We start from the raw sequence: 57,671 nt of genomic DNA, 5'->3' as shown, positions 1-57,671 counted from the left end.
AACAAATGTTCATTATCGGGTAAAGGAAGAGAGGCGCGAAGGCGTCTGGAGGAACATCAGGAGGAAAAGATGGCGACGAATGTGGCGTTGACGGGCTTGGCACGTGATATGCAAGCGCGTGCGGACAGCGGACGGCCGATCCGTATCGGGCTGATCGGCTCCGGCGAAATGGGCACCGACATCGTGACCCGCGTGGCGCATATGCCCGGCATCGAAATCGGCGCCATTTCCGAACTGCGTGTTCCGAACGCTTTGAAAGCGGTTGATATCGCCTATCAGGAAGAAGGCCACGGCAGGCAAGTATCAAACGCTTCCGACCTGACCTCGGCCATGGAAGGCGGCAAGGTCGCCGTTACGGACAATGCCAGTCTGATCCTCGAAAATGATTTGATCGATGTGGTCATCGACGCCACCGGCGTTCCTGCTGTCGGCGCGGAAATCGGCCTGCGCGCCATGGAACATGGCAAGCATCTCGTCATGATGAATGTCGAAGCCGATGTCACCATCGGCGCTTACCTCAAGGCAGAAGCCGACCGTCTGGGCGTCACCTATTCGCTGGGTGCGGGCGACGAACCATCGTCCTGCATGGAGTTGATCGAGTTCGTTTCAGCCATGGGGCATCCCATCGTTGCCGCTGGCAAGGGCAAGAACAACCCGCTCAATATCGACGCCATTCCCGACGATTATCTGGAAGAAGCCAAACGCCGCAACATGAATGTGCGTATGCTGGTGGAGTTCGTCGATGGCTCCAAGACCATGGTGGAAATGGCAGCCATCGCCAATGCCACGGGTCTGGTGCCGGACAAGCCGGGCATGCACGGCCCTGCCGCAACGCTCGACCAGCTCAACAAGACGCTGATTCCTAAAAAGGATGGCGGTGTGCTTTCGAAGGTCGGGGTCGTGGATTACTCCATCGGCAAGGGCGTGGCTCCGGGTGTCTTCGTCGTCGCCGACATGTCGCATCCGCGTGTTTCGGAACGCATGGAAGATTTGAAAATGGGCAAAGGCCCTTACTTCACCTTCCACCGCCCTTATCACCTGACCTCGCTCGAAGTTCCCCTCACCTGCGCCCGTGTCGTGCTTTACGGCAAGCCGGACATGGTGCCCCTGGCAAAGCCGGTGGCCGAAGTCTGCGCTGTGGCCAAGAAGGATATGCAGCCGGGCGAAAAGCTCGATGCCATTGGCGAATATTGCTACCGCGCCTGGATCATGACGTCTGGCGAAGCGCGTACCGCGCGCGCCATTCCCTGCGGTCTTCTTCAGGGTGGCAGTGTGACAAAGCCGATCAGGAAGGGCGAACTCATCACCTATGACAATGCTGCCGTCGCGCCGGGATCGAAGATCGCCGAACTGCGCGCTCGCCAGGACAAGCTCGTTTACGGAGCATAAGGAGCCGCACCATGGTTCAGGCCAGAAAGATTGATGCGCAGGTCGCAGATCGCCACAACCTGCCCTTCGCTTTCCGCACCTATTCTCCCGAACAGCTGAAGGAAGCGCTGCACAAGATGTATCTCATCCGCCGCTTCGAAGAAGGCGCGGAAGAAAGTTACACGCGGGGTTTTATTCACGGCACGATGCACCTGTCCATCGGACAGGAAGCAAGCGCCATGGGTTCATGCCTGCCTTTGACCGAAGATGACATGATCACCTCGACCCATCGCGGCCACGGTCATTGCATCGCCAAGGGCGCGGATGTGAAACGCATGTTCGCGGAATTTTTCGGCAAGGAAACCGGCTATTGCAAGGGCCGCGGCGGCTCCATGCACATTGCTGATGTATCCAAAGGCAATCTCGGCGCAAATGGCATTGTCGGTGGCGGTATTCCGATTGCTGTCGGCGCTGCCCTTTCCGCAAAAAAGCAGAAGAACAACAAGGTGGTCGTGTCGTTCTTCGGCGATGGCGCCAACAATGAAGGCGCTTTCCATGAAGCGCTCAACATGGCTTCCGTCTGGAAGTTGCCGGTCGTTTTCGTTTGCGAAAACAATGGCTATGGCATGTCTACTTCAACCAAGCGTTCAACGGCGGTGGTGAATGTCGCGGACCGCGCATCGGCCTATGCCATGCCGGGCAAGGTCGTGGACGGCAACAACCTTTCCGACGTTGCCGAAGCCATCAACGAGGCCGTGGAGCGTGCGCGGCGCGGGGAAGGCCCGTCGCTGATCGAGAACAAGACGTACCGTCTGCGTGGTCATTCGAAGAGCGACCGCAACCGCTATCGCACCAAGGAAGAGATCGAGGATTGGGCCAATAATCGCGATCCAATCGCGCATTTCGAAGCCGATCTGAAGGCTTATGGCGTGATCGACGACAAGGAGATCGAAGCCATTCGGGCCAATGTCGAGAAGGAAATCGCTGACGCGATTGAATATGCCCGCAACAGCCCTTCTCCCGACCTCACCAACCTGACCCGCGACGTATATACGGACGAAATCTGATCATGGACACCACCATCCGCGAGTTGAGCTATTCGCAAGCCATTCAGGAAGCCATGGCGATTGCCATGGAGCGCGACGACCGTGTTTTCCTGATGGGCGAGGACATCGGCGTCTATGGCGGCGCGTTTCAGGTAACCGGCGATCTCGTGCATCGCTTCGGCGAAGACCGCGTCATGGACACGCCGATTTCTGAACTGGGCGGTGCGGGCGTCGCCGTAGGTGCAGCGCTGACCGGCATGCGCCCGATTTTCGAATTCCAGTTTTCCGATTTTGCTGCGCTCGCCATGGAGCAGATCGTCAATCAGGCCGCAAAAATCCGCTATATGCTGGGTGGCGCGGTTTCGGTGCCGCTGGTCATGCGTTTTCCCGCCGGTTCAGGCACGGGCGCCGCCGCACAGCACAGCCAGAGCCTCGAAGCCTGGCTCGGCCACGTGCCCGGCCTGAAGGTTCTGCAGCCTTCCACCCCGCATGACGCCAAGGGCATGTTGCTTGCAGCTGTCGAAGACCCCGACCCGGTGATGATTTTTGAGCACAAGCTGCTCTACAAGATGAAGGGGCCGGTGCCGGAAGGCTATTATACCGTTCCCATCGGCAAGGCCGATGTGGTGCGCGAAGGCCGTGATCTCACCATCGTCGCGACCGCAATCATGGTGCACAAGGCGCTGGATGCGGCGGTAGAACTGGCCAAGGAAGGCATCGACGTCGAAGTCATCGATCTGCGCACCGTGCGCCCAATTGATCGCGACACGATCATCAGAAGCGTCAAGAAAACTTCGAAGCTGCTTTGCGTCTATGAAGCTGTGAAAACACTCGGCATCGGCGCGGAAATCTCTGCAATCGTCGCCGAAAGCGATGCTTTCGATTATCTCGACGCCCCGATTGTCCGCCTTGGCGGCGCCGAGACGCCGATCCCTTACAATCCCGATCTTGAACGCGCGACCGTGCCGCAGGTGCCGGACATTCTCAAAAGCGCCCGCGATCTTGCCAGGGGAGTGCGCTGACCATGGCAGTGGAAGTCATCCTGCCGAAAGTCGACATGGATATGGAGACCGGCCAGATTTCGCGCTGGTATGCCAAGGATGGCGATACCGTCACGAAGGGTCAGCTCCTGTTCGAAATCGAAACTGACAAGGCGGCCATGGAAGTGGACGCACCGGCCAGCGGCATTCTTGCAGATGTGAGTGTTGCCGAAGGCACTGTTGTGCCGGTCGGACAGGCTGTCGCGTGGATTTACGAAGAAGGCGAAGAGCGCAAAGCACCACCATCCGTTGAGCGCCCCGCCGATGCGCAGCCTGCTCCCTCGCAGAGCGCGCCAGTACCGGTTCGGGAGGATGGCCCCCCACCTGTCGAACCGGTCGTTTCTACCTCCCAAGCTGCTACCGCTCAGGACACAGCCGTGCGTGCAACGCCGCTTGCACGCCGGCTGGCCCGGGAGGCTGGCATCGATCTTGAGGCGATTGCAGGTTCCGGCCCCAAGGGACGCGTCCAGAAAAAGGATGTCGAGGCGAAGATTGGCTCTGCCCAAGCTGCGGTTGCGGCTGGCGCTGTAAGCCAACCGGTTGCACCCCCCGCACGAAGACCTACCGCCGGTTCCGCTGCACCGCTCAATGCAGTCTGGCTGCGTGAGGGTGAAGCCGGAAAACTGCCTGTTGTCCTAATCCACGGTTTCGCCGCCGACCTCAATTCATGGCGCGGCCTGTTCGCAGGGGCAACACTCGGCCATCCGGTTCTGGCGCTTGACCTTCCCGGACACGGTGCTTCCACGCGCACAGTGCCGGACAGCATCGATGCGATCGCGGAGGCCGTTGAAGCCACACTTGCCGCCTTTGGCGTGAACGCCTGCCTGCTTGGCGGTCATTCCCTTGGTGGTGGCGTTGCGGCGACCGTTGCCGCACGCGGCATCGTGGATGTGCGCTCGCTGGTGCTGATTTCGTCCGCCGGTCTCGGCCCTGAAATCAACGGCGCCTTCACCAAGGGCCTGATCGCCGCCAAAAGCGAAGCGAGCATCATCCCTTGGCTGAAACTGTTGGTCAGCGACGAAAGCCTGCTCACGCGGCCTTTCATCAATGCCACAGTCGCTCAGGCCGCTGATACCGAATTGCGCGCCGCGCAAAGCGCGATTGCGGAACGGTTCTTCACCGATGGCACGCAGACCTTCGATCTGCGGTCAACCATAGCCGGATTGCCGATCCCTGTGCGGCTGATCTTCGGTGCGGAAGATCGGGTCATTCCCGTCAGCCACGCCCATGGGCTGCCCGGAAAAGTCGGCGTGCATATCTTCCAGCGTTGCGGACATATGCCGCAAATCGAGGAACGCGCCGAAGTACTGCGTATTCTTGGCGAATGCGCCCGCGCCGTTGCCTGAAACAACAAAGCCCCGGTTGAACCGGGGCTTTTCTCATATATCAGGCAGTTAACGCCGCTAACGTCCGCTCAACCAGCCGCGTCATGGAGCGTGTCGAGCCAAAAGGCCAAATATCGCCGCCGAGATGATAAATATGACCGGCGCTGACCGCAGGCAGGACCGGCCAGATCGCGCTTTCCGTCAGTTCCTTCGGCGTCGCGTCATCCAACAGGCAAAGCCGTGTCTCCGGCGCTAGCGTGGCAAGCTCTTCCAACCCGAATGTCGTAAAACCAAAGGGCTGCACGCCGCGGTCGACTGCTTCCGAGAAGCCAGCTTGCACCATCGTTTTCATCACGGCAGAATTGGTCGTGAATATTCTCAATCGCGCCACACCGGGCAAAGGCTGCGCAATCACGACAGGCAATGGGCCGGATAGTTTCGCCCGCGCTGCCGACAGGCCATCTTCGAAAGATTGCCACGCGGCCCTGCGTTCCGCCTCGCGTTGCAGCGCACTTGCGGCAACGGCGAGATTTGATTTCATATCCTGAAAGAGATCGGCGCTATCGGATGCGCCGTCGAGCAGCACCGTCGGTGCAATCGCCTTGAGGCGCTCGGCAATCGCCTTATGGCGCAACGCCGATGTAAGGATCAGGTCCGGTTTCAGCCGTGTCAGCGCTTCAAGGCTCGGCTGCTGCCGTCCGCCCACATCGGCCGCATCGGTGAGCCCGTCATTCTCGATATTGACCCACTGGCGATAGCCCGCCAGATCGGCAACGCCCAGAGGGCGAATGCCGAGCGACAAAGCAATTTCCGTTTCCGCCCATTCGAGCGTGACAACCTTACGCGGCGTCTCGGCCCGAACAGAAGACGTAAGGGCGGCCAAAGCCGCCCCCACAAAAAATTCACGTCGTGAGAAACTCACTACCATTTCACACTCGTTGTCGCCACGATGGAGCGGCCCTGACCGTAATAGCACTGGCTGGTCGAATTGCAGCCCGCCACATATTTCTTGTCGCCGAGATTATAGGCATTCACCTGAAGGCGATAGTTGCCAAGATCATAGCGCAGGAAAGCATCCACCAGCGTATAGGATGGCACGAAGAAGGTGTTCAGCGTATCGCCAGCGGTCTTGCCGATGCGTCGTACACCGCCGCCAAGAACGAGATCGCCCTTGAGGTTATCCGGCAGCGGCACATTATAGCTGACGAACAACGACTGCTGATCCTTCGGCACGGTATAAGGCAGCTTGCCAATCTGGGCAGGCGTCTGGCTTTCGCTGACTTCCGGGTCCTGGAAGCTCATGGCAGCCGTCAGGTTCAGGCGATCCCACAATTGGGCCGTGCCTTCCAACTCGACGCCGCGTACGCGCACTTCGTCCGTCTGATAGTAGACGCCGGAAATACGATTGACGACATTCTGCTGTTCAGCTTCGAAGGCCGAAAGCGTAACGCTGTAATTCGCGCCTTCCGGGGCGTATTTAATGCCCACTTCCTTCAACGTGCCCGTGGTCGGCTTGAGCGGCGTATCCGCCAGCGTCAGCGTCGGCAGGAAGGACGTCGAATAGAGCGCATAAGGCACAAAGCCACTGTCGAAGACATAGGCTACGCCCGCACGGCCCGTGAACTTTTCAGGGTCCTGCTCATAGTCGACGCTACGGCCTGTTGAGAGCGTCGTCTGTTCGGAATCAACCCGGACGAAGTCCTTGCGACCGCCGAGCGTCACGCGCAGATTGCCTGCTTCGATCTGATCCTGCACATAAATGCCGGTCTGATACTGGTTTTGCAGAAGACGCGTCGTCGCCTTCACCGGCGTCAGCGGCTGATTGAAGGTCGGGTTGAACAGGTCCTGCGACGGACCAGCCGCCGAGCCAGTATAATTGTCGAGGCGCTGCCATTGCTGATCAACGCCGACCAGCAAAGTGTGCTCCAGAGAGCCGGTATCGAAGCGCGATTCAAGCTGCGTGTCGAAGGCAATTGAATCGAGTTCGGGCTGTGCCAGATAATTGGTGCGCGGCAGCGTTCTGCCATTCCAGCCACTGGTCGGCAGCACGCCCGCAAACAGGTTGCGATAATCGGTCTTCAGATGCGAATAGCGAAAGTTCTGGCGCAGCGTGAACGTGTCGTTGAAGCGATGCTCGAACTGATAGCCAACGTAACTGATTTCCTTCTTATAAGTCGCGATGCGCGGATCGCCATCGGTGAAATCACGCGGAATACTCTGGCCGGTCGGGTTCGGCAGCACGCTGCCATAGGCCGGAACGATCACGCCCGCCTGTCCCAGATCATCCTTGAGATAACCGCCCGAAACAATCAGGCTGGTATCCGCATCCGGACGCCAGGCGAAGCTCGGATTGATGGCAATACGGTTGTTCTTGCCCAGATCGTAGGACGTGTCGGCATCGCGGATCATGCCGTTCAGGCGATAGGTGAAACGAGGGTCGTTGTTGATCGGCCCCGTCAGATCGAAGCCGAATTCCTTGCGCTGGAAACTGCCGCCACGCAGATAGACCTCATTGGATGCCTCGGCCTGCGGCTGCTTGCTGACCATGTTGACGATACCGCCGACATTGCTCTGGCCAAACAGCGCGGAACTTGGACCGCGCAGAACTTCCACGCTTTCGAGCGAATAGGGTTCGACCACGAAGCCCGAATAACCGCCGGTCTGGTTGGCTATCTGCGGAATACGGATGCCATCAAGATAGAGATCAGCCGGGAAACCACGAATGGTGTAATAATCCGAGCGCACATCCGCGCCATAACGCTGACCGTTCACATTGGCGCTGTAAAGCAGTGCTTCACTAACCGACGAGACGGCGCGATCATTCATATTGTCGCGCGTGACAACGGAAATCGACTGCGGCGTTTCGCGGATCGGCGTGTCGCTCTTGGTGGCGGCGCGGCTATATTCAGCAATATAGCCCTCGACGGGAACGCGTGGCCCTTTGTCACCGGAGGTCTGCACCTCGATGGTGTTGAGCTGAATGACGCCCGTGTCCTGGGCCAATGCCGGAACGGCCACAGCGCCAAGCGCCACGCTAGCGAGAAGCACGGTTTTGAGTAGCGATCCGGCGCGTCTGCTGTTGTGAATGCGATCTGTATTGCGCACGGTGTCCCTGCTGGTCTTCAACTCTGTTCTCCTGCCGTTCCTGCAAAACGGCTACTGTCCGCAGCCCATCAAAGCAGCGGCTATAGCGATTATTTTTTATTGTTGCGCAAGTTCAGAATTCAGAATAATTCTAATTTACTCACACATATCAATGCGTTGCGCGAGCGAATATATTCGGGACAGTTTGGTGAGTCAGGCCAATCTTGGTTGCATTCGGGTCAAAATTTTGCAATTCCATTTAAATATGACAATTTCAGTCAAATTGGGCCAAAATGGAAATTCGCACGCGACCGAAACACGCCATCGACTATCAGGACATCGCACGCCCTCTGGCGGTGATGCGGCGCGACTATGAGAAAAGTGCCTCGTCCGGCTGGCATAGTCACCGGCGCGGCGAGCTTCTCTATAGCAATAGTGGCTATATGACGGCGCAAACCGAAGATGGCGCTTTCATGCTGCCGAGCGGTTATGCCGTGCTTCTCCCGCCCGATGTGCCGCACAGCGTCGATATTTATGGCTCGGTCGAAATGCATGCGGTCTTTATTGAAGAATCGGTCCTGCGCGATCATTGGGAGCCGACGCGCGTTTTGAAAGTTTCCCCCCTGTTGGACGCCAGCGTGCAGGCTCTGGCCGAAGAACCGGTGCTCTATGATGAGCGCGGGCGCGGCCAGCATCTGACAGCGCTTATTCTGGACGAAGTTCGCTCGGCGAAAGAACAGCCCTATGTCGTTTCGCTGCCGACCGATAAACCGTTGCGCAAGCTTTGTCGCAGCCTTCTGGATAATCCCGGTCTCGATCTCACGATTGACGACTGGGCGGATGAAGTCGGCATGAGCCGCCGCACCATGACGCGCAAGTTCCGTCTCCAGACCGGCATGAGTTTTGTCGAATGGCGGCAGCGCCTGCGGGTATCGCATGTCATGCGTAAACGTGCGGAGGGCATACCGCTTGCCATTGCCAGTGTCGAAGCGGGATATCAAAGCATTTCGACCTTGAAGAAAACGATGAAACGGTTGGGCGGGCAATAATGGCGTGCCTCACTGGTAGCGTGATTATATCCGCCGTACAGGCAAATTGATTTCAGCTGCCGCGAATAGTCCCAATTGGGAGACCAGACTGGTGCCGTTAAACGAGATGGAGAAACGACATGAGAGTGTCGGTACTTTCTTTAGCTGCGGCACTGGCGGTGTTCGCCTTTAATGCCGAAGCCAACCCGGTCGGCAATCTGCAAGCGCCCGCGCAATCGGGACTGGTGCAGAAAGCGGATTACTGGTGCGGCCCCGGCTGGCGCATGTCACGTCGCGGCGTATGTGTTCCCCGATATCGCCGTCCGCCACCCCCGCCTCCCGGTTGGGGATGGGGCCCGCCGCCACCACGCTGGGGCTGGGGTCCGCCGCCAAGAGACTGGCGCCGTCATCATTGGCGCGACGAATATCGCGACGGGCCACCACGCCACAGACCACGCCCCTATTGGGATTGATTCCAAGAAACAGGATCGGGCGGCTGAAGCCGCCCTTTCCTTTGGCATCTGCGTCATCACGTTACGTCATATCTGCTTCGCCCAACGCGAATTTACCGCCAGACCCTGTTGATATCTCAACAAAAATCGAAATTAAAATTTTTTGATTTACGTACCTCATTTTTGCTCCTATGGTTTGTGCGGAGGAGCAGGAATGAAACCTACCGTTCATGATATAGCGCGCACTGCAGGCGTCAGCCTTGCCACGGTTGATCGCGTTTTGAACGACCGTCCCGGCGTCCGGTCCAAAACCCGTGAACGGGTGACGGAGGCGATGAATACGCTTGGCTATGTCCGCGATGTGGGGGCCGCCAATCTGGCCCGCAGCCGGCTCTATCATTTCGATTTCATTGTGCCCGACAATGACAACACCTTCATGCTCAGCCTTCGCGAAGAGATCGCTGTTGCGAGCGAACACGCGCTGACCGAGCGTGTCTCGATCAATCTCGTTCTGGTTCCGGCGTTTGACGAGCTTGCGCTGGTCGCAGCACTTGACGCCAGCGCCCTTGGCAAGCCGGATGGGGTGGCTTTTGTCGCGCTCGATACCGATCCGGTTCGCGCGGCCTGTGACCGGCTGCGCGCAAGCGGCGTGCATGCCGTGACGCTGGTTTCTGACCTCGGCCATTCCGCCCGTGAACATTATGTCGGCGTGGACAATGTTGCAGCGGGACGCACGGCAGCCCGTCTTCTCGGCCTGTTCGCGAATGGGACAGACGGTGTCATCGCCATTCTCACCGGCTCGTTGAAAGTGCGCGATCATCGCGAACGTTTCGACGGCTTCACCTCCGCCATGCGAAGCGATTTTCCGGAACGCTCCATCCTCCCCGCCCTTGAAGGCCTCGACGAAGATGTGCGCGTGGAAAATCTGGTGCGCACCCTCCTTCGCGAGCGCAGCGATATTGCAGGCATCTACAGCCTCGGCGCTGGCAATGGCGGCCTGCTTCGCGCGCTCGCCACCCATGAGGGAAAACGCCCTCTGGTGATTGCCCATGAACGCGACGAAGCCACCTCGCAGGCGCTGGAACAGGGGCTGGTGCATGGCGTTCTGTCACAGGATGCCGGGCATGAAATCCGCAGCGCCATTCGCATCCTGAAAGCGTCCGCAGATCGTCTGCCGATCATTGCGGGGCAGGAACATATCCGCATCGAAATCTTTCTCAAAGATAACTTGCCGCAGTTCTGCTGAACCATCGGCCATCGTGAAATTCCGACAGGAGCCACCATGTATCTCGGCCTCGATCTTGGAACATCCGGCGTCAAAGCGCTTCTGATCGACGACAATCAGCGACTTGTTGGTTCCGCCCATGGCGAGTTGGACGTTTCGCGCCCGCATGCAGGCTGGAGCGAGCAGAACCCCGCCCAATGGATCAGCGCGACTGAAACTGCCATCGACGCCCTGCGGCAAGCTCATCCGAAAGAATTCGCAGCCATCAAGGGCATCGGCCTTTCTGGCCAGATGCATGGTGCGACATTGCTGGACGATACGGATCAGGTGCTGCGCCCCTGCATTCTCTGGAACGACACGCGGAGCTATCGCGAAGCCGCAGAGCTTGATGCCGATCCGGCCTTCCGCACTATTACCGGCAATATCGTCTTTCCGGGCTTTACGGCACCGAAACTGGTCTGGGTCGCCCGCAATGAATCCGAAACCTTCGCCAAGACGCATAAGATACTGTTGCCCAAGGATTATCTGCGCCTCTGGCTAACCGGCGAACACGTATCAGACATGTCGGATTCCGCCGGGACAAGCTGGCTCGACACGGGCGGGCGTCACTGGTCGTCCGAATTGCTTGCAAAGACGGGACTGACCGAAAGCCACATGCCGCGCCTTGCGGAAGGCAGCGACGCCACGGGCCAACTGCGTGCCGAACTCGCCGCGCGCTGGGGTATAGACGGTCGCCCTGTGGTCGCTGGCGGTGCGGGAGACAACGCCGCTTCGGCCTGCGGCATGGGGACTGTAAAGCCCGGCCATGCGTTCGTGTCGCTTGGCACATCCGGCGTCCTGTTTGCCGCCAATGGCGCTTATCAGCCAAAGCCGGAAAGCGCTGTCCATGCCTTTTGCCACGCGCTGCCGGGCACGTGGCACCAGATGGGTGTCATCCTTTCGGCGGCAAGCGCGCTTGACTGGTTCGCGCGTGTCGTCGGCACGACCCCGCACACGCTTGATCAGGAACTGGGTGACACCGTCCAGACGCCCGGCAGTGTAACTTTCCTGCCTTATCTCTCCGGCGAACGCACCCCTTATAATGACGCCAAAATTCGCGGCAGCTTCAATGGTCTCGAACATGAGACCGACCGCAACGCCATGACACAGGCCGTTCTGGAAGGCGTCGCCTTCGCCATTCGCGACAGTCTCGTCGCGCTCCAATCGGCGGGCACCGAAATTCATTCGCTCATCGCAGTTGGCGGCGGTTCCCGCTCGGCCTATTGGCTAAAATCGATCGCAGCGGCGCTGAACACGCCCATCTCGCTGCCGGAAGAAGGCGACTTTGGCGCGGCTTTTGGCGCAGCACGTCTGGGGCTGATTGCAGCCAGCGGCGCCGATCCGTTTTCGATCTGCACGCCGCCGCGCACCGCCCGTACTGTCGTGCCGGAACAGGCGCTGCTCTCCGCTTATGACGAAGCCTATCAGCGCTATCGCGCGCTCTACCCGGCCCTGCACTCGTTGGCTGGCTGAAGATCAAAACAAATGGGAGGATAACAATGGCGACCGGATTTTTCGGGGACATCGAGAAAGTTCGTTTTGAAGGCGCAGACAGCGATAATCCGCTGGCATTTCGACACTACAATCCTGACGAGATCGTGCTTGGCAAACGCATGGAAGATCACCTGCGTTTCGCGGTTGCCTATTGGCACACATTCGCCTGGGAAGGTGGCGACCCGTTTGGCGGGCGTACATTTGAGCGGCCTTGGTATTCCAACGATATGGAAGCGGCAAAGCTGAAGGCCGATGTCGCCTTCGAGTTCTTTTCGCTGCTCGGCGCACCGTACTACTGCTTTCACGATGCCGATGTGCGTCCGGAAGGCGCGAACTTCGCGGAAAACACCAAAAACCTTAACGAAATTGTTGATATTTTTGAGAAAAAGCAGGCTGAAACCGGCATAAACCTGCTCTGGGGGACCGCCAATCTCTTCTCTCATCGCCGCTATATGGCGGGCGCGGCAACCAATCCCGACCCGGAAGCTTTTGCCTTCGCGGCGGCCACGGTCAAAACCTGTCTTGACGCCACGATGCGGCTTGGCGGCCAGAATTACGTGCTTTGGGGCGGTCGTGAAGGCTATGAAACGCTACTCAACACCGATCTATCACGCGAACTCGACCATATGGGACGTTTCCTCAATCTGGTTGTCGAGTACAAGCACAAGATCGGCTTCAAAGGCACGATCCTGATCGAACCGAAGCCCCAGGAACCGACCAAGCACCAATATGATTACGATGTGGCCACGGTTTATGGCTTCCTGAAACGCTATGGCCTCGAAAACGAAGTGAAGCTGAACATCGAACAGGGCCACGCCATTCTTGCCGGGCACTCGTTCGAGCATGAACTGGCGCTGGCGCGCACGCTCGGCATCCTCGGTTCCATCGATATGAACCGCAATGATTACCAGTCCGGCTGGGACACGGACCAGTTTCCCAACAATGTGCCGGAAATGGCGCTCGCTTATTATCAGGTGCTTCTTGGTGGCGGTTTCAAAACGGGCGGCACGAATTTCGACGCCAAGCTACGCCGCCAGTCGCTCGACCCGCAGGATCTGCTGATCGGACATATCGGCGGCATGGACTGCTGTGCGCGCGGCCTCAAGGCTGCGGCGCGCATGCTGGAGGATGGCGCGCTTTCAAAGCCGCTGGAGGAACGCTATGCGGGCTGGGGCGGCGACTTCGGCAAGAAGCTTCTGGGGGATATGTCCCTTGAACAGATCACCACTGCCGTTGAAACGCAGGATATCAATCCGCATCCGAAATCAGGCCGTCAGGAATATCTGGAGAACGTGGTCAATCGCTACGTCTGACCTAGCGCATTTCCAGCAAAAGTGCGAAGCGCCTACGCAGGGAAATCAGTCCACTGGACTGATTTCTGTTCCCGCTTCGATACGTAGGATAATGCTTAAGAACAAGTAGATAGAGCGGTTCCCCGATTCTGTTTTAACCGGAACCGCTCTAGATGCTATCAAATCCCGCCATTCGGCGGGGTTTCAACTTAGTTCAACGCCACCGTGTGCGGCTTGCGGCACACGGCAAAACGGTCGAGCTTTTGATCGTAAACCGTTGTTTTGATTTGCATCATGCCAAGCACCGTATGAAACAGATTGTCATGCGAGGACGGTTCGGCAACTGTCTTCTTCAGGCAATCGACGTCAAGTCCCGTATCAGCCGCATAGTCCGGCGCAAACCATGTGATGAACGGCACATGGGTCTGCTGCGATGGCGCAATGAAATACGGCGCGGCATGAAGATAGAGACCATCTTCGCCGAGAGACTCGCCGTGGTCGGACATGTAGATCATCGACGAAGCGAATTTATCTTCATGCGCTTTCAGCATATCAATGACTTCAGACAGGATGTGATCCGTATAAAGGATTGAATTGTCGTATGCATTGACGATCTCGTCATGCGAGCATTTGGCGAAATCGTTGGAGCGGCAATCAGGCTTGAACTTCGCAAACTCTTCCGGGTAACGGCGAAAATAGGCTGGGCCATGGCTGCCCGTCATATGCAGCACGATGGTGGCATTGCCCGAAAGCGCGTTCAGTTCCTTGCCCAGACTATCGACCAGAATCTGGTCGATACATTCGCCGCCCTCGCAGTAACGCGCGTCCTTGACGGCTTGCAGTTCGATCGTCTTGATCCGGTCGGCAACGCCCTTGCTGCCGGTATTGTTTTCATACCAGGCCACTTGGACACCTGCGTGTTGCAGCACGTCCATCAGATTTTCCGATCCACGAAACTTGGTATTGGAAAACTCCTCGCGTGTAAAAGGCGAGAACATGCAGGGCACCGAAACCGAGGTTTCCGTCCCGCAACTCGTCGTGTCGGTGAAGGCGACAACATTGCGCTGCTTCAATTCCGGATTGGTTTCCCGCGAATAGCCGTTGAGGCTGAAATTCTGTGCGCGTGCAGTCTCACCCACGACAACAACCGTCAGCAGCTTCTTATCTGCCGGCAGCTTCGTCATCGCCTGTTTGGCATCAAGCCCGAGCGGCTCCATCGGAATGTCGCGATTCTTGATCGTATGCGCTACATATTGCACCGTGCTGGTGATCGGCGTTCCCGGCATCAGCTTTTGCATAATGTCAGCATTGTGCTCGCGGAACATTGAAGAATAGGCCGCGTAATTCACACCCAATATGGCAATCGACGCCGCGAGACAGGCGAAGATTATCCCCGTATTGACGGCCACCTTGCCGAGCAAGGGCCGATGCTTGACCCGCACCCATACGATCAACAAGGACGGCACAACACCGAACAACATCATGTGCCAAACGAAGCTTGGCGTCAGCAACGCGCCGGATTCAGCCTGCGTGGTCGTCAGCGCGGCCTCAACCACGAATTTGTCGATGATCGTCCCGAATGTATCGGTAAAATAGGAGCCGCCAGCCGCGATCAGGACAAACAGGATCAGGATCGGCTTGATGACGTATTTCGCCGAAAACACCAGAAGCAGCGCGGTATGGAGTAGCACGAGTGCCGCCGCAATGCCCGCCAGTTTCCACGGCGCATCAGCGTAATAAGCGCCGAGTGCATGCCAGAAAGAAGCGTTGGTGAAGATGAAAACGTAGAGCACCGTCAGAAGGCACAATGGGCCGCTGGCGATTGTGGGACGGAATTTCTGCATGGCGTATGTCTCAAGCGGCTCTGTGCGAGACCTGCCCTAAAAGCGGGCAGATCAGAATGACCAACACGCCTTCGCAAGCGTTTGCTTAGAAACATGCAATTAAAATGGTTTTTTAACGGCAGAGCGGCCACAAGGTGGCCGCTCAACTTAATTATTCGCTTCCGATCAGAGATTGACCCAGGCGCCGTTTCTCTTCGACGAGCGGACGCAAGCGTCGATAAAGCTCACACCTAGCAACCCATCGTCAACGGTTGGATAAATCACCGCACCGTCCGGCTTTTTGCCTTCACGATGCGCCTCGATAGCATTGGCTGCTTCGGTATAGATCGTCGCAAAAGCTTCGAGATAGCCTTCTGGATGACCAGCAGGCACACGCGTTACCCGTGCAGCTTCAGGTCCGGCACCCGCACCGCCGCGCGTGATAAGCCGTTTTTCGCCCCCGAACGGGGTAAACCACAGCCGGTTCGGGTCTTCCTGCGCCCATTCAATGCCGCCTTTGGTGCCGTAGACACGCAGGCGAAGCGCATTTTCGTTGCCGGGCGCAACCTGGCTGCACCAGAGCATGCCCTTGGCGCCGCCCGCAAAGCGCAGCATCACATGCGCATTGTCATCAAGACGACGCCCCTCGACAAAACTGTCGAGATCGGCAGCCAGACTGTCCAATGTCAGCCCGGTGACGAAGGATGCAAGATTGAAGGCATGGGTGCCGATATCACCCGTGGCACCACCAAGGCCGGACTGCGCCGGATCGGTGCGCCAGACAGCGCCCTTCGCGCCCGTGGCTTCGACGGCTTCGGTCAGCCAGTCCTGCGCATATTCCACCTGCACAACACGCAGATCGCCCAACTCACCGCTCGTCACCATGGCGCGGGCCTGCCGCACCATCGGGTAACCGGTATAGTTGTGGGTCAGCACGAACAGCGCGCCGCTCTCATCAGCCGCTTTCTTCAGCTTTTTGGCATCGGCCAGCGTGGAGGTCAGCGGCTTGTCGCAAATGACATGGATGCCGCGCTTCAGGAATTCTTTCGCGGCTTCATAGTGAACGTGGTTTGGCGTCACAATGGAAACGGCTTCAATGCCGTTTTTCAACCGCGCTTCGCGGATCGCCATTTCGCGGAAATCCGAATAGATGCGGTCCGACGCCAGTCCCAGTTCACGTCCTGACGCTTGCGCCTTTTCCGGCGAGGACGACAGTGCGCCCGCAACCAGTTCGAAGCGGTTGTCGAGCCGTGATGCCATGCGGTGCACGCCGCCAATGAAGGCCCCTGCTCCACCGCCAACCATCCCAAGCCGGATGCGCGGCGTTGCTGTTTCCTTGGTTTTGGCTTCAATCGTCATGAGTTCCTCATTTCGTCTCAAAGACCCAGCATACGGCGATTGGCAGCGTCATCGGTGCCGCCGGATGCAAAATCGTCGAACGCCTTGTCGGTGACGCGAATAATATGCGCCTTTACGAATTCCGCACCTTCGCGCGCCCCGTCTTCCGGGTGCTTCAAGGCGCATTCCCATTCGACCACGGCCCAGCCGTCAAAATTATTCGCGGCCATTTTGGAGAAGACAGCACCAAAATCAACCTGCCCGTCGCCGAGCGAGCGGAAACGACCGGCGCGATTGACCCAGCCCTGATAGCCGCCATAAACGCCCTGACGTCCGGTCGGGTTGAACTCCGCATCCTTGACGTGGAACATCCTGATCCGGTCTTTGTAGATGTCGATATTGTCGAGATAATCGAGACATTGGAGCACATAATGCGACGGGTCGTAGAGCATGTTGGCGCGCGGGTGGTTCTTCACACGCTCCAGAAACATCTCGAAGGTCACACCGTCATGCAGGTCTTCGCCAGGGTGAATTTCGTAGCAGATATCGACGCCATGCTCCTCGGCATGGTCGAGGATCGGCGTCCAGCGGCGCGCGAGTTCATCAAACGCCGTTTCGACCAGACCGGCTGGCCGCTGCGGCCATGGATAGATAAACGGCCAGGCGAGCGCGCCGGAAAAGGTCGCATGCGCGCCAATACCGAGATTGCGCGACGCCTTGATCGCCATCTTCACCTGTTCGACGGCCCAGGCCTGCCGGGCTTTGGGATTGCCACGCACTTCCGGCACGGCAAAGCCGTCAAAGGCTTCATCATAGGCCGGATGAACAGCGACAAGCTGGCCTTGCAGATGGGTGGAAAGCTCGGTGACAACCACCCCGTTTTCCTTCGCCACCCCGGCGAACTCGTCGCAATAATCCTTGGATTCGGAGGCTTTTTTAAGATCGATCAGCTGGCTTGCCCAGGTGGGCACCTGAACGCCGACATAACCTTTTTCGGCGGCCCATTTGGTGATGCCGTCCCATGTGTTGAACGGCGCTGCATCGCCCGCAAACTGCCCGAGGAAAATCCCCGGCCCCTTGATCGTCTTCATCGAAACTCCTCCAGAATAAAATGAAAATGCGCCCGCCAAACCGGCGGGCGCATACAAACGGATCAGAATGGCGAATCCGGGAAGTAGAACTGCTCGGCATTGTCTTTCGTGACGAGCGTTGCATCGAGGATGTAGTTGCCGCTGACCGGGGTCTGGTCATAGAAATGACCAGCCGTGAGCTGCATGGCCGTGCCCACCATCGCTGGCGGATAGAGCACATCGACCGGCACAAGCTTGTCGCCGTCCATGACCTTCTTGATCATGTCCTTGGAACCGGCACCGGCAACGATATACTGGATATCACTGCGGTTGGCCTGCTTGATGGCTTCGAGAACGCCAACGGCCATGTCGTCATCCTGACACCAGACCACGTCGATCTTCGGATATTTGGTCAGGAAGTCCTGCATGACGCGGAAAGCATCGTCGCGGTTCCAGTTGCCGTACTGGCGGTCGAGAACCTTGACGTTGGAGCCTTCAATGCCCTTGTCAAAGCCGTCCTGACGCTGCTGGTCGATCGGGATCGGCATGCCGCGAATAACCACGACCTGCGCATCCGGCGTGGTCTTTTTGATATATTCGCCTGCAACCTGACCGAGCGCCGGATTGTTACCGGCGACATAGAGATCGCGGATCGAATTGTCATTGTTGCTCGGCGCACGGTCGACCAGCGCGACGAATGTGCCCTTGTCCTTGATTTCCTTGATTGCGTTGACCAGCGGGTCAGGATCGGATGGCAGTACGACCAGCGCGTCAAGCCCCTGCACCGCCAGATCCTGCAACGCATTGGCCTGATTGGCCGCATCCGGCGAGGTCTTAACGATGACGTTCAGGCCCGGATGCTCCTGCATCAAAAGCTTGGCCACGCGCTCGGCGTGATAGACGACACCTGCCGTCCAGCCATGGTCGGCAGCCGGAATTGAAACGCCGATGGTGACTTTCTTGTCCTGTGCACTGGCGACACCGGTAAATGCCATGGCACTTGCAGCCAAAGCGGCGAAAGCAACGCCCAAAAATTTCCTTCGCATGTTTTCCTCCCAAAAAAACGGGGCTTGTCTCTTTCAGTGGACGCATGCCTATTCCCAGCACCGTATCCGGTTTCGGGAGACATACCCCTTTTTGCCGGGATCGCCCCTGCAATCCCGCCAATTCCTGCATGTCATCGTCGCGAAAGTGACCGCTGCACCAGCATGGCGATGATGATGATCGCGCCCTGAATGGCCCCGATCAGATATTCGCTGATGAAGTTCGACAGCAGCATGATGTTGCCGACGATCTCCAAAATGAATGCGCCGCAGATGGTGCCCCAGACGCGGGCAACACCGCCGCGCAACGCAGTTCCGCCAACCACAACCGCCGTGATGGCCTGCAATTCCCAAAGAATACCGGTCGTGGCCGAGGTGGAGCCAAGGCGCGGCACGTAAAGCAGCACGGCAACGGCCACACAAAGCCCCTGCACCACATAGGCAATGGTCCGCACGCGCTTGACAGAAATGCCGGAATAGCGCGCCACATCCTCGCTGGAGCCAACCGCAATCACATGCCGCCCATAGCGCGTTCGATAGAGGACGAAGGCAGCAATTGCCGCCGTGACGAAGATGGCGATCACCGGCACAGGCACGCCGAAAACCGTGCCAAAATAGGCCGGGCGATAAAGCGACTGTATGTCTGGATTGCGGAGCGTAATCGCGCCGCCCTGCGACAGCCATGTCGTAAGACCGCGATAGATGCCCATCGTGCCGAGCGTCGCGATGAAAGGCTCGATCCCTCCAACCGTCGTGATCAGTCCGTTCAGGAGGCCGCAGGCCGCACCCACCACGACCGCCAGCATGACGGCGGCAATCAGCATCATCACCGGATCGGCGATGATGCCGCTGTTCATGAACAGGATCATGATACTGGCGACAAAGGCCACCATTGCCCCGACGGAAAGATCGAGACCGCCCGACGAGATCACATAGGTCGCGCCGAGCGCGATGATGGCAATGAAGGCGCTGCGCGTTGCGACATTCAGCAGATTGTCAATGCTGATGAAGTTGGGATTGGCGATTGCCCCAAGAACCAGCAGAAGAGCAAGCGCGATGAATGGCGCGATGGCTCTCAGGTCCCAGTCGTTGGACGTCTTCGGTACCCGGCTTTTATCAGTCGCAACCTGTGTCATTGAATTCCCACTCATTGTCTTTTTCTGTTTATTGCCGTTCAGGCCGCTTCTGCATTAACACCGGTCGCCAGAACGACGATGTCATGTTCCGTCATTCGCTCGCCCGTAACCTCGCCCGCGATGCGTCCTTCGCGCATCACGATGATACGGTCGCAAATACCGATCAGCTCCGGCATTTCCGATGACACGACAATGATCGAACGCCCCTCGTCGGCCAGACTGGCGATAAACTGATAAATCTGCTCCTTGGTCCCGACATCGATGCCGCGGGTCGGCTCGTCGATGATGACAATAGATGGATCGAGCATCATCATCTTGGCCAGAAGCAGTTTCTGCTGGTTACCCCCGGACAATTGCCCGGCCAGAATGTCCTTGTTCCCCGTGCGAATGTCGAAATCGCGGATTGCATCATCCAGCGCCACGCGCTCCTTGTTGCGGTCGATCTGGAAGCGGCTGACGAATTTCTTGAGTGAAGCGAGCGTCAGATTGATGCCAAGATCCTTGGTCAGCAACAGTCCCTTGCCTTTGCGATCTTCGCTCAGATAAGCGATGCCCGCCGTCAGACTGTCATGGGCATCGCGGAAATGCGCGGGCTTGCCGTTGTGGCGCACATCGCCCTTACCGGGCCGCAGGCCCACGACGCCTTCCATCAGTTCCGTGCGGCCAGCGCCGACCAGTCCCGCGAAACCCAGTATCTCGCCTCTGTTCAGGCGGAAACTCGCTTCCTTCACATAGCCGGGCACGGAAAAGCCGCTGACCTCCAGAACAGCTTCACCGCCATGCTGCGTTGCGCGGTCTGGATAAAGCTTCGCCACATCGCGCCCGACCATCAGACGCGCCATGTCGGCTGGCTGAAGCTGCGACGCCATATGCGCAGCAACAAGCGTTCCGTCCCGCAGCACGGTTACCCGGTCGGAGATTTCCTTCACTTCCGGCAGGCGATGCGAAATGTAGAGGACCGCCACGCCCTTGGCACGGATATCGCGAATGACCTTCAACAGAGCTTCGGTCTCAACCGGCGTCAGCGAAGCTGTCGGTTCGTCGAAAATCACCACGCGGTGCGGCACCAGCAGAACCCGCGCAATCTGCACCAGCTGGCGTTGCGCTATCGACAGGCTGCCGACCACCGCATCGGGATTAATATCGGCACCGAGGTCCCGTATCGCCTTGCGTGCGCCCTCGCGCATGGAGCGGTCGTTGACCGTAATGCCGTTTAACAGCTCCCGACCGAGATAAATATTTTGCGCAACTGTCAGATCGGGTGCGAGCAATATTTCCTGATGCACAAGGACGATGCCCTGTGCTTCGGCCTCAACCGGATTTGCAAAGGCGATTGGCTTGCCGTCAATAAGGATTTCACCGGCTGTCGGGCGTTCATTGCCTGCAAGAAGCTTCATCAGCGTCGATTTACCGGCGCCGTTCTCGCCGATGATCGCGTGAACCTCACCACCGTAAATTTGCAGATTGATATTTTTCAGCACCTGCACAGGGCCGAAAGATTTCGACAGGGATCGGGCTTCAAGAAGCGCAGTTTTGTCGGGATTTGCAGCCGAAGTCATAAGCGTGCACCGTTCGATGCGCTACGCTTGCAGCCGTAACTTCCCCGCCATTGATCCTGATAATCAAATCGCACGTGAACTCCTCCCAAAGCCTCACAATTGCGAGCTTAACTTTCGTTTTGAGGTACGTAAAGCAAAATTGTGCAAACGTTGTCATTTCAGGGTTACCGAAAGCTGCAATGAACCAGCCGCAACCCTTGCGATCAAATCGGAGATCGCTATATGTATAGCACACCCATATTTTAGATTGCTAAGTAATGTATGACCCGAAACAGGAACTGCACGCCGCGTTCACGATGGGCCTATCCACTGCGGCCCGAAAAATGCGCAACCTATTTGACTCTCGCGTTCGGGCGCTTGGCCTGACGCTATCACGCGCCCGCGTGATGCTGTTGCTTGCGCAGGATCGCGACTGGAACCAGCGCGAACTGGCCGATGCATTGGAAATCGAGCATCCATCGGTTGTCCGCCTGCTGGATGGGCTGGAAAAACAGGAGCTTATCCGCCGTGTTCCGGTGGAAGGCGACCGTCGCGCCAAGCGCATCGAGCTGACGCCTGAAGGACAGGAACAGGTTCGCGAACTTCAGGAAGTGACGCATCATATCCGCGCCGAGCTTCTCGAAAAGATCGACCGTCAATCGCTGGAAAATGCGCTTTTCGTACTGCAGGAAGTGACGCGCACAGCTGAAACCGCACTGGTCACGCAAGACAGTTGAAACCCATCAAATTCCCGTGCCGTCCTCTGGAATTGTTGCGACAGACGGCCTAGATTCAAGTGGAATGACAGGGAGTTTTACCCATGAGCTACAGCAAGAATCCAGAGGCCATCGCCAAACTGTCCCCGGAGCAATATCGCGTTACGCAGGAAAGCGGCACCGAGCGCCCGGGAACCGGCGAATATCTCTATAATAAGGAAGCCGGTATTTACGTCGATATCGTTTCCGGCGAGCCGCTCTTTGCATCCAGCGACAAATACGATTCCCATTGCGGCTGGCCAAGCTTCACCAAGCCGATTGAACCGGCCAATGTCAGCGAGTTGAATGACATCTCACATGGTATGGTTCGCACCGAAGTACGGTCCGCCCATGGCGACAGCCATCTTGGCCATGTCTTCCCGGACGGCCCGGTTGATCGCGGCGGCCTGCGTTATTGCATTAACTCCGCCTCCCTGCGCTTTGTGCCGAAGGCCGAGATGGAAGCCGAAGGCTATGGCGACTATCTCGATCAGGTCGAAGACATCGCATAAACGACAAAGACCGCCTTTTCGCCCCCGCGAAAAGGCGGTCTGTCCTTCAGCGCTCACGCCGATGGCGTCACCAGTCTTTTCAGAAGCGCTTTCAGCTCTTCAATCGAGCGGTCGATTTCGCCCTTCTTCTTCTCAAGTTCAGCAAGCTTTCCGGAAAGCGTTGCGCGCAAATCATCGACCTGACCGAGATCGCTTGCGCCCTCTTTCCAAAGATCGATGAGCTGTTTCGTCTCCGCCAGCGTAAAGCCGATCTGGCGACCAAACAGAATGAGACGCAGACGGGTATGGTCCTCACGGTCATAAAGCCGCGTGACCCCGGCCCGCCGCGGGTTTAACAATCCTTTATCCTCGTAGAAACGCAATGCGCGCAGCGACAGACCAAACTCATGCGCCAGGTCGCCAATCCGGAACAATTGGCTGCGTTGCTGGTAATCTTCTCTGACCTTCAAGCTGCTCCCGGTCAGGAGCTCCGCTATCGTTACAGGCTCTATGGCCTTTTCACTCATATTAATCCCTGTTTCCGCCCCCGGAAACGCCCGTCCACCGCACCAAGGCGCGATGGAACCTCATTGAGAAAACGACTCAAGGTAAAAGCTTCGGCCACACAATGACCGGCCTGCCCGTCGATTCTGGTTGTTCGTACTGCCATGATGAACCCGGCCAGTTCCGAACCCGCAATTTGGTGCCTACCACACCTGCGCGAGCCGTCAGACCGGACAATTTTCGTTCAAAAACAAGCTGAAAACCCGCATATTAACGACTTGTTTACTACGTTTGTACAAATGTAGGTGCAGCAAGTTTCTAAGGTTCTGCGTTCCCGAATTTGCGTCCGGCGACCCTTATCATTTGGAAAAGTGAATTTCTCATGGCAAATCCAGAGCTAGCTTCCGGTTCGCGTTCCAGGATTGATGATTTGAACGCGCATCGCGAGCGTCGCCCCGCATCCGCAGCCATGCAGGAGCTCGACCGCACGCTTGCCGGTCTTGAGCGCCGCCTGATGGAGCTGGAACAGGACGCTCCCGCAGCACCGCATCCGAACGCCCCCTCCTTTGCCGCTCACCAGCCTACCGCCCCGCGCTATGCGGATGAGACCGCAGCCGGTCTCGCAGAAATCGCCGACAATCTGCGCCGCCGTCGGGACAGCCAGGAACAGGCGAAGGCGCGCTTTGCATCGAGCACTGAGATCAGCGATGCCAGCCGTGAAATGTCGCGCATGCAGCGCGCTGCCAGCGAAGAAGGTTTTTCGCAGCGCATGAGTGACGATTTCGATCGCCTCAGCGAAAGCGTGCACCTGCTTGCCGAGCGCAGCAGCGAGGCCAATGCGCAGGCGCTGCGCCGCCAGTTCGATGAATTGAACCGCACCGTCCATACGCTTGCCCGCGAGGAAACCCTGCGCCGTATCGACAATCGCTGGGACCGCTTCGACGCGCAGATGCAGGCTTTCGAAAAGCGTCATGACGCCGTTAATCCGGCGCTCAACGCCATTGGCTCGCGCCTTGAGCAGATGCGCGAAGCCATCGGCACCCTGCCGCAGTCCCATGCTTTCAGCGCCATTGAAGAGCGGATCGGTAGGCTGACCCACTCCATCGAAGACGCGCTGAACCCGCAGAACGCAGCGCCTTTCGAACAGGATATGCTGAACCAGATCGACACCCGGCTTGACGAAATCAGCCGTGCGATCATCGCGACCAGCCGCGCGCAACGTCCCGATCAGGAAGATGCGCGTCGTCTGGAGCGCATCGAGAAGCGCCTTGCCGAGCTTGCAGACCAGATCGACGGTTCGGCTTCCCGACAGAACTCAGATGTCTTGTTCCAGAAGCTGAGCGAGCTATCGCAGCGCATCGATGTGCTGTCCAGCGGACAGGCTCTGCCCGATCGCATCGCCGAACAGCTCGCACACCAGATCAGCCTTCTGGCCAATCAGGTCGCCAAGGTCACGGAAAATCTGAGCCAGTCCGATTATCGCAGCGTTGAAGCCCGCCTCGAAGCCATTGGCCAGAAGCTGGAAAACGCCGAACGGCGCAGCCATGAGCCGGACCCTGCGGTTCTCGACACCATCGACCGCCGTTTCGCGGAACTGACCGAACGGCTGGATGCGCAATATGGCGGCCGCTCCATCGACAGCGACGCGATCCATACGCTCGAAGGTCGTCTTGACGACATTTCGCAGCAGATCTCGCTCGGCTTGCTGCAAGCGCCGCATTATGAAATGCCAAATCTGGCCGACAGCGAAGCCATCCGCAATCTGGAAGATCAGATTGCCAATATCGCCCACCATCTGGCCCAGCCGGTTGCCGAACTCGCCCAGATCAAGCCGCGCCTCGATTCCATCGAACGTTCGCTCGAAACGAACCGAGAGACCGTTCTCGACGCGGCGCGTGAAGCGGCGGAAAGCGCCGTTGCGCGTGTTCTCCAGCACGGTAGCCAGGGCGACACAGCCATTGCCCGTCAGCTCGCGGACGATATGAAGTCGCTGGAAATGCTGGCCCGCAATACGGACGAGCGCAACAGCAAGACCTTTGAAGCCGTGCACGACACGCTGGTCAAGATCGTGGATCGCCTGTCCCGGCTTGAACAGGATATGGGCGGTCAGGGCAGTGAAAGCCTTGCCAATCGCAATCCGGACAAGCGTGAAGACGATGCGCGCCCGGCCATGGCTTTGGCGGGCGACCCGGCACCGCGCTTTTCCGCTCCGGAAACCGGTGCCCCGCGCCTGAACACGCCTCGTTCGCCTGCAGCCGCTGCCGCCGAAGCTGCCTTTGCCACCATTCAGGGCGAAACCGCTGTCGTTGCTGCGCCCGTTGGCGAAGCTTCCGGCAAGTCGTCGCTGTTCGGGGGGCTTGCCAAGGCAATGCGCGGACGTCGCGCTGACAAGAACGGCGCGAATACCGATGGCGATCTCAAGGCCGAAAGCTTCGACAAAAACGACGCCCCGGCTTTCGAAAGTGAAATGGCCACTGTCGAACCCATCGTCGAGAGCGAACCGGATGCCCGGTTCGGCGGCGATCATATGCCCGACCTCAACTCCATCATGAAGCGCGTGCGCGAAGAACGCCGCCAGCGCGAAGATGCAGCCGACGCCGCTCTGGCAGCCAATGGCAAGGTTGATTTTATCACTGCCGCCCGCCGCGCCGCACAGCTTGCAGCCGCCGAATCCGAACAACTCCAGAAGGGTTCGGTCAAGGGCGCAGGCAAGAAGAAAAAGTCCGTTGGCGATGTCATGCAGCGTCAGCGCAAGCCGATCCTGATGGCAATCGGTGCCGTCATGATCGCCATGGCGGGTCTGCAAGTCGGCAGCGCCTTCCTCACCCGCGATGAACCGACCGACGCGACTGTCGATGTTGCTCCGCAGCCGGAAGCGCCCGTCGCTGAGACACCAGCAGCAGCACCGCAGGCTCCGGTTCAAGCTGAGGCACCACAAATTATCGAGCCGCGTCAGGAAAAGGCCGAAGCGCCCGCTGCATCGGAACCATCGTCCACCATTGAAACGGTCATCGCCAGCGCGCCGACCACTCCGGTCGAAGCCTCTGCGCCTGCAGAGACCACGTCACCTTCCGCACCCGCTCAAGTCGCTCTTCCGGCCATCCCGGAAGAAGCGGGTCCGGCTGCCTTGCGCGAAGCCGCCGCCAAGGGCGATGCCCGCGCCTTGTTCGAAATCGGCAATCGCTACATGGAAGGTCGCGGCGTCACCGCCGACTTTACCAAAGCCGCACAATGGTATGACATTTCCGCCGGTCAGGGTTTTGCACCGGCACAGTATCGCCTTGGCAATTTCAATGAAAAAGGCCTCGGCATGCCCCGCGATCTGGACAAGGCCAAGACCTGGTATCAGCTTTCGGCGCAACAGGGCAATGCAAGCGCGATGCACAACCTCGCCGTTCTGTTCGCAACCGGCGCAAACGGCGCTCCGGACAATGCGTCGGCCGCCCGCTGGTTTACCGAAGCTGCCGACCTCGGCGTGAAGGACAGCCAGTTCAATCTCGGCATTCTTGCCGCCAAGGGCCTCGGTGTCCCGGTTAATCTGGAAGAAAGCTACAAATGGTTCGCGCTTGCCGCCAATTCCGGTGACAAGGACGCCGCCCAGAAGCGCGACCAGATCGCCGAAGCGCTGAAGCCGGAACAGCTGGAACAGGCGAAGGCCACCGTCCAGTCATGGAAGGCAAAGCCGCTTAACGAGGCCACCAATTCCATTGACGTGCCGGATGCCTGGACGGAAGCCAAGCCGACCACCACCGGCTCGGTGGATATGAAGAAGGCAGTTCGCAACATCCAGCTTATTCTCAAGAAGAACGGCTATGATGTCGGCACGGCAGACGGCGTGATGGGCGGCAAGACCCGCACGGCCATTGCCTCGTTCCAGAAGGCCAACGGGCTGCAGCCAACCGGCAATGTCGATCAGAAGCTGGTTCAGCTGCTGCTGCAGAAAAATACATAGAAAAAGCGGCTAACCATTGCAGGAAAGTAACACGTCCCGCGCAAGGTAACCGTAATACCAATCGGCGTTTGACTTCGCGGATCGGGCAGCGCAAGACGGTTAGGTGAACAGGCCTCGCGGGATTGCGCGACCGCAGCGGGCCCGAGAAGCGTATGCGTCCGTGAGAGCCGGGTTCGGAATTGGGTATTTATCTTCCCATTGCAGAATTATCGGTCAACATGCTGGTTCTGCTCAGCATGGGCGCTGCGGTCGGCTTTCTTTCCGGCCTGTTCGGTGTGGGCGGTGGATTTCTGATCACGCCACTGCTGATCTTCTACAATATTCCGCCTGCCATTGCGGTTGCGACCGGCGCCAATCAGGTTATCGCTTCGTCTGTTTCCGGTGCGCTCGTTCATTTCAAACGGCGAACGCTGGATATCAAGCTCGGCCTGTTTCTCGTTGCTGGCGGTATCGTCGGCTCGCTGCTCGGTATTTTTGTCTTCTCATGGCTGCGCGAACTGGGCCAGCTCGATCTGATCGTATCGATCCTCTACGTATTTTTCCTCGGCAGTGTTGGCGGGCTAATGCTGGTGGAAAGCCTGCGCGCTTTGCGGCGGGTCAAGAAAGGCGGCGCCATACGCCGCCCCGGCCAGCACACTTGGATCCACAGGCTGCCGTTCAAAATGCGGTTTCGCGCCTCGACCATCTATGTCAGCATCATCCCGGTTCTCGGCATCGGCTTCTTTATCGGTCTGTTGTCGTCGATCATGGGCGTCGGCGGCGGCTTCATCATGGTGCCCGCGCTGATCTATCTTTTGCATGTGCCGACCAATGTGGTTGTGGGCACTTCGCTCTTCCAGATTACATTCGTGACCGCTTTCACCACGGTCATGCAGGCGACCACCAACCAGTCTATCGATATCGTACTGGCTTTCCTGCTGATGATTGGCGGCGTGATCGGCGCGCAATATGGTGCGCGCGCTGGCCAAAAACTGCGCGGCGAACAATTGCGCCTTTTGCTGGCCCTGCTTGTGCTGGCCGTTGCATTGCGTCTTGCCTTTGGCCTCTTCGTGCGGCCTGATAATCTGTTCTCGATCACGATAGCGGATTTTTGAGATGCGGAGCGCTGCCCTCGTCTCAGCACTCACTCTTTCGCTTCTCGCGAGCGCCGCATTCGCGCAAATTAATGCCAGTGGCGACGGCAATACAGTCCCACAGTTGCAGACGCCTGCGGAAGAAACGATCGATATCGGCCTTTCGACCGAAACCATCGCCATCACCTCCAACTTCGGGGGCACGGATCTGACGATTTTCGGCGCGCTGGACAATGCCGATCCGATGATCCAACGGCAGGGGCGTTACGATATTATCGTGGTTTTGCAGGGGCCGGAACGCAACCTGGTGGTGCGCAAGAAGGAGCGTTATCTGGGCGTCTGGATCAACGCCGATTCAGAGACTTTTCTCGGCGTTCCGCTATCCTATTCGCTCGCCTCGACGCGCAATCTTCAGGATATTGCGGATGAAAAAGTCTACCGTCAGCTTTCGGTCGGCGTGCGCAATTTCTATCTGAACCCGGAAGACCCTTCGAGCCTGTCGGGCAACATTCCGAAATTCGGAACCGAGCTTCGCGAGATGAAAATCCGGCAGGGCCTCTACAATCAGCGCATTGGTGGCGTGGAATTCGTGTCACGCACCTTGTTTCGCGCGACGCTCAACCTGCCAGCCAATGTGCCGGTTGGACGACACAAGGCGCGTGCACTTTTGTTTCGCAACGGCGTCTTTCTGCGCGAAGCCAATGCCGGTCTGGAAATCGTCAAGGCCGGTCTGGAGCAAAGCGTTTATAACGCCGCCCACCAATATAGCCTGCTCTATGGTCTGTTCGCGGTTTTTCTGGCGGTCTTCACCGGCTGGTTCGGACGTATTCTGTTCAGGAAAGACTAGAGCATTTCCAGCAAAAGTGCGAAGCGCCTACGCGGGGAAATCAGTTCACTGGACTGATTTCTAATCCCGCTTCGATGCGTCGGATAATGCGTAAATGCAAAGGTTCAACCGCCATGCAGCGCGCCGCGGGCAATCGGATAGACCTTGCCTTGCCCCAGCATATAGGCGCGTAACGTTTCATCGACAAAAAGGCCGCGAAAGGCGCGGTCCAGCACGTTGAGCGCGCCGGTATATGCACCGAAAGCGGGCATGATCAGCCTTTCGCCATCGCTGACGAAACAGGGACGACGCACGGAGCGCCCACGCCGCACGATGCGCGCCGCCGGATGCAGATGGCCCGCAATCTCGCCCTGCCCAAGCATGCGCGAGGGTTCGTGCCGGAACACAAGCGGTCCCACCGCCAGTTCCTCCACACAATCGCCCGGTAGATCGACCGGGCGTTCGGGATCGTGATTGCCGGTGATCCAGAACCAGTCGCGATTTTCCATCAGCGATTTCAGTCGGATGGCGTAAAGCGACGGCAGGCGTTCGCTGGCTTTCGGATCATGAAAACTGTCGCCAAGGCTGATGATCACCTTCGGCTGGTAACGGGCGACTGCCACAGCAAGCATATCGAGCGTTGCCGCCGTATCATAAGGTGGGATCAGTTGCCCACGCCGGGCGAAGGATGAGCCTTTTTCCAGATGCAGATCAGACACGACCAGCATGGCGAGATCGGGCAGAAACAGTGCGCCGGAAGGATCGCAAACGGCGGCAATGCCGCGCACTTGCGTGTGCGCGAGACTATAGGCCTCGCCATTGCTCCAGACAGCCGCTCTCATTCCGAAACCCTCATTCTCATTTCTTATTCCATCGCCTCGCGGATGAGATCGTCAGCTGTTTCCTCAAGCAGCATTTCATCGCCCTCGCCTGCCACACGCTCGCGCCCGATTTCCAGCATCACCGGCAGGGCCAGCGGCGAAATATGCTCAAGCGGCTTGTGCAAGATATGACCTTTCACGCGCGCCAGCATGTCGCCGAGGCGCTTGATATCGAGAAGCCCTGTCGCGGCATCCGCCCGCGTTGCCCGCAAGAGGATATGGTCGGGTTCATGGCCGCGTAGCACGTCATAGATCAGATCGGTAGAAACAGTCACCTGCCGCCCGGTCTTTTCCAACCCCGGATGACGGCGCTCGATCAAACCGGAAATCACGGCACAATTGCGGAAAGTCCGCTTCAAAAGATAGCTTTCGTCAAGCCATGCTTCGAGATCGTCGCCCAGCATGTCCTCATCGAACAGGCGGGTGAGGTTTAGCGAACCGGAGCGGATCATCGCGCCCATGTCCTTCAGCCCCCACAGGCCCAGTGAATAATCGGTGGCGACGAAGCCCAACGGATGGGCGCCCATCCGTTCCAGCCGGCGCGTCAGCAACATGCCGAGCGTCTGATGGGCCAGCCTGCCCTCAAACGGATAGGCCACCATGTAGAACCGACCACCCCGCGGAAAAGTTTCGATCAGCAATTCATCGGTGCGCGGCAGCACGGATTTGAATTCCTGCACCTCCAGCCACTCGCGCACCTGTTCGGGCAGAAACTGCCAGCGTGTGCGATCAGCCAGCATGGCGCGCACCTGAGAGGCAAGATAAGTCGAAAGCGGGAACTTCCCGCCCGCATAGACCGGTATTTTCGCATCCTGACCGGCAGCACTCGTGGCGATGCATTCGTTTTCGCGAATACCTTCGAAGCGTAACACCTTGCCCGCAAACAGGAAAGTGTCGCCGGATGTCAGCGTTTCCAGAAAATATTCTTCGATCCGGCCCAGAACACGCCCGCCATAGGCGCTGGCTTTCTTGCCGCCACGTGTGAGCCGCACGTTCAGCTCCGGCGCTTCGACAATCGTGCCGATGTTCAGGCGATATTGCTGCGCGATCCGCGGATTGGACACCCGCCACCTGCCATCCACCGTCTTGCGGATTTTGGCAAAGCGCTCATAGGTTTTGAGCGCATAACCGCCCGTTGCGACAAAATCCAGAATGCGATCAAAGCTTTGGCGGGAAAGGTTCATGTAGGGTGCAGCACTGCGCACTTCGGCAAAAAGCTGATCGGCATTAAACGGTTCGGCGCAGGCCATGCCGAGCACATGCTGCGCCAGCACATCGAGCGCGCCGTCGATCAGCGGCGGCGTATCCTGCGCGCCGAGATAATTGGCGTCGAGTGCGGCGCGACATTCCATCACCTCAAAACGATTGGCAGGCACGAGAATGGCGCGGCTCGGCTCGTCCATGCGGTGATTGGCGCGACCGATACGCTGTGCCAGACGGCTCGCCCCCTTTGGCGCGCCGACATGGATGACCAGATCGACATCGCCCCAATCAATACCGAGATCAAGCGTGGAAGTGGCGACAACCGCCCGCAACGTATTGGCGGCCATGGCCTGTTCGACCTTGCGGCGCTGGCTGGCATCGAGCGAACCGTGATGCAAGGCAATCGGCAGCGTATCTTCATTGATGCGCCACAGCTCCTGAAACAGCATTTCCGCCTGACTGCGCGTATTGACGAAAAGCAGCGTGGTGCGATGCGCCCGGATCGCCTCATAGACATCGGCAGTGGCATAGCGTGCGGAATGCCCGGCCCACGGCACCCGTTCCTCGGAATCGAGGATGGATATTTCCGGTTTCGCGCCACCATCCACCGTCACCAGTCCGGCTTTGGGATCGGTGCCGTCCTGCTCCACAAGCCACTGGCGCAATTGGTCCGGCTCGGCCACGGTCGCTGACAGCCCGATGGTCTGCAATTGCGGTTGCAGACGGCGCAGCCGCGCCAGCCCCAGCGCCAGCAAGTGGCCGCGCTTGGAAATCACCAGCGAATGCAACTCGTCCAGCACCACATAGCGCAATCCCTTGAAGAACTGGTCCGCCCCCTTGGACGCGATCAGCAAGGCCAGCTGTTCCGGTGTGGTTAGCAGAATATCCGGCGGTGCCAGTTTCTGCCGCTGGCGCTTATGCGCAGGCGTATCGCCGGTGCGGGTCTCGATGGTGATATCAAGCCCCATTTCCTCGACCGGCACTGTGAGGTTGCGATGGATATCGACCGCCAGCGCCTTCAGCGGCGAAATATACAACGTATGAACGCCGCGCTTCGCCATACCCGGCTTTTTACGGCCTTTCCGCTCAAGATCCACCAGCGCGGGTAAAAACCCGGCCAGCGTCTTGCCAGCGCCAGTCGGCGCAATCAACAAGGTCGATTGCCCGTCTTCTGCCCGCGCCAGCAATTCAAGCTGATGGGCGCGCGGAGACCAGCCCTTGGAACCGAACCATTCAACAAAACGGTCCGGCAGGGCAAAAGCGGCTGATGCGGCAGCGGGTTTCAAATTCAGTGTCACACGCCCAATCTAATAGCCACGCCGCATCACGCCAAGATGTTTGTTCACTTTTGTTCTCATTTTGTCAGCAATGACGCCACCCTTCTCTTTTCAGCGGAAAGGTGCTGACCTATCTTTGGCTTATGCGCTTCAATCAGCTCTTATGTTCCTCTCCGAAAGGTCTTTATTGCCCGCCCGGCGATTTTTACATCGATCCGGTACGCCCGGTGGAGCGCGCACTGATCACCCATGGTCATTCCGATCATGCCCGCGCAGGACACACCCATGTTCTGGCCACGCAGGAAACACTCGACATCATGCGGCTTCGCTATGGCGAGGGTTTTGCCGAAACCGTGCAGCCAGTGGCTTTAGGTGAAACGCTGACGATCAACGGCGTTCGCGTCAGTTTTCACGGCGCTGGCCATGTGCTCGGTTCGGCGCAAATCGCCGTCGAGAAAGATGGGACCCGCATCGTTGCATCGGGCGACTATAAGCGCGCCGCCGACCCGACCTGCGCGCCATTCGAGCCGATCAAATGCGATGTCTTCATCACCGAAGCGACATTCGCGCTTCCGGTCTTCCGTCACCCGGATGCATCGCATGAAATCGCAAAGCTTTTGAAATCACTCACGCTCTTTCCCGAGCGCGCGTATCTGGTCGGCGCTTATTCGCTCGGCAAGGCGCAGCGCGTGATCAAGCTCATTCGCAATGCGGGCTATAGTGATCCGATCTATATTCACGGCGCTTTGGAAACATTGTGCGACTATTACCAGATGCGCGGTATCGACCTCGGCCCCCTTGAACCCGCAACGCTGGAGCGTGGCGAGAAGCTGCCTGATTTTGCGGGTAAGATCATCGTCGGCCCGCCGACCGCCTTTTCCGACCGCTGGGCGCGACGTTTTCCCGATCCCGTTCCGGCCTTCGCCTCCGGCTGGATGCGCATCCGCCAGCGCGCCAAGCAACAGGGCATCGAACTGCCGCTGATCATCTCCGACCATTGCGACTGGGATGAGCTGACGGAAACGATATCGGAAATTGCGCCCGCCGAAGTCTGGGTCACGCATGGGCGGGAGGAGGCTCTGGTTCGGTGGTGCGAATTGCAGAACATTCCGGCGAAGCCGCTGCATCTTATCGGCTACGAAGATGAGGGCGATTGATGCGCGCTTTCGCCGAACTTCTCGACCGTCTGGTTCTCACCCCGCAGCGTAATGGCAAGCTACGCCTGCTTGCCGATTATTTCCGCACCACACCCGATCCCGACCGTGGGCTGGCGCTGGCCGCCATCACGCGCGATCTGGAATTGCAAAGCGTGAAACCCGCCATGCTGCGCGCCCTGATCGCGGAACGGACGGACCCGACGCTTTTCGCTTATTCCTATGATTATGTCGGCGATCTGGCCGAAACCATTTCGCTGATCTGGCCCGGCCCCAGCGAGACCTCGCCGGGCACCAATCTTTCGCTCGGCGTTGTGGTGCACGAACTGCAACATGCCTCGCGCCGTGAAGGCCCGATACTGGTTGCAGGCTGGCTTGATCTTCTCGGCATATCGGAGCGTTATGCCCTGCTGAAACTTGTAACCGGCGGCTTGCGCATCGGCGTTTCAGCGCGTCTTGCCAAACAGGCGCTCGCCGATTTCGGCGGCGTGGACGTGACGGAGATCGAAGAACTCTGGCATGGCCAGTCACCGCCCTATACGGCGCTGTTTGCCTGGCTGGAAGGCCTTGCTCCCAAACCAGCCGCAACTGCCGATGCGCCCTTTCGCCCTGTCATGCTGGCCACCGCACTGGATGAAGCAGAGATTTCCTCGCTCGATCCAGCCGCATTCAGCGCGGAATGGAAATGGGACGGGATTCGTGTGCAAGCCGTCTCGGAAAACGGGGTGCGCAAGCTTTATTCACGCACCGGCGATGATATTTCCGGCGCATTTCCGGATGTGCTGGAGGCAATGGACTTTGAAGGCGCCATTGATGGCGAACTTCTCGTCGGGCATCACGGTGAAACCGGCATTGAAACCGCCACTTTCTCCGACCTGCAGCAGCGATTGAACCGCAAGACCGTCAGCGCCAAACAATTGCGCGACTATCCGGCTTTCATCCGCGCTTATGATCTATTGCAAGACGGCAACCAGCAATCCGGTGAGGATTTGCGCGCCCTGCCCTTTGCCGAGCGCCGCAAACGCCTTCAAACCTTCGTCAGCACACTCGACCCGCGCCGGTTCGATCTGTCGCCCGTGCTGTCCTTCGCCGATTTCGGCGAACTGGCCGCGTTGCGCGTCAACCCTCCGCACCCGGTCATCGAGGGCGTGATGTTGAAACGGCATGATAGTGCCTATCTTCCCGGTCGCCCCAAGGGACCGTGGTTCAAATGGAAGCGCGATCCGTTCACTGTCGATGCGGTGGTTGTCTACGCGCAGCGCGGCCACGGCAAACGCTCCAGCTACTATTCCGACTTCACCTTCGCGGTCTGGACAGGACCGGAAGACGAGCCGGTTCTGGTGCCGGTCGGCAAGGCCTATTTCGGCTTCACCGATGAGGAACTGAAACTGCTGGACAAATTTGTTCGCGAAAACACCATCGAGCGTTTCGGCCCGGTGCGTTCGGTCCGCGCAGAACCCGATCACGGTCTGGTCGTGGAAGTGGCCTTTGAGGGATTGAACCGCTCAACACGACATAAATCCGGTGTCGCCATGCGTTTTCCGCGCTTCTCGCGCCTGCGCTGGGATAAACCGCCCCGCGAAGCGGATCGGCTTGAAACGCTGGAAAAGCTGCTCAGCTAAATCTCCTCCAAACCCGGAGAAGAAAAGCCAGCAACTCTCTGTTTTTCAATGACTACTGTGCATTCGCCGAAACGCGAATTTCGTAGATATCGACCGGCTTTCCGGTTCCGGTCAGATCGGAATTGATCGTGATGACACCGGCGCGGCCTGCCTTCTTGTCACCTGCGAAATCCAGATCGAACAGAAAATCGTTGCGCGATTCACCCACGTCATACCGTCTGCGCCCGCAATCGCCAAAGCCTGCGAAATCGCAACTGACAGACATTTGGGTTATCTTGCCGCCATCGGCCTTGGCGATGATATCGAATGTGGCTGTCTTGCCAGCGAGCTGGTCCAGAATGCCTTCGCCAACATCGAAGGTAACCGTATCGCCTTCACCGGAAGATTTCACGCGTGCAAAGCTGCTCGGGCCATCACGCAGGATTTCTGCGGTGGCGCGCCCTTGCACCGACATGCGTGTCGCTTCAGACGGCTGGAAAATGGTAATCCACTTCGCCCCGCCCGGCTCTTCACCATCCTTCAGCGGCGCGCCGCTTCCATCGCTGTGCAGCGGACTGCTGGATGGACCACGGCTCAAATCGATGAAGCTGCTATAAAGCGAATAGCCGATCATGACGGCGACAAACAGCACCAGCGCCGGAATGCCATAGCTGTAGAAGGGCGAATGCCGCTTCTTCTTGCCGCGCTTTTCCTTGCGCGAGACACCGCCTTCATAGCCGAGATCGGCGCTTCCGCCCTTTTTCTTCGTGGATCGGGAACGTATATCGCCGGTATCGAGCGCCGGAGCACTGCCCACAGCAGCACCCAGGACAGGATCATCGCGATGCGGCGCATCCAGCGATGGCTCTGCCTTGTCTTCATTCTGGCGCGGGGCGGAGAATTCCTGCTCGATGCTGGAAATGGCATCCTTCAGCTTCTGGCGGCGCTGTTCTTTTTGGGCGTCGCTCAAAGCAGTGTTGGCCGCGAGCGCGCGCTCATGGGCACCCCATGCGGATTCGTATATACGCTGACGGGTCGCAGGGTTATAAGCATCCGCTTTGGCAAATGCGTTTCTGATAGCGCGTTCTATACTATCCAAAGGCCACTCGTCCCCGTGTTCGCGTTTCCCGCCTGTGCTTATTCCTAAAGTTCCAAACCGACTTTCAGAAAGCGGCTTTTTCCAAGCCTCAGCGAATTTAACGTCTGAATCAAGGCATTTAGCCGTTCAATAACTGATTTGGCTACCTGATAAGACCCGCCTCGTTGCCAAATATCGACTTTCACCGTGCTTTTCCCCGAACCTTTGGTGCCGTCGCCTCACCCTAGCAGATTGAATCTGATGCAGAAACCTCATCCGACATGTGATTCAGCGACCGTTCAAGAGCATGATTTATCGGTCAGTTTCCTAAACTTCGCGGCAAATTCCTAGCCTAGCCATCTTCATGTTTTATCTCAGCTTTGTAACCCACCGGCCTAAATCGAACCGCAAAACCATGGCTGTTGCGACAGAATCATCATCCGAGCATAGAAGCCGAAGCTAAACCGAAGGCCTGACCATTCTTCGCCCGCGCGTTTTGTGCTGGCACCAGAGATGCTTACGCTTGGTTCCAAAACCGAATCTAATTTAATCTTTCGTATTGCCGTTCTGTACAGGCGTGGTAGAGATATTACGTTTACGCAAACGTCAATTTTTGAGGAGAATAATATGGCCTTGCCGGATAGTTTGAAGAACAGATTGCGCATTCCTGTTGTCGGCGCGCCCCTATTCATCATTTCGCATCCGGCGCTTGTGATGGCGCAATGCAAGGCTGGCGTCGTTGGTTCGTTCCCTGCCCTTAACGCGCGCCCTGAAGCGCAGTTGGATGAGTGGCTGGCTGAGATCACCGAAGGCCTCGCCGCTCACGACAAGGCCAATCCGGACCGTCCGGCAGCACCATTCGCGGTCAACCAGATCGTTCACCGTTCCAACAAGCGGCTGGAACATGATCTCGGCCTCTGTGTGAAATACAAAGTGCCGATTGTCATTTCTTCACTCGGCGCAGTGCCCGAGGTGAACGCAGCGATCCATTCCTACGGCGGCATTGTGCTGCACGACGTCATCAATAATCGCCACGCCAATTCGGCCATCCGCAAGGGTGCAGATGGCCTGATCGCTGTCGCAGCCGGTGCGGGCGGCCATGCTGGCCCCCTATCTCCTTTCGCATTGGTGCAGGAAATCCGCGCCTGGTTTGATGGCCCACTGCTTCTTTCCGGTGCCATCGCCAATGGCCGTTCGATTCTGGCTGCGCAGGCCATGGGCGCAGACCTCGCCTATATCGGCTCACCCTTCATCGCGACGACGGAAGCCCGCGCGGTTGATGCCTACAAGCAGATGATTGTCGATTCGACGGCGGCCGATATCGTCTATTCGAACTATTTTACCGGCATCGCAGGCAATTATCTGAAGCCCTCCATCACCCAGTCCGGCCTTGACCCAGACAATCTGCCGGAAGCCGATGCATCGAAGATGGATTTTGATCAGGCGCACAAAGAAGGCGCGAAAGCGTGGAAGGATATCTGGGGCTGCGGACAGGGCATCGGCGCCATTCATGAGGTTGCACCGGCGGCCACGCTGATCGACCGTCTGGAGCGGGAATATAAGGAAGCGCGCAGTCAACTCTGCGCTGGCGCATAAGGCACATTGCCAGCGCGTTTCGAACAGGGCCTCTCCGATGGAAGGCCCTGTTTTCACAAGGTTTGAAACAATCTGACCGTTTTTCGATTTCGGCCTTGCTTTCCGTTCTGCTTTTGGTTATCAGCGCACCGTCCAGACGGAAACGAATGGAATCTCTTAACGGAGTTGGAACGAAGGTTCCCGGGCCGCTTTAGCTCAGTCGGTAGAGCACATCATTCGTAATGATGGGGTCAGGTGTTCGAGTCACCTAAGCGGCACCAGCTATTCAATAAATTAGCTTCCACTAATATTATCAACAAATATTCTGCTCTTCCAGAACGGCGTCGCCTTCTCTACAAAAAACGCTCACTCCATAGCTGAAAGCGCTCTTGTCGCCTCTTTCAGCCGCCGCGCCATTTGAATGGCTTCGGAACGTAATCGAAACACGTTCGTTTACTGAGGCCTTCACCTCAAAGCGACGAGAAACATGGATCAGCTTCAAACCGCGCTTCAAGAGGCGCTAAAGTCCGACAATTTCAACGTTTGGCCACACGTCATCGCCTTGGCAGCCGCATACATTCTGGCGCTGCCGATAGGCTGGCATCGAGAACGAGAAGAACGAAGCGCTGGCCTTCGAACATTTCCGCTCGTGGCAGTGGCCAGCTGCGGCTTTATCCAGGCAACAGAAGGGATTACGACCGACAATCCCGAAGCGCTCGCCCGCATTATTGAGGGCGTCATCACAGGAATGGGCTTTATCGGCGGAGGCGCCATCCTTCGTTTAAGCTCGTCGGTGAAAGGTACCGCCACCGCCGCCAGCCTTTGGGCGACAGGTGCCATTGGCATTGCGTGCGCTGTAAATGCCTTTGACGTTGCAGTTATTGTGATGGCCTTTGCGCTGCTTACGCTCGTTCTTTTCTCGAATGGAAAATCGACCGCCCCACAGGGCGACACCGGGGATGAGCAATAACAACAAGGCCGTCTTCCCGTCATTTTACCTCAGATTTTCACCGCGCAGGGTTCCATGAGGGCGTTCATATAATGTCCGTTCGAGAGAAACAATTTGGCGCCAGCGGTGTTGTAACACCAACCGCGTATAAGCGTGGTGGAACATGCGGGAGCGGACAGTGGCTCAAAACAGCAGGGATCCGGAGGGAAGAATGGCGACCACCTATAAAACATTGAGATGCGGAAACGGCACCTGGTCAGTGGTGGATGGGGCAACCCAGCGCCCCATCACATTCAAAGGTCGGCTGCAAATCGCGTTGACAGAGGATGCCGCCCAAGCTGCCTTTACGATCCTTGAGCGTGTTCAACAAGAAAGAGAGCTACAGGCACAGGACGGGCGGCAGATGTAACGAATGGAGGCCCCTATGATTGAAAACGGATTTGATGTTCGGCGGGAGCACGACGGCACTTGGTCCGTTTTTGATAAGTTCAGCGGTGAAGTTGTTTCAATTGAGGGGCACGTTCAGGCGCGGTTGACTGAGACGGAGGCCAGAGATGCGCTCGATCTGCTCATTCGCAAATATATGGTTCGCCATCACGAAGATGGCAGCGGGCGACTACCCTGAGCGTCATTTTGCAGCAGGAGAGAGACATGAGTGGCGAACTTGAAAAGCAGCTCGAGATTGAAGAACTCGCGAAGCAATTATTTGACCGCGAAAACCCGGATCCTGATCTGGACTGGGATTCAACCGTTGGCAAAATCGTCAGCGGTGCCAGTGTGAGCGGCGGGGTCTCCGACGAAGTGAAAGACAACTACAGAGCAAGAGCTGCGCAGATACTCAGAGATCAGGCAGAGCACAAAGACAGCTAGGTTTACCGAACGATTAATGCTCATTCTGATGACCGACCGGTTGTCCATTACTCTCTGCCATGGTCAAACGGCAAAGGTGCACTAGTTTAGGAACAGCAATCCCATTGGCAATTTGCTGAATTCATCTGAAGCTAAAGCAGAGGAAATCGCTATGCAGCACAGAATTCACGAGAATATGGAAGTGATAGGCGCAGACGGTGTGCATGTCGGAACAGTGGATCGGCTGGAAGGAAACCGGATCAAGCTGAAGAAGTCCGATAATTCCGGACAACACGCCGACCATCATCACTATATCGAGTTGGGCTTCGTAGCCGATATCGAAAGCGACAAGGTCAGGCTTTCGGCAAATGCCGATGTCGCTGTCACGCTTGAGGAAGAAGCCTCAGGCCGCCCGGTCGATCTGTAAACGCGATAACAGGAGAAGCCGGACGAGATGCCCGGCTTCGACCTGATGCTAGCCGCGTGGAAAACGCTGGTTATCCTCCAGCACGTTCAGGTCCATGTGGTTTCGCATATAGCGTTCGGATGCCTTTTGCAGCGGCTGGTAATCCCACGGGTAATAAGCGCCGTTGCGCAGGGCCGGATAGACCACATGGCGGCGGGCCTGGCTTGCGCTAACATTCGCATCGTAGAGTTCGAGGTTCCAGCGCCCAAGTGCCTTGTCCATCAGTTGTTCGAGCATCGCGCGATGCTCCAGGCACTCCGCCAGATTTTGCAGTTCATCCGGGTCGTCATCGAGATTGTACAATTGCGGTGGATCGACATGACAGAGATTGAGCTTCCATGGCCCGTCACGCAGTGAAACCATCGGCGCGACCGTACCTTCAGCCGCATATTCACACGGCACCGCGCCGCGTTCCTTTGCACCCGAAGCGACTTCCAGCAGTGAAACGCCATCCGTCCACGGCATGATACCATTGAGGTCGATGCCGGCCAGATCGGCAAGGGTGGGCAGCACATCAAGCGTTGACGCAGGCGTATTGATAAGGCCCGCAGGCATCTGCGGAGCGGCGATCATCAACGGCACCCGTGCTGAACCTTCGAAGAAGCTCATCTTGAACCACATGCCGCGTTCACCAAGCATATCGCCATGATCCGAGGTGAAGATGACGATCGTATCATCCGCCATGTTACAGCGCTCGATCACGTCCAGGAGGCCGCCGATCTTCTCATCGACGTAGCAAATATTGGCGAAATAAGCCTGTCGCGCCGCCCTGATCTGCTCGCGCGTCAGCTCATAATCCTCAGCCTTGCAGGCACGAAGCAGCCGCTCGCTATGGGGATCGATTTCGCCCTCCGGCAGAGGTCCGATCTTCGGATCGAGTTCCGGTATATCCGCATAGAGGTCGAAGAAGCGCTTGCGCGCAACATAGGGATCGTGCGGGTGAGTGAAGCTGACCGTCAGGCACCACGGACGCTTATCATGACCGCGTGCCAGATCGTAAAGCTTTGCTTCGGCCTGATAGGCAACTTCGTCATCATATTCGAGCTGGTTGGTGATTTCCGCAGAACCGGCCCCGGTGATGGAACCCAGATTGTGATACCACCAGTCGATGCGCTCTCCGGGCTTGCGATAATCGGGCGTCCAGCCAAAATCGGCGGGGTAAATATCCGTCGTCAGGCGCTGCTCGAAGCCGTGCAGCTGATCCGGGCCGACAAAATGCATCTTGCCGGAAAGCGCTGTCTGATAACCGGCATTGCGCAAATGATGCGCATAGGTTGGAATTTCGGACGAGAATTCGGCTGCATTATCATAAACGCCGGTGCGGAACGGCAATTGGCCCGACATCAACGAGGCACGAGCCGGAGCGCAAAGCGGGCTCGCCGTGTAGCAATTGGCAAAACGGGTCGAGCGTTTGGCAAGCTTGCGCAAATGCGGAACATGCAGAAAATCGGCGGGGCCATCCGGAAAGAACGTTCCGTTCAACTGGTCGACCATGAGAATGAGAATATTCGGCTTTTTCATTTGTGCAGAACCATTTGGCAGAAGTGAAACGCGAAATGGCGGGCATCGAAATGCCCGCCTTATAGTCTTTTGCGTCTGACGATCAGAGGCCGATGCTTGCCTTGACGGCAGCAGCACCGGGTTCGCCCTTCAGCGTCGTTACGCCTGCCAGCCACTTGTCGATCTGCTCAGGATTAGCTTTCAGCCATTCCTTCGCAGCCGCAGGGCCTTCCGCACCATCGTCCAGAATCTTGCCCATCAGTTCGTTTTCAATATCGACGGTGAAGGTGAGGTTCTTGAAAAAGGTTGCAGCGTTCGGGCAGTTCGCCGACCAGCCGGTGCGGGCCAGCGTGTAGACTTCGGCGCCACCATAGTTCGGACCGAAATAATCATCGCCGCCCGACAAATATACAATCTTCAGTTTGGTGTTCATCGGATGCGGCGCCCAGGCGAGAAACACCACCCAGCCCTTGTCCTTGTTCTTGCGGTCCACCTGCGCCAGCATGGCCTGCTCGCTGGATTCCACGATCTTCCAGCCGTCGAGCTTGAATTTCGGGTCTTCAATGATCTTCTGGATATTCTGGTTGGCGGGAGCGCCGGGCTCAATACCGTAAATCTCCTTGCCGAATTTATCGCCCTGCGCGGCAAGATCGGCAAAATCCTTGATGCCTTCGCTTGCGACATAATCCGGCACTGCGAGCGTGAACTTCGCACCTTCAAGATTCTTGACGATCACTTCGGCTGCTTTGGCCTTGTCGAGATCGTCGCGGAATTTCTGCTGAGCGGGCATCCAGTTGCCGAGGAAGACGTCGAGATTGCCAGTCTTCAGGGCCTCATAGCCAATCGGCACAGACATCGTCTTCACATCGGGCTTATAGCCAAGCCCCGTCAGCAGCACGCTCGCGATGGAATTGGTCGAGGTGATATCTGTCCAGCCCGGATCGGACAGGCGGATGGTTTCGCATGCAGCCGGATCGGCAGCATAAGCCGTTCCCGCCAGCCCGGTGAACGCCGCAAACGCCAGCGCAGTCGTCTTCAAATAGCGCATCGGTGACCCCTCCTTGATGGATGCATTCCGCATCTCGTACAATCAAAAACCGTTATGGCTTGCATTTCGACTTTCAGGAAAACACCATTTACGCTAAGGAAAAACCCATTCATTTTTTATTGGAGATATAAAGGTTCTTTATGGTTTCTCCATCCTGGGATCTTGGCAGCCTTGGCGTTTTCGAAGCGGTCGGACGTTTGGAAAATCTGACCCTTGCGGCGCGTGAACTCGGCATGACGCAACCTGCCGTCAGCTATCAAATAAAACGCATGGAAGACCTTTTGGGTGTTGCGCTGTTTGCAAGGCGGGCGCGTGGCGTTGAAATTTTGCCCGATGGGCGAATACTTTATGAAGCGGTGCGCGCCGGTCTGGATGGGATAGAAGACGCCGTGCAGCAGATCAGGCGCAGGCAGCGCTCGCCCGGTTTGCGGATCGCAACCGATTACGGCTTTGCCACTTTCTGGCTGATGCCGCGGGTGGCGCAATTCAGGCCGAAACATCCCGAGGTGGATGTGCGGATCACGGCATCCTCCATGCTGCAGCCGCTCGACTATCGCGAGGCAGACATCGCAATCCTTTTTGGCGCGCGCAATGATTTTCCCGAAGGCTCCGTCCCCTTCATCGGCGAAAAGGTGGTGCCGGTCTGCTCGCCCGCTTTTCTCGAAAAATCCGGCGGCTTTCCCTCCGGTAAGGGGCTTGGTGCTGCCTCGCTTCTGCATCTCGACACCTTGCAGGGCGATCGCTGGTTCACCTGGCAATCGTGGCTGAATGCCATCGGCGAGGAGATCGATGACGGCAATTACGGCCTCGTCTTCAATACCTATAATCTGGTGATTGAGGCGGCGATTGCCGATCAGGGCGTCGCGCTTGGCTGGGCCGGGCTGATTGATGGCGCAGTGCAACGCGGGCAACTCGTCCACGCCTGCGACCGATCGCTAACGAGCGAAAACGGCTATTGGCTGGTTTTCAATCCCGATATTTCCGACACGGCGCGGGCGCTTGCCATGGAACTGATCGAGACACCCGACAACGGCTGATGCGGCGGCAAGCGCTATTCCACCAAGCCGACAATCGGGCCAAAACCGCCATGCCAGGATATGTCGTTGCGGCCCATAGCGGGATCATAAATGCCTGTCCCGTTTCCACCATCGAGAAACAGCGCATTCGGGCATTTCAAATGGTCGCGAAACATGCGCGCGAAATCATGAAAATTCACCGGGTCTTCGCTGATGGCTAAGCGCACAGCGCCATTTTCGCAAACACCGACGCCGCTGCGGCGTGTGCGGTCCGTCGAGCCGGCAATAAAGGCCCGGTGCAATTTGTTGCGGATGACCAGCATGGGGCCTGACTGGGTGGCAAAACTGACCTTTGGCCGGCGTTTCAAAAACGTGTCGGTCGGAAGAATTCCCGCCGCCTTGTCGTCCCAGAAGAAAACACCATTCGGCCTCTTGTAGAAATTTGGCACAGGACCACCTGCACTTTCGCCTTTCTGCCTGTTGGCGGGGCGCAGTTGCTGTCCGTTCTCAATATAAAGGCCTATCGGCGCAAAATCCTGCCCGTACATTCCGGCATTCAACGCGAAAACCAGTCTGCGGCCATCGTCGCTGACGGCCTTGGCAGCGCTGGAGAATGTCCGATAGGGCTTGTCGTCGGCCCCTTTCCAGAACAGCCGCAGCCCGGCGACACCGTTTTCCGGCTTGCAGATGATATATTTCGTATTCTCGAAACTATCCGCCTCGCAAATGCCGGGCTTGCCCGGTTCCTGTGCCTGAGCAGGACAGGACATCGCCGCCACGAGCATCATGGCCACAGTGGATAATCCGCGCTTCAGATAGATCGCCAATGCCGTTGCTTCTTTCTTCATCTCGCCACTATGCAGGAAATTGGGAGATTCGAAGAAGCCTTGTTATCAAGCGATCTCCGATGCCTCGTTTCGTGCCGCCTTGCGGGTCGCATAGATGAAAGCTGCGGCGAAAGTCATTGAAAGCAAAAGCACAATTGTGGGTGCCGGAGCGCTGTCGATGAAGAACGACAGATAAACGCCGATGAACGAACCCGCCGCCGCGATGACCGCAGCCAGAACCAGCATGGTGCTGAACTTACGCGTCAGGAGAAATGCAATGGCCCCCGGCGCGATCAGCATCGCGATGGCAAGGATGATACCGACAGCCTGCAACGCACCCACAATCGTCAGCGAGATGAGGCTCAGCAGGCCGTAATGCAGGAGATTGACCCGAAGGCCCACCGCCCTCGCCTGCGCGGGATCGAAGGCATGCAAAAGGAAGTCTTTCCATTTTACGCCGATGATCGCGGAGGTGAACAGCGCAATCAGCCCTGCCTGTCCAATATCGAACCACGAAACGCCCAGCATATCGCCGAACAAAATATGGTCGAGATGCACATCCGGCCTGACCTTGACATAGAGCACCAGTCCCAGCCCGAACATGCCGGAAAACACCACGCCCATGACTGTATCCTGCTTTATGCGGCTGTTATCCTTCAAAAAGCCGGTCGCGATGGCGCAAAACATGCCCGCAACGAAAGCGCCGACCGCATAGGGAAAGCCCACGACATAGGCGATCACCACGCCGGGAAACACTGCGTGGCTGATTGCATCGCCCATCAGCGACCAACCTTTTAGAACGAGAAAGCAGGATAACAGCGCCATGGGAACAGCGACAGTGGCGGAAATCACCAGCGCATTGACCATGAATGGAAATTCGAATGGCGAAAGAAGCGTGTCGATAATGTTCACTGCGACGCCTCCATGGCCTGTGTTCTGGCGGCGCGGCGTCGGCTGGCAATCATGCCATGCTTGGGTGCGAAGAAAAATGCGCTCAGGAAAATCGCCGTCTGCAACACGACAATGATGCCACCCGTCGCGCCATCGAGAAAATAACTCGCATAGGCGCCGACGAAACTGGTGGCAGCGCCGATTATCACGGCGATGACCAGCAGTCGCGGAAACCGATCCGTCAGCAGATAGGCCGTGGCTCCCGGTGTCACCACCATGCAGATGACGAGGAACGCGCCTACCGTCTGGAGCGCCGCCACCGTCGATGCCGAGAGAAGCGTGAAGAACATGATCTTCAGCGCGGTCGGATTAAGGCCAATTGAACGTGCGTGGGTCTCGTCGAAGAATGTGACCATGAGGTCTTTCCATTTGACGAGCAGAAGGGCGAGCGACACGAAGCCGATAATCCCGAGCTGCAGCTTGTCGCCAGGCGTAATCGCCAGAATATTGCCGAGCACGATGGTCTGGATGTTTACCGAGGTCGGCGAGATCGACACCATGAACAAGCCGAGACCGAAAAAGCCTGAGAAGATAAGGCCGATAATGGCGTCTTCCTTCAACTTGGTTCGCTGGTTCAAAAACAGCATGGCGCCTGCCGCCAGCCCGCCGGAAAAGAAGGCGCCAATGGAAAACGGCAGCCCCAGCATATAGGCTCCAGCGACGCCGGGAACGATGGAATGGGACAGGGCATCGCCGATCAGCGACCAGCCCTTCAGCATCAGATAACAGGACAGGAAAGCGCAGACGCCGCCGACCAGCGCCGACACCCACATCGCATCCAGCATATAGCTATAGGTGAATGGCTGCAGGAGTGTTTCCATCATTCCTGCCCTCCTTCTCCATCGCCACTGTTGCGAATGGCAGTCTTGCCGCCCTGCAAGATCAGCGGGCGTTCATCGTCGCTGATAACGCCTATCGAGGCGGAAGCCTCGCCTTGCGGTCCGTTCAATACGAAATGCCGCAGAACGCCACCAAAGGTCTTTTCCAGATTTTTTTGGGTGAATGTCTCAGCCGTCATCCCATAGGCCAGCACCGTGCCTTTTATCAGGATGGTGCGGTCGCAGAACTCCGGCACGGAACCCAAATTATGCGTTGAGACCAGCATCACGCGGCCTTCATCGCGCAACTCGCGCAACAGCGAGATGATCTGCTCTTCCGTCTTGACGTCGACCCCCGTAAACGGCTCGTCCAGCAGGATCACGCGACCGTCCTGCGCCAGCGCACGGGCAAGGAAAACGCGCTTCTTCTGCCCGCCCGAAAGCTCGCCGATCTGCCGCTTGCGAAACTCGCTCATATTGACGCGGGCAAGCGCATTGGCCACCGCTTCATGATCAGCAGCCTTTGGTCTCCGCATCATGCCCATATGGCCATAGCGGCCCATCATCACCACGTCCTCAACCAGAACCGGAAAATTCCAGTCCACCTCTTCCGATTGCGGCACATAGGCGACGAGGTTCTTGCGCAAGGCTTCGTCAACCGTCATGCCCAGCACCCGGATCGAGCCGCGCGCAAGACGCACAAACCCCATGATCGCCTTGAACAAGGTGGATTTGCCTGACCCATTGACGCCGACAAGAGCGGCAATTGTGCCGGTCGGGATGCGAAAACTCGCGTCGCGCAAGGCAGTCAGACCGTTGCGATAAGTGACGGTAGCGCCATCGACGGAAATGCCGCCATCTTCAGAACCGGAACCGAAATGGCTCTGCCAGTCGGGTTGAGCATTCATCGGATATCTCTTTCATCAGGATCGAATGCGTGCCCGCCACGATGGCGGGCACCAGATTTGTAGGGATCAGGACGGATCAGCCAGTCCCTTGACGATTGTGTCGGAGGTGACGCGCAAGAGGTCGATATAGGTCGGCACCGGGCCGTCCTTGTCGGTCAGGGAATCCACGTAAAGCACGCCGCCATAGCGGGCCCCGGTTTCGCGGGCCACCTGCTCGGCTGGCGCTGGCGAAATCGTGCTTTCGGAAAAGACAACGGTAATGCCGTTCTTGCGCACGGCATCGATGACCTTGCGCACCTGCTGCGGCGTGCCTTGCTGGTCCGCATTGATCGGCCACAGATAAAGCTCTTTCAGACCGAAATCGCGCGCGAGATAGGAAAACGCCCCTTCGCTCGAAACGAGCCAACGCTTGTCCTCGGGAACAGCGGCGAGTTTCGCCTTGATCGGCTCGATTGCAGCGCGGATCTTCTGCTTATAGGCGTCTGCATTTGCCGTGTAGGTGGCGGCATTCGCCGGATCATATTTGACGAAAGCATCGCGGATATTATCGACATAGATCAGCGCGGCGGTTGGCGACATCCAGGCATGAGGGTTAGGCTTGCCGCTATACGGTCCCTCCGTAATGCCCATCGGAGCGACGCCGTCAGACACCACAACGCTCGGCACGTCCTTCAGGTGGCGAAAGAACTTTTCGAACCAGAGTTCGAGGTTAAGCCCGTTCCATAGAACAAGCTGCGCACCTTGCGCCCGCTTTATGTCACCGGGTGTCGGCTGATAATTATGGATTTCCGCGCCCGGCTTGGTGATCGATTCAACGATTGCCGCATCGCCCGCCACGTTGCGCGCAATGTCGGCAATGACGGTGAAGGTCGTGACCGCCTTGAATTTCTCCTGTGCGCCAGCCGGAGCTATTGCAAACATCGCGGTCAATATTGCCGCCAATGCTGCTCCGGTCGCTGCCTTCAGGAAAGTTCGTCTCACCTTGTTCAGCATTTCGCATCCTTCTGCTATTAAGACTTATTTGCAACTGATAATTGGACTGTCCACCGCAGTTCGAACCGGCCTGCAATTTTGGGTTTAGCCCTGTTGACTGCTTATATTCTGCAATTGCAAATTATTTGCAATAAGAAATTGCAAAAATGCCGAATTTCATCACGGGCCTGGTTGGATTCGGCGCTTGCAAATCATGGAAAATACGACTGAGGGAATACTGCGGCGCAGGCCACAGAGCCGCGATAATTATTTAAAATCAATAATCTAAACCAATTACCTCATAAAACAGGACTGCCGGCGATTACATCACCGGCAGTCCTTCAATATCGTGACCTACCATTTCACGCGGAAGCCGACCGTTCCCTTATAGGCGTAGCTGTCGCCGAAATTGGCCAGACTGGTGTTGATCGAACCTTCGCCATAGAGCGAATATTTATCGTTGTTCCAGTTATAGCTGCCACCGAGACCGATACCGCCCCAGAAGCGATCATTGCGACTGGTAAAGCTGGCGCCCGAAACGTCAACTTTCGTCCCATCCAGAAACTCGTAGTAAAGATTGGCAATACCGTACACATAGGTCCGGTCGATCAACCCCCTGTCATTGTACCACGAATTCTGGCGGTCGAGGCTCAAGCCGAGACGGCCTTGCAGGCTGTCACCCCGGTTGAGACTGACTTCAGCATCGAAGACATCATTGAAGCTGTCGAAATCGAAATTCGAATAAACCAGTTGCGCCTGCGGCGTCACCGACCATTGCTCGTTCAGCATGATGCGCTTGCCGCTTTCGAGCGACAGGGCATAACCGAAGCCGTTATTACCGCTGATCAGGTCGAAACCCGCGAGCGTGGACTCCAGATCGCTATCATACCACGTTGCCTGCGCCTGACCGTCGAGATAGAAGCCGTTCTCACCATACCAGGTCAGCGTGCCCCCGAAACCGTAACCATCGGTCGATATTTCACCGTCGCCATAGATCGAGCGCGTCCTGGCCTTGCCGTGCACGTAATGCACGGTCAGCCCGCCGATCAGCTTGCCGTTTTCATTCTCGACGAAAAGACCATCAAGCCCTGCCTGCATGCGGAACGTATTGAAATCGTAATCCGTGCGGGAGGTGGAGAAGCGCGGCGCCATGCTGGTATGCACGCCTTCGACACGCCCCCAGATCCCGTTGTTTTCGATCAGGACACCTGCCTCCTGCGGCGACGCATAAGGCGAGCCGACCGGGTCTGCCCCCTCGGCAACCATGATATTGCCGGCATGGCTCCAGTAGCGGTTGCCCACGCGCTGCTGCAAGGTTGGAAGACCGTTCAGGCCGAGCAGCAATTGCGGATAGGCTTCATAGACAGGAACGCCCGGCTGGTAGAGTGGCAATTCCTCGCCCGGCTCTTCTGGCTCCGGCTCCGGGTTGCCCGGTTCGGGTTCTGGTTCCACCGCACTCACTGTCGAGCGGAGATACCAGTCGCCATCGTTCGGCGTCGAAACACCGCCCTTGTAAAGCCGATAAGCATAGGCCCCGCCGACGACCGCAGGGTCGCCCTCGAACTCGTAATCGCCCAGAAGCGTAAACGAACCATCCGAAGCGCCATCGACGCTGATGATCCTGATGCCTTCGGTCGTCACGGCGCCAGTCCCGTTGACATTGACGACATCGACCAGCGTGCTGCCTGCGGTGTCGCCGGTCACAACCAGCATATCGGTTGCGGAACTGTCATTACCCAAGGTCGTGTTGAGGCGCAGTTCGCCATCCGAACCGATATAGTTTCCGTTGATGGTGAGCCTGTCGCCGACTGAAGTGCCACCGGCGTCCAGATCGATCAGGCCTGCATTGGTCACGCCGACGGCCGTCCCCGCCACACTCGGCGAGATGGCATAGCTTCCCCCGCTGGCGACAACCGAGCTGGTGCTGTCGATGGTCAATGTGCCGGTTTCCGTCGCCGAGTCACCCAATGTCAGGTCGCCGCCCATGGTGAGCTGCGAGCCGGACAGCAGGGAGATGCTTTCCCAATTGATGAAACGCTCCGGCTGTGCAGTCTGCACATTGGTCAGCGTGAGCGCGTCCGTGCCGAGACCGCCATCAAGGAGCGTGGTCGGCTGCACAGTCGTTTTGGTCAGATTCGTTAGATTGGCAACGTCATCGCCGTCATTGAGATGAATTTCACCGGCAATCGTCCCGGCGCCGGTCCAGTTCAGCGTGTCGACCCCGGCTCCCGTCAGCACGTCGCCCGTTATGGTACCGCCCGTCACGTTGATGGTGTTGACACCACCCGCCAGACTGATCGCCGTGCCATTGCCGCCGGTAATGATACCGGCGTTGCTCACGGTATAGCGGCTGCCGGCGCCGAGAACACCGGTGGCCAAAGTGCTGGTGATCACGCCCGTTTCGGTGTTCGTTAGGACTGTGCCGCCTAGCATATAGACGCCATTACCGCCATCGCCGGTGGCCGAAATCGTGCCGGAGTTGACGACGGTTTCATTGACGCCCGCCAGGACGCCATAGGCATTCAGGCCGCTGACGCTGACTGTGCCCGTATTGGTCAGAAACCCGAAGCCGCCCAACGAGCGCATACCATGCGCCGTCTGGCCGGACGTCTCAATCGTACCGTTATTGGCCAGTTCCCCCATATACTGCTTCGACATGCCGAAGCCGTTCAGCGAGGTCGTCGTGATGGTTCCGTTGTTGACGGCATTGGCGTAATCGTCGAGCAAAACGCCGGAACCCAGCGCATCGATGATCGTGCCCGCACCGATCGTCACAGTGATGTAGTCTTGTCCCGTGGTCGCGATAACGCCATAAGTGAAAGGGTTGGGCGCAGTCGCATCGCAGGTAATGGTTTCGCCCTCATCCGGCTGGCCTTCCGCCGTGCTGGAACCGGTGATCGCTATTGCGCGCGTGACATTGAAGCACGCTGCTTCGGCAATATCCGGAAAGGCTGTTCCGGCGAGTGCCATCAATCCCGCAAGCGCCAGCGATGGAAAAGCCCGGCTCAATACGCCTTGCACAGTCACGGATTTCATATGGTTAGCGAGAGTACGGTCATATTTCCAACTGGCCATCCGGAAACTCCAACGAGAACGAACATCTCTAGGACTGTGCATGTACGAAAGAGCGGAAAAGCCCGAGAACAAATATCACCCAAAATGAATTGCTACAGAATACAGCAAGTCATTCTGGTGTAACGATATCCGCCGTTGAAAAGAAACACGCCCCTCAACGCGCAAATCAGTTCTTTCTAATTAAGAGAATTATTTCGAACCATTCGCCTGTCAAGGGCGCTCGCAGCAGATTTGACGCATAGGTCAATCATAGATTGTGAAACGTTGCCTGATTGCATCGGCAAGTGCTAAAATTCCCTCACTGAAAAAAATAAGACCCGCTGCACAAACCCAATTGTGCAGCGGGCCCATAGAAACTCTTGGCTCTGACAATGCGTTCAGCGCATTCAGAAAATCCGCCTATTCCTTCACCGCTCCGGTCATCGACGACACGTAGTAGTCAACGAAGAACGAATAGAGGATCACCACCGGCAGCGAACCGAACAGCGCCCCCGCCATCAGCGCGCCCCATTCGAAAATATCGCCACGCACCAGTTCGGTCAGCACGCCCACGGGAACAGTCTTGTTCTCGGAAGACTGAATGAATGTCAGCGCATAGATGAATTCGTTCCAGGAAAGCGTGAAGGCGAAGATGCCTGCCGAAATCAACCCCGGCACGGCCAGCGGCAGGATGATCTTGAGCAGAATCTGCCACCGGTTGGCGCCATCCACCAGAGCACTTTCCTCAAGCTCGAAGGGTATTGAGCGAAAATAACCCATCAGCAGCCATGTACAGAAAGGAATGAGGAAGGTGGGATAGGTGAAGATCAGCGCCAGACGTGAATCATAGATGCCGAGCTTGAAGACGATGAACGCCAGCGGAATGAACAGGATCGACGGTGGCACCAGATAGGCCAGAAAGATGAACAGGCCAACCGAGCGCGAGCCGGTGAAGCGGATGCGTTCAATCGCATAAGCGCCCAACACGGAAGCAATCAGCGACAGGAAAGTCGAAGCCGTCGCCACCAGCATCGTGTTCCACAACCAGCCCGGATAGGAGGTCTCGAACAGCAGATATTTGATATGGTCAAGCGTCGGCCCCACCACCCAGAAGGGGCTGAAATTGTCATAATCCGTCAGCTGCGAGTTCGGTTTTACGGCGGTGATCGCCATCCAGTAAAACGGAAACAGCAGCACGAAGACGAACAGCGCTATGGGTATGTAGATCGTCACCACCCGCCGCGGCAGGCGATTGAGATAGGACATGCCCTGGCTGTCGTCCTTCAAAGCGGCTTCATTGGAAGGTGCCTTGGAATTCATGGTCATCTCCATTGTCAGTCGCTTCCGCCCTGCTGCCATTTGCGACGCTGCAAGCCGAAGAAAGAAAACATGATGGCGGCAAGGAGGAACGGGATCATCGCGACCGCAATCGCAGCACCCTCACCCAATTGGCCGCCGGGAATGGCGCGCTGGAAAGACAGGGTCGCCATCAGGTGGGTTGCGTTGACCGGGCCGCCCTTGGTCAGAACGTAGATCAACTGGAAATCCGTGAAGGTGAACAACACGGAGAACGTCATCACCACCGCGATGATCGGCGTCAGCATCGGCAATGTCACATGCCGGAACCGCTGCCAGCTTGAGGCACCATCCAGCGATGCTGCTTCCTGCAATGAGGCGGGAATGGTCTGCAAGCCAGCGAGAAGCGAAATCGCCACGAAAGGAATGCCGCGCCAGACATTGGCTGCAATCACCGAAAGACGCGCATTGGTTGGATCGCCAAGGAAATTGATGGGTTGATCGATGAGGCCCATTTTGATCAGCGACCACGAAATGATCGAGAACTGGGAATCGTAGATCCACCAGAATGCCAGTGCTGAAAGCACGGTCGGCACCACCCATGGCAACAGCACGATGGCGCGGAAGAACGATTTGCACGGCAGGTTTTCGTTCAACAGCAGCGCGAGCCAGAGGCCGAGACCGAATTTCAACACCGACGCCACGGTTGTGTAGAGTACGGTGTTGAACACCGACAGCCAGAAGACACTGTCATCCCACAGAAACTCGTAATTTTCCAAGCCGATGAAAATGCCATCGCGGCCAATCTTCGTGTCGGTAAAGCCGAGCCAGACGCCGAGACCAAGCGGATAGGTCAGGAAGCAGACCAGAAAAACCGCTGCGGGCAGCATGAACAGAAAGCCCAGCATGTTGTGATTATTCGCAAGGCGAGACATGAAAGGCCGTTTTATCGCACCGGGATCGCCGGATACTCCGGCTCCGGGTGAATTGGTCATCGTCATGGATACAAATCTCCAGAACCCAAAAAGAAACGAGGCGCGAAGTTAGGCTTCGCGCCTCCGCTCCAGCGACTAGACGCGATAATAGCGGTTGGCGCGTTTTTCGGCGCTCGCCACAGCTTCTTCCGGCGTGGAAGCACCGGTAACGGCGGAGGCGAACATGTCGACCAGAACATAGTCGGCCATGACGGCTGCCGAAGCATAGCCGAGCGGACCGGCATAGCCGTTCGGACGCAGCGTTTCCGAAGCGCGGGCATAAGGCGTATGGATCGGATTTGCCTTCCACACCGGATTATCCGCGAAAGCCTTGAGCGGCTGGCAGCAATAGGCGCTGGAACCTTCAAGCCAGGCGTTCATCTGATCGGCTTCCATCATGAATTTGATGTAGGCCTTGGCTGCTTCCGGATATTTCGAATGCTTGAACAGCAGAAGCGAGCTGGTCTGGTGCAGTTCTACGCTCTTGCCGACCGGGCCAATGGGGAAGTTCGTGCTGCGCATGTCAGCGGCGAATTCGCTAAGTTTCGGATCATTCTTCGCCGCATAGTAGATGGAAACGCCATTGGCCGTCAGCGACACCTGACCGGCGAGGAACGCACGGTTGTTGTTGATGTCGAGCCAGCTTTCCGTGCCCGGAATGAAGGTCGCATAAAGCTCCTTGGCATAGTTGATGGCGGCAATGGTTTCCGGCGAGTTGATCGTCACCTTGCCGCTTTCATCAACCATCTGCGCACCATGGCTCCAGAGCAGCCAATGCGCATAGTTGTTGCCGTCACCGACAGCCTTGCCATGCGGGAAGCCAGCAGGTGTTCCCTTGGCTTTCATGGCCTTGCAAAGCTCAAGGAAGCCCTTGGTGTCCTGCGGGAATTCGCTGAAGCCAGCCGCTTTCATATGGCTGTCGCGATAGACAATCGCGTTGCCGATTGCTGTCAGCGGCATGGCGATGAACTTGCCTTCGCGGGTCGCATAACCCTTGAGGCCGTCATAGAAACCGCCATATTTCCCGTCGAGATAAGTGCCAAGCTCCGTCAGATCGACCAACTTGTCAGGATACTGGTGGGCATCGTCGAACCAGCACATCACGATATCGGGGCCAGAGCCCACATTGGCGGCAACCGCAGCCTTTGGACGAATATCTTCCCAGCTTTCCTTGTCGATGCGCACTTCCACGCCGGTGGCTTCGGTAAACTTCTTGGTGTTGGCGAGCCAGCTTTCCTCATCGCCCTTCACAAAAGGCGTCCAGCGCAACACGCGCAGGCTGGCGCCCGCTTCCGGCTTATAATCCGGTTCGGCTGCAAAAGACGGACGGATGCCGAGGCCCGACAAACCCGCCGCGCCAACAAGACTTGCCGTTCCTGTCAGGAATGTTCTTCTTCTGATAGTCATTATGCTCCTCCTCCAAAAATGGGACTTGGTTACGCCGTGTTCACTGTCCCTGCAGGCGAAAACGGCTATCTGGTGAAATGCACTTTCCCAGAAAAGACACGGCCTCCGGCTCTCCCCTCCTTCAGCGTGCCTTGTATAAATTCATCCAATAAGGCGCATGCCGCTCTCTTCGTCGAAGAGGTGAACATTGCCGGGGTCGATAGAAATATTGATCGCCTCGCCGGGGCGCACATCGACGCGTTCGCGGAAAACACAGGTGACTTCCGTGCCGCCGAAATTCACGACCATCTGCGTTTCATAGCCGGTCGGTTCGATCACCACCACGGGCGCGGCCAGACCCGCACCGTCAAGCCGGATATATTCCGGGCGCAGACCGTAAACGAGGTCTCGCCCCACAGCCTGCGGATAGCTGCGCGACAGGGGCAGCCTCGTGCCATCGGTAGCCACGAACACCTGCGGGTTTTGCGGATCAAGCTTGCCCTTGATCATGTTCATAGCCGGAGAACCGATAAAGCCCGCCACAAACAGATTGTTGGGATTGTCATAGAGTTCCAGCGGCGAACCCACCTGCTCAACAATGCCGTCATGCATGACGACGATCTTGTCGGCCATGGTCATGGCTTCGATCTGGTCGTGCGTCACATAAACGGTCGTCGTTTTCAGGCGGTGATGCAGTTCCTTGATCTCGGCGCGCATCGCAACGCGCAGCTTGGCGTCGAGATTGGACAAAGGCTCATCGAACAGGAAAACCTGCGGATCGCGAACAATGGCGCGTCCCATAGCCACGCGCTGGCGCTGACCACCGGAAAGCTGGCGCGGATAGCGGTCGAGCAGATTGGTTAGGCCCAGAATGCCAGCGGCATAATTCACACGCTTGTCGATTTCCGCCTGCGGCGCTGAATTCAGCATCAGCGAGAACGCCATGTTCTTGGCGACCGTCATATGCGGATAGAGCGCATAATTCTGGAACACCATGGCGATATCGCGTTCCTTGGGCGGCAGGTTGTTGACCGGCCTGCCGCCGATGCGAATTTCGCCGCCGGAAATATTCTCCAGTCCAGCCAGCATGCGCAGCAGGGTCGATTTTCCGCAGCCCGAAGGGCCGACGAGAATGACGAACTCGCCATCTTCAATATCGATATTAACGCCTTTGATGACGGGGAAATTGCCGAAAGACTTTTTCACTTCGGCGAATTGAACAGTGGCCATGCATCTCCTCCCAGACTGCATTCTGTATTTTCAGAAGATGTGAATGTCGGCTCCTCACTTCCGACGCTCAGATCTTTCGCGAATATTCTCCTTGCTTTGCATGCTCTCCGCGCCGAATTCCTCTTTCGGTGCGCATTCCCGTTTTTATTTAACCACGGCCCACAAAGGGCATCTTGGTTGCCATGACGGTCATGGTCAGCACATTGGCGTCGAGCGGCAAGCTTGCCATATAGACAACCGCATTGGCGACATGTGCAGGATCAATGGTCGGCTCTGCCGCCATGGTTCCATTCGCCTGAATGACGCCGGTCGAAATCTTCTGCGTCATATCGCTGGCGGCATTGCCGATATCGATCTGGCCGCAGGCAATATCGAAATTGCGCCCGTCGAGGGCGGTCGATTTGGTCAGCCCGGCAATGGCATGTTTCGTCGCCGTATAAGGCGCTGAATTGGGGCGCGGCGTGGTGGCGGAAATGGACCCATTATTGATGATGCGCCCGCCGCGCGGGCTTTGCGCCTTCATTACGCGGAAAGCCTGCTGCGTACACAGAAAAGCGCCTGTGAGATTGGCGCCGACAATCGCGCTCCAGTCTTCGAACGTCACCTCTTCAAGCGGCACACCCGGAACGAGAACGCCCGCATTGTTGACCAGAAGGTCGAGCCGTCCGAACTTTTCAACAATCGCATCAAACAGTTTGCGAACGGCGACCGGGTCGCCCACATCAGCTGCGATTGAGTGAAAGCTTCCCCCCGTTTGCGAAGCAAGATCGGATGCTGCCTTTTCCAGCACATCGATGCGACGACCGGAAATCACGACGTTATAACCTTGTGCTCCGAGGGCCTTGGCGATAGCGCGGCCCACACCTGTACCGCCGCCGGTGACAAGCGCAATGGCCCCACTTTTCGCACCCGTTGCCTCACTCATCCCAGCAATCCTCCGTGTTGCGGCCCCGGCCTCAGAGCGCGTTTTCAATTTGAATTTTCTATTGAAGCAAGATCCTGACGATCCTCGAAACCCGGAGGGCGGATATGCTTCGGCCTGAATGCATTATCGAATTTCAATAGTGGGTCGATGCTGCGCAGCTGATAGTCAGGCGCGCTTATTGCGTATGCCGTCAATTCCCTGCCGGGACCGTTTCACCCTTAACTGGTAAGGTGAACGGACCACTTGTCCATTGTTGGCCGGTCGAAGGCCGCGAGTCAATCTCGTTTTGCCGCAATTCCGAAACATTAGCTAAAGAGATTGTGCGAGCCGTTGCCCTCATCGCGAAGCCTTCATCCCGACCAGCCATGACAGCCCGGCATCGGTCGTCGTTTTCGGGCGATATTCGGCACCGAGCGGCCTTTCATAGCCGAGAGCATCAAGCAACTGTACAATATGCCGGTAATCCAGTTCGCCGTGGTCGGGCTCGGCTCTATCCGGCACTGCCGCAATCTGGACATGCCCGATATGCGGCTGCAACGCTTCCAGCCGTTTGCTGATATCGCCTTCCATGATTTGAAGATGGTAGCAATCGAACATCAGCTTCAGATTGCTTGCCGCCACTTCTTGAATGATTGCAATGGCTTGTTCTGATGTCTTCAGAAAATATCCCGGCGCATCACGATGATTGAGCGGCTCGATCAGGATCGTTATGCCGTGGGTGGCGGCCAGTTCGCAGGCATATGTAAGATTTGCAATGAATGTGCGATGCGCCGCTTCGCCTTCTGCTTTTC

Annotated in this window: 49 protein-coding genes and 1 tRNA gene (1 of these 50 cut by a window edge); 24 read left to right on the top strand and 26 right to left on the bottom strand. The window is 57.5% G+C overall.

The features are described 5' to 3' along the window. Positions 1 to 69 precede the first annotated feature (69 nt). The 4 genes from D8666_RS16475 to D8666_RS16460 are packed head-to-tail and all read left to right on the top strand — an operon-like array spanning position 70 to position 4,800. Entirely contained in the window at positions 70 to 1,389 is a 1,320-nt protein-coding gene (locus D8666_RS16475; protein WP_121538789.1) for an NAD(P)H-dependent oxidoreductase, read from the top strand. A gap of 11 nt (positions 1,390 to 1,400) precedes the next feature. Further along, on the top strand, positions 1,401 to 2,435 hold the full coding sequence (locus tag D8666_RS16470; RefSeq protein ID WP_109367549.1) for a thiamine pyrophosphate-dependent dehydrogenase E1 component subunit alpha: 1,035 nt from the start codon (positions 1,401 to 1,403) through the stop codon (positions 2,433 to 2,435). Between the two features lie 2 nt (positions 2,436 to 2,437). Beyond that, positions 2,438 to 3,436 (top strand): alpha-ketoacid dehydrogenase subunit beta, encoded by a 999-nt coding sequence (locus D8666_RS16465; RefSeq protein ID WP_109367550.1) that lies wholly within the window; start codon positions 2,438 to 2,440, stop codon positions 3,434 to 3,436. 2 nt (positions 3,437 to 3,438) lie between these two features. Next, positions 3,439 to 4,800, top strand: coding sequence for an acetoin dehydrogenase dihydrolipoyllysine-residue acetyltransferase subunit (locus D8666_RS16460; RefSeq protein WP_109367551.1), 1,362 nt, complete (start codon positions 3,439 to 3,441; stop codon positions 4,798 to 4,800). A gap of 40 nt (positions 4,801 to 4,840) precedes the next feature. On the opposite strand, the gene D8666_RS16455 is transcribed toward D8666_RS16460, so the two are convergent. Both D8666_RS16455 and D8666_RS16450 read right to left on the bottom strand, forming a co-directional pair. Next, positions 4,841 to 5,707, bottom strand: coding sequence for an iron-siderophore ABC transporter substrate-binding protein (locus tag D8666_RS16455; protein WP_121538787.1), 867 nt, complete (start codon positions 5,705 to 5,707; stop codon positions 4,841 to 4,843). Beyond that, positions 5,701 to 7,905 (bottom strand): TonB-dependent siderophore receptor, encoded by a 2,205-nt coding sequence (locus D8666_RS16450; RefSeq protein ID WP_109367553.1) that lies wholly within the window; start codon positions 7,903 to 7,905, stop codon positions 5,701 to 5,703. The genes D8666_RS16455 and D8666_RS16450 overlap by 7 nt, the downstream gene beginning before the upstream one ends. 251 nt (positions 7,906 to 8,156) lie before the next feature. Between D8666_RS16450 and D8666_RS16445 the strand changes: the two genes are divergently transcribed. The 5 genes from D8666_RS16445 (at position 8,157) to xylA (ending at position 13,414) form a co-directional block, all read left to right on the top strand. Further along, entirely contained in the window at positions 8,157 to 8,912 is a 756-nt protein-coding gene (locus tag D8666_RS16445) for an AraC family transcriptional regulator (protein ID WP_109367554.1), read from the top strand. Positions 8,913 to 9,031: 119 nt separating this feature from the next. Continuing rightward, positions 9,032 to 9,364 (top strand): hypothetical protein, encoded by a 333-nt coding sequence (locus D8666_RS16440; protein WP_124915971.1) that lies wholly within the window; start codon positions 9,032 to 9,034, stop codon positions 9,362 to 9,364. A 193-nt stretch (positions 9,365 to 9,557) separates the two neighbouring features. Beyond that, positions 9,558 to 10,589: a LacI family DNA-binding transcriptional regulator gene (locus D8666_RS16435; protein WP_109367556.1), complete on the top strand. Its 1,032-nt coding sequence runs from the start codon at positions 9,558 to 9,560 to the stop codon at positions 10,587 to 10,589. A gap of 36 nt (positions 10,590 to 10,625) precedes the next feature. After that, positions 10,626 to 12,080: a xylulokinase gene (gene xylB / locus D8666_RS16430; protein WP_121538785.1), complete on the top strand. Its 1,455-nt coding sequence runs from the start codon at positions 10,626 to 10,628 to the stop codon at positions 12,078 to 12,080. Between the two features lie 26 nt (positions 12,081 to 12,106). Continuing rightward, on the top strand, positions 12,107 to 13,414 hold the full coding sequence (xylA, locus tag D8666_RS16425) for a xylose isomerase (RefSeq protein ID WP_109367558.1): 1,308 nt from the start codon (positions 12,107 to 12,109) through the stop codon (positions 13,412 to 13,414). A gap of 188 nt (positions 13,415 to 13,602) precedes the next feature. Here xylA and D8666_RS16420 read toward each other — a convergent pair whose 3' ends face one another. From D8666_RS16420 to D8666_RS16395, 6 genes are all read right to left on the bottom strand, one after another. Beyond that, positions 13,603 to 15,237 carry a phosphoethanolamine transferase gene (locus tag D8666_RS16420; protein WP_109367559.1) on the bottom strand — a complete coding sequence of 545 codons (1,635 nt, stop codon included), beginning with the start codon at positions 15,235 to 15,237 and terminating at the stop codon, positions 13,603 to 13,605. A gap of 165 nt (positions 15,238 to 15,402) precedes the next feature. Further along, positions 15,403 to 16,575 (bottom strand): Gfo/Idh/MocA family protein, encoded by a 1,173-nt coding sequence (locus D8666_RS16415; RefSeq protein ID WP_109367560.1) that lies wholly within the window; start codon positions 16,573 to 16,575, stop codon positions 15,403 to 15,405. Positions 16,576 to 16,592: 17 nt separating this feature from the next. Beyond that, on the bottom strand, positions 16,593 to 17,645 hold the full coding sequence (locus D8666_RS16410; RefSeq protein WP_109367561.1) for a sugar phosphate isomerase/epimerase family protein: 1,053 nt from the start codon (positions 17,643 to 17,645) through the stop codon (positions 16,593 to 16,595). A gap of 62 nt (positions 17,646 to 17,707) precedes the next feature. Beyond that, positions 17,708 to 18,670, bottom strand: coding sequence for a substrate-binding domain-containing protein (locus tag D8666_RS16405; RefSeq protein ID WP_109367562.1), 963 nt, complete (start codon positions 18,668 to 18,670; stop codon positions 17,708 to 17,710). A 131-nt stretch (positions 18,671 to 18,801) separates the two neighbouring features. Continuing rightward, positions 18,802 to 19,803, bottom strand: coding sequence for an ABC transporter permease (locus tag D8666_RS16400; protein ID WP_109367563.1), 1,002 nt, complete (start codon positions 19,801 to 19,803; stop codon positions 18,802 to 18,804). A 38-nt stretch (positions 19,804 to 19,841) separates the two neighbouring features. After that, complete coding sequence (locus tag D8666_RS16395; protein ID WP_109367564.1) at positions 19,842 to 21,362, bottom strand: sugar ABC transporter ATP-binding protein; 1,521 nt, start codon at positions 21,360 to 21,362, stop codon at positions 19,842 to 19,844. A 257-nt stretch (positions 21,363 to 21,619) separates the two neighbouring features. Here D8666_RS16395 and D8666_RS16390 point away from each other — a divergent pair, with 257 nt between their 5' ends. Both D8666_RS16390 and msrB read left to right on the top strand, forming a co-directional pair. Next, positions 21,620 to 22,078 carry a MarR family winged helix-turn-helix transcriptional regulator gene (locus tag D8666_RS16390; protein ID WP_109367565.1) on the top strand — a complete coding sequence of 153 codons (459 nt, stop codon included), beginning with the start codon at positions 21,620 to 21,622 and terminating at the stop codon, positions 22,076 to 22,078. Positions 22,079 to 22,161: 83 nt separating this feature from the next. Beyond that, on the top strand, positions 22,162 to 22,608 hold the full coding sequence (msrB, locus tag D8666_RS16385) for a peptide-methionine (R)-S-oxide reductase MsrB (protein WP_109367566.1): 447 nt from the start codon (positions 22,162 to 22,164) through the stop codon (positions 22,606 to 22,608). Positions 22,609 to 22,661: 53 nt separating this feature from the next. Here msrB and D8666_RS16380 read toward each other — a convergent pair whose 3' ends face one another. Next, on the bottom strand, positions 22,662 to 23,114 hold the full coding sequence (locus D8666_RS16380) for a MerR family transcriptional regulator (RefSeq protein WP_109367567.1): 453 nt from the start codon (positions 23,112 to 23,114) through the stop codon (positions 22,662 to 22,664). Between the two features lie 707 nt (positions 23,115 to 23,821). Here D8666_RS16380 and D8666_RS16375 point away from each other — a divergent pair. The 3 genes from D8666_RS16375 (at position 23,822) to D8666_RS16365 (ending at position 28,963) form a co-directional block, all read left to right on the top strand. Further along, positions 23,822 to 27,043 (top strand): peptidoglycan-binding protein, encoded by a 3,222-nt coding sequence (locus D8666_RS16375; protein WP_371830836.1) that lies wholly within the window; start codon positions 23,822 to 23,824, stop codon positions 27,041 to 27,043. Positions 27,044 to 27,261: 218 nt separating this feature from the next. Further along, complete coding sequence (locus D8666_RS16370) at positions 27,262 to 28,137, top strand: sulfite exporter TauE/SafE family protein (protein ID WP_235858985.1); 876 nt, start codon at positions 27,262 to 27,264, stop codon at positions 28,135 to 28,137. Position 28,138: 1 nt separating this feature from the next. Beyond that, the gene (locus D8666_RS16365) at positions 28,139 to 28,963 is read left to right on the top strand and encodes a TIGR02186 family protein (RefSeq protein WP_109367570.1); all 825 of its coding nucleotides are present in this window, start codon (positions 28,139 to 28,141) and stop codon (positions 28,961 to 28,963) included. Positions 28,964 to 29,067: 104 nt separating this feature from the next. Here the strand turns inward: D8666_RS16365 and pdeM are convergent, their stop codons facing one another. Together pdeM and D8666_RS16355 are read right to left on the bottom strand one after the other, a co-directional pair. Beyond that, positions 29,068 to 29,784 (bottom strand): ligase-associated DNA damage response endonuclease PdeM, encoded by a 717-nt coding sequence (gene pdeM / locus D8666_RS16360; RefSeq protein ID WP_109367571.1) that lies wholly within the window; start codon positions 29,782 to 29,784, stop codon positions 29,068 to 29,070. Positions 29,785 to 29,807: 23 nt separating this feature from the next. Continuing rightward, a complete protein-coding gene (locus D8666_RS16355) occupies positions 29,808 to 32,324 on the bottom strand; it encodes a ligase-associated DNA damage response DEXH box helicase (protein ID WP_109367572.1) in 2,517 nt (838 codons plus the stop codon). Between the two features lie 122 nt (positions 32,325 to 32,446). Between D8666_RS16355 and D8666_RS16350 the strand changes: the two genes are divergently transcribed. Beyond that, complete coding sequence (locus tag D8666_RS16350) at positions 32,447 to 33,460, top strand: ligase-associated DNA damage response exonuclease (protein ID WP_109368006.1); 1,014 nt, start codon at positions 32,447 to 32,449, stop codon at positions 33,458 to 33,460. After that, on the top strand, positions 33,460 to 35,079 hold the full coding sequence (locus D8666_RS16345; protein WP_121538781.1) for a cisplatin damage response ATP-dependent DNA ligase: 1,620 nt from the start codon (positions 33,460 to 33,462) through the stop codon (positions 35,077 to 35,079). Before D8666_RS16350 ends, D8666_RS16345 begins: the two co-directional genes overlap by 1 nt. 52 nt (positions 35,080 to 35,131) lie before the next feature. On the opposite strand, the gene D8666_RS16340 is transcribed toward D8666_RS16345, so the two are convergent. Next, positions 35,132 to 36,157, bottom strand: a complete 1,026-nt coding sequence (locus tag D8666_RS16340; protein WP_109367574.1) for a hypothetical protein — start codon at positions 36,155 to 36,157, stop codon at positions 35,132 to 35,134. Positions 36,158 to 36,763: 606 nt separating this feature from the next. On the opposite strand from D8666_RS16340, the gene D8666_RS16335 reads away from it, so the two are divergent. From D8666_RS16335 to D8666_RS16305, 7 genes are all read left to right on the top strand, one after another. Continuing rightward, positions 36,764 to 37,732, top strand: a complete 969-nt coding sequence (locus D8666_RS16335; protein ID WP_109367575.1) for an NAD(P)H-dependent flavin oxidoreductase — start codon at positions 36,764 to 36,766, stop codon at positions 37,730 to 37,732. A gap of 184 nt (positions 37,733 to 37,916) precedes the next feature. Continuing rightward, positions 37,917 to 37,992: transfer RNA gene (locus D8666_RS16330), tRNA-Thr, on the top strand. A 206-nt stretch (positions 37,993 to 38,198) separates the two neighbouring features. Further along, complete coding sequence (locus D8666_RS16325; protein WP_109367617.1) at positions 38,199 to 38,681, top strand: MgtC/SapB family protein; 483 nt, start codon at positions 38,199 to 38,201, stop codon at positions 38,679 to 38,681. Positions 38,682 to 38,871: 190 nt separating this feature from the next. Further along, positions 38,872 to 39,069: a hypothetical protein gene (locus D8666_RS16320; protein WP_109367618.1), complete on the top strand. Its 198-nt coding sequence runs from the start codon at positions 38,872 to 38,874 to the stop codon at positions 39,067 to 39,069. 15 nt (positions 39,070 to 39,084) lie between these two features. After that, a complete protein-coding gene (locus D8666_RS16315) occupies positions 39,085 to 39,285 on the top strand; it encodes a hypothetical protein (protein WP_235858981.1) in 201 nt (66 codons plus the stop codon). 26 nt (positions 39,286 to 39,311) lie between these two features. After that, a complete protein-coding gene (locus D8666_RS16310) occupies positions 39,312 to 39,530 on the top strand; it encodes a hypothetical protein (protein WP_121538779.1) in 219 nt (72 codons plus the stop codon). 151 nt (positions 39,531 to 39,681) lie between these two features. Next, a complete protein-coding gene (locus D8666_RS16305; RefSeq protein WP_109367621.1) occupies positions 39,682 to 39,936 on the top strand; it encodes a DUF2171 domain-containing protein in 255 nt (84 codons plus the stop codon). 48 nt (positions 39,937 to 39,984) lie between these two features. Here the strand turns inward: D8666_RS16305 and betC are convergent, their stop codons facing one another. Both betC and choX read right to left on the bottom strand, forming a co-directional pair. Further along, positions 39,985 to 41,496, bottom strand: coding sequence for a choline-sulfatase (gene betC / locus D8666_RS16300; protein WP_121538777.1), 1,512 nt, complete (start codon positions 41,494 to 41,496; stop codon positions 39,985 to 39,987). A gap of 82 nt (positions 41,497 to 41,578) precedes the next feature. Continuing rightward, positions 41,579 to 42,523 (bottom strand): choline ABC transporter substrate-binding protein, encoded by a 945-nt coding sequence (gene choX / locus D8666_RS16295; protein ID WP_109367623.1) that lies wholly within the window; start codon positions 42,521 to 42,523, stop codon positions 41,579 to 41,581. 140 nt (positions 42,524 to 42,663) lie between these two features. Here choX and D8666_RS16290 point away from each other — a divergent pair, with 140 nt between their 5' ends. Next, positions 42,664 to 43,560 (top strand): LysR substrate-binding domain-containing protein, encoded by an 897-nt coding sequence (locus D8666_RS16290; protein WP_121538775.1) that lies wholly within the window; start codon positions 42,664 to 42,666, stop codon positions 43,558 to 43,560. 14 nt (positions 43,561 to 43,574) lie between these two features. On the opposite strand, the gene D8666_RS16285 is transcribed toward D8666_RS16290, so the two are convergent. From D8666_RS16285 to D8666_RS16230, 12 genes are all read right to left on the bottom strand, one after another. Next, entirely contained in the window at positions 43,575 to 44,387 is an 813-nt protein-coding gene (locus tag D8666_RS16285) for a phosphodiester glycosidase family protein (RefSeq protein WP_181376048.1), read from the bottom strand. Between the two features lie 45 nt (positions 44,388 to 44,432). Next, a complete protein-coding gene (locus D8666_RS16280) occupies positions 44,433 to 45,278 on the bottom strand; it encodes a metal ABC transporter permease (protein ID WP_109367625.1) in 846 nt (281 codons plus the stop codon). Beyond that, on the bottom strand, positions 45,275 to 46,141 hold the full coding sequence (locus D8666_RS16275; protein WP_109367626.1) for a metal ABC transporter permease: 867 nt from the start codon (positions 46,139 to 46,141) through the stop codon (positions 45,275 to 45,277). Before D8666_RS16275 ends, D8666_RS16280 begins: the two co-directional genes overlap by 4 nt. After that, positions 46,138 to 47,043 (bottom strand): manganese/iron ABC transporter ATP-binding protein, encoded by a 906-nt coding sequence (locus D8666_RS16270; RefSeq protein ID WP_109367627.1) that lies wholly within the window; start codon positions 47,041 to 47,043, stop codon positions 46,138 to 46,140. The genes D8666_RS16275 and D8666_RS16270 overlap by 4 nt, the downstream gene beginning before the upstream one ends. A gap of 66 nt (positions 47,044 to 47,109) precedes the next feature. Then, complete coding sequence (locus D8666_RS16265) at positions 47,110 to 48,036, bottom strand: metal ABC transporter substrate-binding protein (RefSeq protein ID WP_109367628.1); 927 nt, start codon at positions 48,034 to 48,036, stop codon at positions 47,110 to 47,112. A gap of 333 nt (positions 48,037 to 48,369) precedes the next feature. Further along, positions 48,370 to 51,090: an autotransporter family protein gene (locus D8666_RS16260; RefSeq protein ID WP_235858980.1), complete on the bottom strand. Its 2,721-nt coding sequence runs from the start codon at positions 51,088 to 51,090 to the stop codon at positions 48,370 to 48,372. 399 nt (positions 51,091 to 51,489) lie between these two features. Continuing rightward, the gene (locus D8666_RS16255) at positions 51,490 to 52,395 is read right to left on the bottom strand and encodes a carbohydrate ABC transporter permease (protein ID WP_171319087.1); all 906 of its coding nucleotides are present in this window, start codon (positions 52,393 to 52,395) and stop codon (positions 51,490 to 51,492) included. 8 nt (positions 52,396 to 52,403) lie between these two features. Then, positions 52,404 to 53,366 carry a carbohydrate ABC transporter permease gene (locus D8666_RS16250; protein ID WP_371830832.1) on the bottom strand — a complete coding sequence of 321 codons (963 nt, stop codon included), beginning with the start codon at positions 53,364 to 53,366 and terminating at the stop codon, positions 52,404 to 52,406. 69 nt (positions 53,367 to 53,435) lie between these two features. Then, the gene (locus tag D8666_RS16245) at positions 53,436 to 54,746 is read right to left on the bottom strand and encodes an ABC transporter substrate-binding protein (RefSeq protein ID WP_109367629.1); all 1,311 of its coding nucleotides are present in this window, start codon (positions 54,744 to 54,746) and stop codon (positions 53,436 to 53,438) included. Between the two features lie 141 nt (positions 54,747 to 54,887). After that, positions 54,888 to 55,955 carry an ABC transporter ATP-binding protein gene (locus D8666_RS16240; protein ID WP_121538773.1) on the bottom strand — a complete coding sequence of 356 codons (1,068 nt, stop codon included), beginning with the start codon at positions 55,953 to 55,955 and terminating at the stop codon, positions 54,888 to 54,890. A 148-nt stretch (positions 55,956 to 56,103) separates the two neighbouring features. Beyond that, entirely contained in the window at positions 56,104 to 56,880 is a 777-nt protein-coding gene (locus D8666_RS16235) for an SDR family oxidoreductase (RefSeq protein ID WP_121538771.1), read from the bottom strand. 336 nt (positions 56,881 to 57,216) lie between these two features. Then, positions 57,217 to 57,671, bottom strand: the 3' portion of a protein-coding gene (locus D8666_RS16230; RefSeq protein ID WP_121538769.1) for a hydroxypyruvate isomerase family protein. It continues 319 nt past the right edge of the window; only the last 455 of its 774 coding nucleotides appear in the window; the start codon falls outside the window, past its right edge; it ends in the stop codon at positions 57,217 to 57,219.

It is taken from the genome of Ochrobactrum soli (assembly GCF_003664555.1).
Taxonomy (GTDB): domain Bacteria; phylum Pseudomonadota; class Alphaproteobacteria; order Rhizobiales; family Rhizobiaceae; genus Brucella; species Brucella teleogrylli.
Note: the sequence above shows the minus strand (reverse complement) of the source record. Positions and strands in the feature narration are given on the sequence as shown.

What these genes read in the sequence shown, in the direction of transcription:
- D8666_RS16475 (WP_121538789.1), top strand. Translation starts at nt 70, where the DNA reads ATGGCGACGAATGTGGCGTTGACGGGCTTGGCACGTGATATGCAAGCG.
- D8666_RS16470 (WP_109367549.1), top strand. Translation starts at nt 1,401, where the DNA reads ATGGTTCAGGCCAGAAAGATTGATGCGCAGGTCGCAGATCGCCACAAC.
- D8666_RS16465 (WP_109367550.1), top strand. Translation starts at nt 2,438, where the DNA reads ATGGACACCACCATCCGCGAGTTGAGCTATTCGCAAGCCATTCAGGAA.
- D8666_RS16460 (WP_109367551.1), top strand. Translation starts at nt 3,439, where the DNA reads ATGGCAGTGGAAGTCATCCTGCCGAAAGTCGACATGGATATGGAGACC.
- D8666_RS16455 (WP_121538787.1), bottom strand. Translation starts at nt 5,707, where the DNA reads ATGGTAGTGAGTTTCTCACGACGTGAATTTTTTGTGGGGGCGGCTTTG.
- D8666_RS16445 (WP_109367554.1), top strand. Translation starts at nt 8,157, where the DNA reads ATGGAAATTCGCACGCGACCGAAACACGCCATCGACTATCAGGACATC.
- D8666_RS16440 (WP_124915971.1), top strand. Translation starts at nt 9,032, where the DNA reads ATGAGAGTGTCGGTACTTTCTTTAGCTGCGGCACTGGCGGTGTTCGCC.
- D8666_RS16435 (WP_109367556.1), top strand. Translation starts at nt 9,558, where the DNA reads ATGAAACCTACCGTTCATGATATAGCGCGCACTGCAGGCGTCAGCCTT.
- xylB (WP_121538785.1), top strand. Translation starts at nt 10,626, where the DNA reads ATGTATCTCGGCCTCGATCTTGGAACATCCGGCGTCAAAGCGCTTCTG.
- xylA (WP_109367558.1), top strand. Translation starts at nt 12,107, where the DNA reads ATGGCGACCGGATTTTTCGGGGACATCGAGAAAGTTCGTTTTGAAGGC.
- D8666_RS16420 (WP_109367559.1), bottom strand. Translation starts at nt 15,237, where the DNA reads ATGCAGAAATTCCGTCCCACAATCGCCAGCGGCCCATTGTGCCTTCTG.
- D8666_RS16415 (WP_109367560.1), bottom strand. Translation starts at nt 16,575, where the DNA reads ATGACGATTGAAGCCAAAACCAAGGAAACAGCAACGCCGCGCATCCGG.
- D8666_RS16410 (WP_109367561.1), bottom strand. Translation starts at nt 17,645, where the DNA reads ATGAAGACGATCAAGGGGCCGGGGATTTTCCTCGGGCAGTTTGCGGGC.
- D8666_RS16405 (WP_109367562.1), bottom strand. Translation starts at nt 18,670, where the DNA reads ATGCGAAGGAAATTTTTGGGCGTTGCTTTCGCCGCTTTGGCTGCAAGT.
- D8666_RS16400 (WP_109367563.1), bottom strand. Translation starts at nt 19,803, where the DNA reads ATGACACAGGTTGCGACTGATAAAAGCCGGGTACCGAAGACGTCCAAC.
- D8666_RS16395 (WP_109367564.1), bottom strand. Translation starts at nt 21,362, where the DNA reads ATGACTTCGGCTGCAAATCCCGACAAAACTGCGCTTCTTGAAGCCCGA.
- D8666_RS16390 (WP_109367565.1), top strand. Translation starts at nt 21,620, where the DNA reads ATGTATGACCCGAAACAGGAACTGCACGCCGCGTTCACGATGGGCCTA.
- msrB (WP_109367566.1), top strand. Translation starts at nt 22,162, where the DNA reads ATGAGCTACAGCAAGAATCCAGAGGCCATCGCCAAACTGTCCCCGGAG.
- D8666_RS16380 (WP_109367567.1), bottom strand. Translation starts at nt 23,114, where the DNA reads ATGAGTGAAAAGGCCATAGAGCCTGTAACGATAGCGGAGCTCCTGACC.
- D8666_RS16375 (WP_371830836.1), top strand. Translation starts at nt 23,822, where the DNA reads ATGCAGCGCGCTGCCAGCGAAGAAGGTTTTTCGCAGCGCATGAGTGAC.
- D8666_RS16370 (WP_235858985.1), top strand. Translation starts at nt 27,262, where the DNA reads ATGCTGGTTCTGCTCAGCATGGGCGCTGCGGTCGGCTTTCTTTCCGGC.
- D8666_RS16365 (WP_109367570.1), top strand. Translation starts at nt 28,139, where the DNA reads ATGCGGAGCGCTGCCCTCGTCTCAGCACTCACTCTTTCGCTTCTCGCG.
- pdeM (WP_109367571.1), bottom strand. Translation starts at nt 29,784, where the DNA reads ATGAGAGCGGCTGTCTGGAGCAATGGCGAGGCCTATAGTCTCGCGCAC.
- D8666_RS16350 (WP_109368006.1), top strand. Translation starts at nt 32,447, where the DNA reads ATGCGCTTCAATCAGCTCTTATGTTCCTCTCCGAAAGGTCTTTATTGC.
- D8666_RS16345 (WP_121538781.1), top strand. Translation starts at nt 33,460, where the DNA reads ATGCGCGCTTTCGCCGAACTTCTCGACCGTCTGGTTCTCACCCCGCAG.
- D8666_RS16335 (WP_109367575.1), top strand. Translation starts at nt 36,764, where the DNA reads ATGGCCTTGCCGGATAGTTTGAAGAACAGATTGCGCATTCCTGTTGTC.
- D8666_RS16325 (WP_109367617.1), top strand. Translation starts at nt 38,199, where the DNA reads ATGGATCAGCTTCAAACCGCGCTTCAAGAGGCGCTAAAGTCCGACAAT.
- D8666_RS16320 (WP_109367618.1), top strand. Translation starts at nt 38,872, where the DNA reads ATGGCGACCACCTATAAAACATTGAGATGCGGAAACGGCACCTGGTCA.
- D8666_RS16315 (WP_235858981.1), top strand. Translation starts at nt 39,085, where the DNA reads ATGATTGAAAACGGATTTGATGTTCGGCGGGAGCACGACGGCACTTGG.
- D8666_RS16310 (WP_121538779.1), top strand. Translation starts at nt 39,312, where the DNA reads ATGAGTGGCGAACTTGAAAAGCAGCTCGAGATTGAAGAACTCGCGAAG.
- D8666_RS16305 (WP_109367621.1), top strand. Translation starts at nt 39,682, where the DNA reads ATGCAGCACAGAATTCACGAGAATATGGAAGTGATAGGCGCAGACGGT.
- betC (WP_121538777.1), bottom strand. Translation starts at nt 41,496, where the DNA reads ATGAAAAAGCCGAATATTCTCATTCTCATGGTCGACCAGTTGAACGGA.
- choX (WP_109367623.1), bottom strand. Translation starts at nt 42,523, where the DNA reads ATGCGCTATTTGAAGACGACTGCGCTGGCGTTTGCGGCGTTCACCGGG.
- D8666_RS16290 (WP_121538775.1), top strand. Translation starts at nt 42,664, where the DNA reads ATGGTTTCTCCATCCTGGGATCTTGGCAGCCTTGGCGTTTTCGAAGCG.
- D8666_RS16285 (WP_181376048.1), bottom strand. Translation starts at nt 44,387, where the DNA reads ATGAAGAAAGAAGCAACGGCATTGGCGATCTATCTGAAGCGCGGATTA.
- D8666_RS16275 (WP_109367626.1), bottom strand. Translation starts at nt 46,141, where the DNA reads ATGATGGAAACACTCCTGCAGCCATTCACCTATAGCTATATGCTGGAT.
- D8666_RS16270 (WP_109367627.1), bottom strand. Translation starts at nt 47,043, where the DNA reads ATGAATGCTCAACCCGACTGGCAGAGCCATTTCGGTTCCGGTTCTGAA.
- D8666_RS16265 (WP_109367628.1), bottom strand. Translation starts at nt 48,036, where the DNA reads ATGCTGAACAAGGTGAGACGAACTTTCCTGAAGGCAGCGACCGGAGCA.
- D8666_RS16260 (WP_235858980.1), bottom strand. Translation starts at nt 51,090, where the DNA reads ATGGCCAGTTGGAAATATGACCGTACTCTCGCTAACCATATGAAATCC.
- D8666_RS16255 (WP_171319087.1), bottom strand. Translation starts at nt 52,395, where the DNA reads ATGACCATGAATTCCAAGGCACCTTCCAATGAAGCCGCTTTGAAGGAC.
- D8666_RS16250 (WP_371830832.1), bottom strand. Translation starts at nt 53,366, where the DNA reads ATGACGATGACCAATTCACCCGGAGCCGGAGTATCCGGCGATCCCGGT.
- D8666_RS16245 (WP_109367629.1), bottom strand. Translation starts at nt 54,746, where the DNA reads ATGACTATCAGAAGAAGAACATTCCTGACAGGAACGGCAAGTCTTGTT.
- D8666_RS16240 (WP_121538773.1), bottom strand. Translation starts at nt 55,955, where the DNA reads ATGGCCACTGTTCAATTCGCCGAAGTGAAAAAGTCTTTCGGCAATTTC.
- D8666_RS16235 (WP_121538771.1), bottom strand. Translation starts at nt 56,880, where the DNA reads ATGAGTGAGGCAACGGGTGCGAAAAGTGGGGCCATTGCGCTTGTCACC.